54 protein-coding genes and 1 riboswitch are annotated in these 57671 nt (G+C 43.1%); of the genes, 43 read left to right on the top strand and 11 right to left on the bottom strand.

The features are described 5' to 3' along the window. Positions 1–166: 166 nt before the first annotated feature. The 18 genes from cooS (at position 167) to UF75_RS01540 (ending at position 18252) form a co-directional block, all read left to right on the top strand. Positions 167–2080 carry an anaerobic carbon-monoxide dehydrogenase catalytic subunit gene (gene cooS / locus UF75_RS01610; RefSeq protein ID WP_045572852.1) on the top strand — a complete coding sequence of 638 codons (1914 nt, stop codon included), beginning with the start codon at positions 167–169 and terminating at the stop codon, positions 2078–2080. Positions 2081–2484: 404 nt separating this feature from the next. Further along, entirely contained in the window at positions 2485–3165 is a 681-nt protein-coding gene (locus UF75_RS01605) for a cobalamin-dependent protein (protein WP_045572851.1), read from the top strand. Beyond that, positions 3158–3856 carry a GntR family transcriptional regulator gene (locus UF75_RS01600; protein WP_045572850.1) on the top strand — a complete coding sequence of 233 codons (699 nt, stop codon included), beginning with the start codon at positions 3158–3160 and terminating at the stop codon, positions 3854–3856. Before UF75_RS01605 ends, UF75_RS01600 begins: the two co-directional genes overlap by 8 nt. Before the next feature lie 70 nt (positions 3857–3926). Beyond that, complete coding sequence (locus UF75_RS01595) at positions 3927–5777, top strand: ASKHA domain-containing protein (RefSeq protein ID WP_045572849.1); 1851 nt, start codon at positions 3927–3929, stop codon at positions 5775–5777. A gap of 275 nt (positions 5778–6052) precedes the next feature. Continuing rightward, a complete protein-coding gene (locus UF75_RS01590; protein WP_045572848.1) occupies positions 6053–6865 on the top strand; it encodes a methyltetrahydrofolate cobalamin methyltransferase in 813 nt (270 codons plus the stop codon). Positions 6866–6972: 107 nt separating this feature from the next. Beyond that, positions 6973–7611 (top strand): cobalamin-dependent protein, encoded by a 639-nt coding sequence (locus UF75_RS01585; protein ID WP_045572847.1) that lies wholly within the window; start codon positions 6973–6975, stop codon positions 7609–7611. Between the two features lies 1 nt (position 7612). Further along, positions 7613–8767 (top strand): uroporphyrinogen decarboxylase family protein, encoded by a 1155-nt coding sequence (locus UF75_RS01580; RefSeq protein WP_045572846.1) that lies wholly within the window; start codon positions 7613–7615, stop codon positions 8765–8767. A 25-nt stretch (positions 8768–8792) separates the two neighbouring features. Beyond that, entirely contained in the window at positions 8793–8936 is a 144-nt protein-coding gene (locus UF75_RS28895) for a hypothetical protein (RefSeq protein ID WP_197079295.1), read from the top strand. 257 nt (positions 8937–9193) lie between these two features. Beyond that, entirely contained in the window at positions 9194–10549 is a 1356-nt protein-coding gene (locus UF75_RS01575) for an MFS transporter (RefSeq protein WP_045572845.1), read from the top strand. Between the two features lie 141 nt (positions 10550–10690). Next, positions 10691–11548, top strand: coding sequence for a methyl-accepting chemotaxis protein (locus UF75_RS01570; protein WP_045572844.1), 858 nt, complete (start codon positions 10691–10693; stop codon positions 11546–11548). Between the two features lie 45 nt (positions 11549–11593). Beyond that, entirely contained in the window at positions 11594–12508 is a 915-nt protein-coding gene (locus UF75_RS29775) for an MFS transporter (protein ID WP_242860070.1), read from the top strand. Then, positions 12469–13017 (top strand): MFS transporter, encoded by a 549-nt coding sequence (locus UF75_RS29770; protein WP_242860069.1) that lies wholly within the window; start codon positions 12469–12471, stop codon positions 13015–13017. Before UF75_RS29775 ends, UF75_RS29770 begins: the two co-directional genes overlap by 40 nt. A 22-nt stretch (positions 13018–13039) precedes the next feature. Next, positions 13040–13375: a hypothetical protein gene (locus UF75_RS01560; RefSeq protein ID WP_045572843.1), complete on the top strand. Its 336-nt coding sequence runs from the start codon at positions 13040–13042 to the stop codon at positions 13373–13375. Positions 13376–13630: 255 nt separating this feature from the next. After that, entirely contained in the window at positions 13631–14626 is a 996-nt protein-coding gene (gene galT / locus UF75_RS01555; RefSeq protein ID WP_045572842.1) for a galactose-1-phosphate uridylyltransferase, read from the top strand. Further along, a complete protein-coding gene (locus tag UF75_RS01550; protein WP_045572841.1) occupies positions 14614–15795 on the top strand; it encodes a galactokinase in 1182 nt (393 codons plus the stop codon). The genes galT and UF75_RS01550 overlap by 13 nt, the downstream gene beginning before the upstream one ends. 44 nt (positions 15796–15839) lie before the next feature. After that, entirely contained in the window at positions 15840–16631 is a 792-nt protein-coding gene (locus tag UF75_RS01545; RefSeq protein ID WP_052692947.1) for an aminopeptidase P family N-terminal domain-containing protein, read from the top strand. Continuing rightward, complete coding sequence (locus UF75_RS26060; protein ID WP_052692946.1) at positions 16603–16941, top strand: M24 family metallopeptidase; 339 nt, start codon at positions 16603–16605, stop codon at positions 16939–16941. The genes UF75_RS01545 and UF75_RS26060 overlap by 29 nt, the downstream gene beginning before the upstream one ends. Positions 16942–17019: 78 nt before the next feature. Then, positions 17020–18252, top strand: a complete 1233-nt coding sequence (locus UF75_RS01540; RefSeq protein ID WP_045572896.1) for an ROK family protein — start codon at positions 17020–17022, stop codon at positions 18250–18252. A gap of 220 nt (positions 18253–18472) precedes the next feature. On the opposite strand, the gene mglC is transcribed toward UF75_RS01540, so the two are convergent. The 5 genes from mglC to UF75_RS01515 form a co-directional block, all read right to left on the bottom strand. Then, the gene (gene mglC, locus UF75_RS01535; RefSeq protein ID WP_045572840.1) at positions 18473–19501 is read right to left on the bottom strand and encodes a galactose/methyl galactoside ABC transporter permease MglC; all 1029 of its coding nucleotides are present in this window, start codon (positions 19499–19501) and stop codon (positions 18473–18475) included. Between the two features lie 15 nt (positions 19502–19516). After that, entirely contained in the window at positions 19517–21034 is a 1518-nt protein-coding gene (locus UF75_RS01530) for a sugar ABC transporter ATP-binding protein (protein ID WP_045572839.1), read from the bottom strand. Positions 21035–21187: 153 nt separating this feature from the next. Further along, entirely contained in the window at positions 21188–22234 is a 1047-nt protein-coding gene (locus UF75_RS01525) for a galactose ABC transporter substrate-binding protein (RefSeq protein ID WP_045572838.1), read from the bottom strand. A gap of 150 nt (positions 22235–22384) precedes the next feature. After that, on the bottom strand, positions 22385–23374 hold the full coding sequence (locus tag UF75_RS01520) for an ROK family glucokinase (RefSeq protein ID WP_045572837.1): 990 nt from the start codon (positions 23372–23374) through the stop codon (positions 22385–22387). A 359-nt stretch (positions 23375–23733) separates the two neighbouring features. Next, positions 23734–23928: a hypothetical protein gene (locus UF75_RS01515; protein WP_045572836.1), complete on the bottom strand. Its 195-nt coding sequence runs from the start codon at positions 23926–23928 to the stop codon at positions 23734–23736. Between the two features lie 369 nt (positions 23929–24297). Between UF75_RS01515 and UF75_RS01505 the strand changes: the two genes are divergently transcribed. Both UF75_RS01505 and UF75_RS01500 read left to right on the top strand, forming a co-directional pair. Then, on the top strand, positions 24298–24864 hold the full coding sequence (locus tag UF75_RS01505) for a TetR-like C-terminal domain-containing protein (RefSeq protein ID WP_045572834.1): 567 nt from the start codon (positions 24298–24300) through the stop codon (positions 24862–24864). A 186-nt stretch (positions 24865–25050) separates the two neighbouring features. Then, on the top strand, positions 25051–26646 hold the full coding sequence (locus UF75_RS01500) for an oleate hydratase (RefSeq protein WP_082074964.1): 1596 nt from the start codon (positions 25051–25053) through the stop codon (positions 26644–26646). Between the two features lie 84 nt (positions 26647–26730). Here UF75_RS01500 and metA read toward each other — a convergent pair whose 3' ends face one another. After that, on the bottom strand, positions 26731–27654 hold the full coding sequence (gene metA / locus UF75_RS01495; RefSeq protein WP_045572832.1) for a homoserine O-succinyltransferase: 924 nt from the start codon (positions 27652–27654) through the stop codon (positions 26731–26733). 223 nt (positions 27655–27877) lie between these two features. Continuing rightward, positions 27878–29170: a homocysteine synthase gene (locus tag UF75_RS01490; RefSeq protein ID WP_045572831.1), complete on the bottom strand. Its 1293-nt coding sequence runs from the start codon at positions 29168–29170 to the stop codon at positions 27878–27880. A gap of 187 nt (positions 29171–29357) precedes the next feature. Continuing rightward, positions 29358–29465: riboswitch (SAM riboswitch) on the bottom strand. Positions 29466–29759: 294 nt separating this feature from the next. On the opposite strand from UF75_RS01490, the gene UF75_RS01485 reads away from it, so the two are divergent. Then, positions 29760–30686 carry a LysR family transcriptional regulator gene (locus tag UF75_RS01485; protein ID WP_045572830.1) on the top strand — a complete coding sequence of 309 codons (927 nt, stop codon included), beginning with the start codon at positions 29760–29762 and terminating at the stop codon, positions 30684–30686. 51 nt (positions 30687–30737) lie between these two features. Continuing rightward, on the top strand, positions 30738–31061 hold the full coding sequence (locus tag UF75_RS01480) for a LysR substrate-binding domain-containing protein (protein WP_045572829.1): 324 nt from the start codon (positions 30738–30740) through the stop codon (positions 31059–31061). 160 nt (positions 31062–31221) lie between these two features. On the opposite strand, the gene UF75_RS01475 is transcribed toward UF75_RS01480, so the two are convergent. After that, the gene (locus UF75_RS01475; RefSeq protein WP_242860068.1) at positions 31222–31743 is read right to left on the bottom strand and encodes an HAD hydrolase family protein; all 522 of its coding nucleotides are present in this window, start codon (positions 31741–31743) and stop codon (positions 31222–31224) included. A 243-nt stretch (positions 31744–31986) separates the two neighbouring features. On the opposite strand from UF75_RS01475, the gene UF75_RS01470 reads away from it, so the two are divergent. The 3 genes from UF75_RS01470 to UF75_RS01460 all read left to right on the top strand — a co-directional run bounded on the left by UF75_RS01470 (position 31987) and on the right by UF75_RS01460 (position 34239). Then, positions 31987–33063, top strand: a complete 1077-nt coding sequence (locus tag UF75_RS01470; RefSeq protein WP_045572828.1) for a radical SAM protein — start codon at positions 31987–31989, stop codon at positions 33061–33063. Positions 33064–33100: 37 nt separating this feature from the next. Then, positions 33101–33631 carry a DUF2179 domain-containing protein gene (locus tag UF75_RS01465; RefSeq protein WP_045572827.1) on the top strand — a complete coding sequence of 177 codons (531 nt, stop codon included), beginning with the start codon at positions 33101–33103 and terminating at the stop codon, positions 33629–33631. A 179-nt stretch (positions 33632–33810) separates the two neighbouring features. Then, positions 33811–34239, top strand: coding sequence for a universal stress protein (locus UF75_RS01460; RefSeq protein ID WP_045572826.1), 429 nt, complete (start codon positions 33811–33813; stop codon positions 34237–34239). Between the two features lie 198 nt (positions 34240–34437). Here the strand turns inward: UF75_RS01460 and UF75_RS01455 are convergent, their stop codons facing one another. Continuing rightward, complete coding sequence (locus tag UF75_RS01455) at positions 34438–34701, bottom strand: hypothetical protein (protein ID WP_045572825.1); 264 nt, start codon at positions 34699–34701, stop codon at positions 34438–34440. Positions 34702–34716: 15 nt separating this feature from the next. Next, on the bottom strand, positions 34717–35967 hold the full coding sequence (locus UF75_RS01450) for a DNA polymerase IV (RefSeq protein ID WP_045572824.1): 1251 nt from the start codon (positions 35965–35967) through the stop codon (positions 34717–34719). A 265-nt stretch (positions 35968–36232) separates the two neighbouring features. Between UF75_RS01450 and UF75_RS01445 the strand changes: the two genes are divergently transcribed. Continuing rightward, positions 36233–36661: a universal stress protein gene (locus UF75_RS01445; protein ID WP_045572823.1), complete on the top strand. Its 429-nt coding sequence runs from the start codon at positions 36233–36235 to the stop codon at positions 36659–36661. A 185-nt stretch (positions 36662–36846) separates the two neighbouring features. Here the strand turns inward: UF75_RS01445 and UF75_RS01440 are convergent, their stop codons facing one another. Further along, entirely contained in the window at positions 36847–37353 is a 507-nt protein-coding gene (locus tag UF75_RS01440) for a hypothetical protein (protein ID WP_045572822.1), read from the bottom strand. Between the two features lie 552 nt (positions 37354–37905). On the opposite strand from UF75_RS01440, the gene UF75_RS01435 reads away from it, so the two are divergent. The 17 genes from UF75_RS01435 to UF75_RS01355 all read left to right on the top strand — a co-directional run. Then, positions 37906–39519 (top strand): sigma 54-interacting transcriptional regulator, encoded by a 1614-nt coding sequence (locus UF75_RS01435; protein WP_045572821.1) that lies wholly within the window; start codon positions 37906–37908, stop codon positions 39517–39519. Between the two features lie 577 nt (positions 39520–40096). Continuing rightward, entirely contained in the window at positions 40097–40972 is an 876-nt protein-coding gene (locus tag UF75_RS01430) for an FAD binding domain-containing protein (protein WP_045572820.1), read from the top strand. Further along, positions 40973–41467, top strand: a complete 495-nt coding sequence (locus UF75_RS28890) for a (2Fe-2S)-binding protein (protein ID WP_045572819.1) — start codon at positions 40973–40975, stop codon at positions 41465–41467. Next, positions 41460–42734, top strand: a complete 1275-nt coding sequence (locus UF75_RS30650; RefSeq protein WP_045572818.1) for a molybdopterin cofactor-binding domain-containing protein — start codon at positions 41460–41462, stop codon at positions 42732–42734. Before UF75_RS28890 ends, UF75_RS30650 begins: the two co-directional genes overlap by 8 nt. After that, the gene (locus UF75_RS30645; RefSeq protein ID WP_045572817.1) at positions 42731–43708 is read left to right on the top strand and encodes a molybdopterin cofactor-binding domain-containing protein; all 978 of its coding nucleotides are present in this window, start codon (positions 42731–42733) and stop codon (positions 43706–43708) included. The genes UF75_RS30650 and UF75_RS30645 overlap by 4 nt, the downstream gene beginning before the upstream one ends. Before the next feature lie 103 nt (positions 43709–43811). Next, the gene (locus UF75_RS01410) at positions 43812–45149 is read left to right on the top strand and encodes an MFS transporter (protein ID WP_045572816.1); all 1338 of its coding nucleotides are present in this window, start codon (positions 43812–43814) and stop codon (positions 45147–45149) included. Positions 45150–45406: 257 nt separating this feature from the next. Further along, positions 45407–46567 carry an amidohydrolase family protein gene (locus tag UF75_RS01405; protein ID WP_045572815.1) on the top strand — a complete coding sequence of 387 codons (1161 nt, stop codon included), beginning with the start codon at positions 45407–45409 and terminating at the stop codon, positions 46565–46567. A 36-nt stretch (positions 46568–46603) separates the two neighbouring features. Next, positions 46604–48082: a 4Fe-4S binding protein gene (locus tag UF75_RS01400; RefSeq protein WP_045572814.1), complete on the top strand. Its 1479-nt coding sequence runs from the start codon at positions 46604–46606 to the stop codon at positions 48080–48082. An 18-nt stretch (positions 48083–48100) separates the two neighbouring features. After that, positions 48101–48973 (top strand): hypothetical protein, encoded by an 873-nt coding sequence (locus tag UF75_RS01395; protein WP_045572813.1) that lies wholly within the window; start codon positions 48101–48103, stop codon positions 48971–48973. Then, positions 48960–49538: an amino acid synthesis family protein gene (locus tag UF75_RS01390; protein WP_045572812.1), complete on the top strand. Its 579-nt coding sequence runs from the start codon at positions 48960–48962 to the stop codon at positions 49536–49538. The genes UF75_RS01395 and UF75_RS01390 overlap by 14 nt, the downstream gene beginning before the upstream one ends. Positions 49539–49580: 42 nt before the next feature. Further along, positions 49581–50468, top strand: coding sequence for an NAD(P)-dependent oxidoreductase (locus UF75_RS01385; protein WP_045572894.1), 888 nt, complete (start codon positions 49581–49583; stop codon positions 50466–50468). A gap of 25 nt (positions 50469–50493) precedes the next feature. Further along, positions 50494–51915, top strand: a complete 1422-nt coding sequence (locus tag UF75_RS01380; RefSeq protein WP_045572811.1) for an L-serine ammonia-lyase, iron-sulfur-dependent, subunit alpha — start codon at positions 50494–50496, stop codon at positions 51913–51915. 20 nt (positions 51916–51935) lie between these two features. Beyond that, a complete protein-coding gene (locus UF75_RS01375) occupies positions 51936–53162 on the top strand; it encodes an aconitase/3-isopropylmalate dehydratase large subunit family protein (protein WP_045572810.1) in 1227 nt (408 codons plus the stop codon). Next, on the top strand, positions 53146–53652 hold the full coding sequence (locus UF75_RS01370) for a 3-isopropylmalate dehydratase (protein ID WP_045572809.1): 507 nt from the start codon (positions 53146–53148) through the stop codon (positions 53650–53652). The genes UF75_RS01375 and UF75_RS01370 overlap by 17 nt, the downstream gene beginning before the upstream one ends. Positions 53653–53685: 33 nt before the next feature. Next, positions 53686–55533, top strand: coding sequence for a cobalamin-dependent protein (locus tag UF75_RS01365; protein WP_045572808.1), 1848 nt, complete (start codon positions 53686–53688; stop codon positions 55531–55533). Position 55534: 1 nt separating this feature from the next. Continuing rightward, on the top strand, positions 55535–56674 hold the full coding sequence (locus UF75_RS01360) for a PrpF domain-containing protein (protein WP_045572807.1): 1140 nt from the start codon (positions 55535–55537) through the stop codon (positions 56672–56674). Positions 56675–56712: 38 nt separating this feature from the next. Next, on the top strand, positions 56713–57671 hold a 959-nt coding region (locus UF75_RS01355), incomplete at its 3' end, for a glutamate mutase L (RefSeq protein WP_045572806.1).

The raw sequence follows: 57671 nt of genomic DNA, 5'->3' as shown, positions 1-57671 counted from the left end.
TTGATGGCAACTATAACAAACAGGATGATAATCTGGAAAATTAGTCATTAAAGAGCTATCCATAGTTGGATAGAAAAGTAGGCATGTTAGTTTCTTTGTGTATGTACATATTTACTATTGTGGATGAGCAAACTTTCTTATAGTAAGAATAAAAGGGGGATCGGGAATGACTGAAACCATACTGGAGAAGACAGAAGGCAGGGCAAGTTATCATGACTCTGTGGAGCAAATGTTAGTACGTATCCGGGAAGACGGTATGTCCAATTCCTTCGATCGATGGACTGAACAGGAGAAGATTCGCTGTAAATTTTGTCTTCAGGGCTTAAGCTGTCAACAGTGTGCCCAAGGGCCTTGTAGAATCAGTGAAAAGGGAGGACAGGATAAAGGAGTCTGTGGAATCGGTCCCGATGCCATGGCGATGAGAAAGTTGCTGCTTCAAAATATTATGGGAGCAGGGACCTATAGCCATCATGCCTATGAGGCTTTCAGAACTTTGAGAGCAACTGGAGAAGGGAAAACTCCGTTTAAAATTACGGATGTCAATAAACTTAAATGGATGTGTGAAAAACTTGAACTCAATACGAATCAGGATACTAACCAGATGGCCATACAATTAGCTGATCTCCTTAATGCACAGATGAATATCGGATCAGACGAGCCTAACCTTATGGTCGAAGCATTTGCTCCGAAGAAACGAAAAAAAGTCTGGAAGGATTTAAATATTTATCCTGCAGGAGCTGTTCATGAAGAACAAAATTGTGTCGCAAGTTGTTTAACCAATGTCGATGGAGATTATGTTTCTTTAGCGCTTAAAGCCTTGCGCTTGGGACTTTCAACCATCTATAATGCCCAGATAGGGCTGGAAATGACTCAAGATATTTTGTTTGGTACGCCCACACCTCACGAAGTCAACGTTGATTTAGGGATTATGGACCCTGAGTATATTAACATCGTGTTTAATGGTCACCAACCATGGCCTGGTGTAGCAACTATTCAAAAGGCCAAGATGGCCGAAGTCCAAGAGCGGGCAAAAGCGGCTGGAGCGAAAGGGCTTAGAGTCGTCGGTTCGATTGAAACTGGTCAAGAATTGATCCAAAGATTTGGAATGGATGAAGTCTTTGTCGGTTTAATGGGGAACTGGCTCACGATTGAGCCACTGCTGGCAACTGGGACAGTGGATGTCTTAGCGATGGATGAAAACTGTTCTCCACCAGCCATTGATATGTATGCTGAGCAATATCAAATAACCTTAGTGAGTGTCAGCACGATTATCGGTGTCCCTGGTCTCCAACATAAGATTCCTTATCAACCGGCAGAAGTCAATGCCATGGCTGATCGACTGATTGACTTAAGTATCGAAAACTTCAAAAAGCGCAAAGGGAAAGTTATCGCCAAAGTTCCTGAAATCACACAAAAAGCAATTGCTGGATTCTCCACCGAAGCGGTTCTAGGAGCCCTCGGCGGTAAACTAGATCCACTGGTTGATGTCATTGCCGCTGGAAAGATTAAGGGTGTAGTTGCCTTAGTAAGTTGTTCAACGATCAGAAATGGTCCTCAGGATTGGAACACGGTCAATCTCGCTAAAGAACTTATCAAGAAGGATATCTTGGTAGTAGCCGCCGGCTGCGGTAATCATGCTTTAGAAGTGGCTGGGCTTTGTAACATGAATGCCGTTAATTTGGCGGGCAGTGGCCTTGGAGAAATATGCGGTGCCTTAAAAATCCCACCTGTCTTGAGTTTCGGAACCTGCACGGATACTGGAAGAATCTCAATGCTCGTCACGGCGCTGGCAGATCATTTGGATGTTGATGTACCGCAATTACCGATTGCAGTGACTGCTCCTGAATGGATGGAGCAAAAAGCGACAATTGATGGAGTATTTGCTGTAGCATATGGGGCGTACACTCATCTCTCTCCAACACCTTTTGTTACCGGCGCTCCTCAACTTGTCAAATTACTGACGGAGGACGTGGAAGGGTTAACTGGAGGGAAGGTTGCTCTCGGGGATGATCCTGTTGAGGTTGCTAATGGCATTGAAGCGCATATTATGCTTAAGAGAATAGGTCTAGGGTTAAGTTGAAATTCTAAAGGGGTTGTCTTAAATGATGTCTAACGACATTCACGAAAAAGACGACTCCTTCTTTAATAAGCTTACTCTAACTTGTTGAATTACTATCAGAAGATGTGGAAGAGTTAATTGGAGGGAAAAAAATCCTCGACTCGTTGTTAAACCGTCGAGGATTTTTACGTTTAGATTGTCCTCGTACAATTTTGCGAAATCAATGGGCAGTTTTTGCAAGATCTGAAGTGGCCAAAGGACGTGACTGAGGAACTCAGGGAAAGAATTAAAAGAGCTTGAACGTTTGACAAAACAAATTTTAGATTATAGTATTTAATTTGAATATTCCTGTATACCTGTATATAACACTATATCGAATACAGGATTGAGCCAGCAAACTAGATGGGTTGGTGGGAGGAATGAAAATGAAAGATTTAACTAAAATGAAGGAATCCCTAGTTAATTACGTGGAAGAGTTAGATGAAGATAATTCGATAAAATTGGCCAAAGAAGTCTTGAATGAAGGAATTGATCCTATATATCTACTCGATTTAATGAATGAAGGAATGAAAAGAGTAGGGAAACTTTATGATTGTAAAGACTACTATATAGCAGACCTAATCATGGCGGGACTGATTTTTAGACAAGTTTTGGAATTGGAAGAAATGACTGATTTCTTTCGTGGAACCTATGATAAGAAAACCGGGAAAATCGTAATGGGAACTGTAAAAGGGGATATTCACGACATCGGAAAGGACATCTTTAGGTATATGCTAGAGGCATACGGTTTTGATGTGATTGATTTGGGGGTAGATGTCTCAAGAGAAATCTTTTTAAAAAATGTTGAGAAACATAATCCTGATATTTTGGCACTGAGTGGGGTGTTAACGAGCACTGTTGATGAGATGAAAGAAGTTGTAAACTCTTTGAAGGAAGCACATCTTAGGGATAGGGTAAAGGTCATTATAGGCGCTAATCATCTTACACACGATGCATTAAAATTTATTGGTGCGGATGCCTTTGCCACAGATGCTTCGGTAGGGGCTAAATTGTGTAGGGAATGGATGAATGCTGAAAACGGGCAAGGAGTAAAAGGGAATGTCTGATCCGGTGTATATTAAAATTGTCGAAGATATTAAAAAGAAGGTAAACAGTACAGAGCTAAAACCAGGTGATACTGTTCCACCTGAAACTGCACTTTGTAAAGAATATGGAGTTAGCCGAATGACAGTCAGAAAAGGTCTAGCAATTTTGGCAAGTGAGGGATACATCTTTTCTGTTCCTGGAAAAGGCAGCTATGTTAGAAAACCAGAAGTGAATAAATATACTCTATATTATGACGAAATGAATAACGCTATAAACAGTGTTGATAAAGCAAGATTGTTAGAAGTTACAATTATTATGCCGGACGAAAAGCTAGCAGATGAATTAAAAATTACTAGAAATAAGCATGTTATAATGATTCGCAGGCTGTTTTATACAGATGGAAGTCCTGTTGCTTATGATGTAAAATATTTGCTTTATAATAAAGGGATGCCTATTGTGGAAGAGGAAATTGAAAAAGCAACATTTCAGGAAATGGTTTCTAATAATATGCCCGTTTTTGCATTAAAGAAACGATTAAATATTAGTGCTCAAATACCTAATGAAGAAATTAAACGTTATCTCAACATTTATGATGAACTCGCACTATTGGTTGTTGAGCAGAAACTTTATAACAATGAAAACAAGCCAATTGGCATAGGCATCACTAGTTATAGGGGAGACTATATAAAGTTACAGGGTAGTAGTGATTAATGAATCTAAAGTCCGAAATACGAAGTTCAACGTAAGAGTGCTGTTTAATCATCAAGGAGGAGGGAGCTTCTTGGACTGTTATAAAGTGGTTTTTCAACCTGGTAATGTATTGGTAGTTGTGGCGGAGGGTAGCACACTCAAGGAAGCCATGAATGATGCAGGTTTAGAGTTTGATTTTCTCTGTGGTGGTCGTGGAACATGCGGAAAATGTCGGGTCAAAATCTCTGAAGGATTGACGACGCCCGTTACCAGGGAACAAGAAATGCTTCAAGTGAAGGAATTAGAAGAAGGGATTCGTTTAGCGTGTCTGACTACAGTGCATAACGACCTAATAGTCGAGCTTCCAAACCAAAAAACACTTCAACATAACATCTTAATAGCGTCTGACGAAAGAGCCTTCCAAATTGCACCACAACTCCATAAAGTATTGATTGAAGTCGATAAGCCTTCGCGTGAGACTCAGAGTTCGGATTGGCGTCGTCTTAAGGAGAGTTTAGTTAAACAAGGGTATAAGGAGCTTGAGTTGGAATCGGCCATCTCCGTTTTACGGCAGATGCCCGATGTTCTTAGAGGTGCCAATAACCGCATTACTGCAGTTATGTATGAAAGTAAAGTAGCGGGAATCGAACCAGAGGATTCCACAAATACATTACTCGGAATGGCTTTTGATATTGGAACGACGACTATTGTGGGTTATTTGCTCGACCTTTATTCAGGGAAAGAATTAAGTGTAGTTTCTACCCTTAATCCCCAGACAGCGTTTGGGGCAGATGTCATTTCTCGGCTCACCTTTGCAAACCATGAAGAAAATGGGCTAACAAAACTACAAGGTGCAGTGGTTGGGGCTATCAATAAACTAATAACTGAAGCAGTAGAAAAAGCTTCTATAACTAGTAGCCATATTTATGGGGTTTCGATCGCAGCTAATACGTGTATGCATCATATCTTTCTAGGCATAAATCCTCAGAGTATTGCGGTATCCCCTTATGTACCTGCCCTCAGTGAACCTTTAGTATTAGATGCTTCGGAACTCGAGATAAGCATCAACCAGGCCGGAAAGGTGTTCATGCTGCCCAATATTGCTGGCTTTGTGGGGGCTGACACGGTAGCAGTGCTGCTGGCCACCGAGTTGGACCGAAGTGAAGATATTAAGCTGGTTATTGATATTGGGACTAACGGTGAAATTGCGCTTGGCTCAAGAGAAAAGATCGTTGCTTGTTCGGCAGCTGCAGGACCTGCCTTTGAAGGGGCCCAAATCAGTAGTGGGATGAGGGGCGCAGCGGGGGCAATCGACCACGTTTATTATCGGGACAAGCTTGAGTATTCCGTCATAGGGGGCGGGAAACCCCTGGGAGTGTGCGGCTCTGCCCTGCTCGATACGGTTGCGGGATTGGTGGAACTTGGCATTATTAATAAGAGGGGTAAATTCTTAGCTTTCGAGCAATTAACAAACCCAGCGGCTCGAAGGTTTAAGGAAAACCTTATACAGCATGAGGGACAAGGCGCATTTTTGCTTGCAGAAGCAGAAATAACGGGTCACGGTAGACCTATTATGATTACACAGAGTGATATTAGAGAGCTTCAGATGGCCAAGGGAGCCATGGCAGCAGGGATCAGAGTTTTAATGGAAACTTATGGTATCCAAGCACAAACAATTAAAGAAGTTCTTTTGGCCGGGGCTTTTGGAAACTACTTAAATCCGCATAGTGCCTGCGTCATAGGATTGATTCCTCCTGAACTGGAAAGTAAAATTAAAATGATCGGCAATGCAGCGGGTACTGGCTCTAAATTAGCGTTGCTTTCAGCAAATGAATTTCGTAGGGCTAAGGATATTGCCGAGGGTGTTAAGTTTGTAGAATTGGGTAGTTACCCTAAATTTAATAGTATTTTTGGTGAATGCACATATTTTAACATTCATTAACGTTCGAGAATTTATATTAAGGGGCCGTGTGAAAATCAATCCCCAAAAGTCTAAGTAGTTACAACAATTACAAGCGTCTTTTCACTATCAGAGTGAAGACGCTTGATTTGTTGTTAAAGAAGCAAAAGTGGGAATGTAAAAGAAAAGAAATTATAAATTTAATAGTCTGATTTGTGAATAAAAAAACAATTGACAAAATAATTGAACATTGATAATATAGCAACATAAAGACATGTATATACAGGTAGCTATCAAGACATCAGGGAGGCGACTTAATGATTATCATTGGTGAAAAAATAAATGGAACCATACCAAGTGTTAAAAAGGCCATAGAACAAAAGGATGAGGATTTCATTCGTAATCTTGCCATAAAGCAGACCGAATCAGGCGCTGATTTTCTTGATATCTGTGCTAGTACTGCACCAGAAGTCGAAGTAGATACGTTACTATGGCTTATGGACATTGTTCAAAACGCAGTGGATACGCCGTTGTGTATCGATAGCCCAAATCCCTTAGTGATTGAAAAGGTTTTCCCTTATGCTAAACGCCCTGGGTTGATTAACTCCGTATCTGAAGAAGGTGGAAAATGCGAAATAATTTACCCAATTATTAAAGGGACAAAATGGGAAGTTATAGCACTTACGTGTGATAACAGGGGTATCCCAAAGGACATTCAAACAAGAGTGGATATTACAAAGGTTATGGTTGAAAAGGCCCTAAGGTATGATATTACCCCTGATAGGATCCATATTGACCCACTTGTCATGGCACTATCTGCAGATAATCAGTCTCTGCTGAATTTTGTTGAGACCTTGAAAGAAGTGAAGATCTTATATCCTGCTATTAAAGTTACTTCAGGTTTAAGCAATATATCCTTTGGCATGCCTTTAAGAAAAGTGGTTAATCAGCACTTTTTAACCCTAGCGATTGAGGCAGGAATGGATTCAGCCATCTTAGATCCTTGTAATCGGGATATTGTGACAACACTGTATGTAACAGATGCCTTACTGGGTAAAGATCGTTTTTGTAGAAATTACTTGAATGCTTACCGTAAAAATAAAATCGGTCCTGTAAAAGTTGACGCTTAATATGTAGAGTCTTTTAAGACCATGCTAATAAAAGGGCATGTTATCAAGCAAGATAGTAACTAGTGCCAAATAGGGTAACTTAGTCAAATTATTGGGGAGGTATAAATATGATCGATTTAAAGGTACTAACACAAGCGGTAGGAGACCTTGACGAAAAAACGATATTATCGATGATTAATGATTTTGTAGCTACAAACCCTAGTGGTGAAGATGCCCAAAAGGTTGTTTTGGCCTGTCAGCAAGGTATGGCAATCGTCGGAGAGTTGTTTGAAACGAACGAATACTACGTGGGCGACTTGATTTTTGCCGGAGAATTGCTATCCAAAACGATTGACTTACTCAAGCCCGTCTTAAGTGGTGTAGCCTCGCAAAAAATTGGTTCAATCGTTATTGGCACTGTCCAAGGGGACTTACACGATATTGGAAAGAATATTTTCGGAAGTATGGCAGAAGCAGCGGGCTTTGACGTGTACGACTTAGGTATCGATGTATCACCCAGCGCGTTTGTCGAAAAGGTAAAAGAAGTTAAACCGCAAATCATTGGGATGAGTGGTGTTCTGACCCTTGCTATAGATTCCATGAAAAACACAGTTAAGGCACTTAACGAAGCGGGCTTAAGAGACAGCGTAAAGATAATCATTGGTGGGAATCCTGTCAATGAAGATGCTTGTAAGCAAATTGGCGCGGATGATTTCACGACTAACGCTGCTGAAGGGCTGAAAACGTGTCAAGGGTGGGTGAAATAATATGATAGATGCTGTAGCTATGACGAACGAACGAAATCAGTTGTTCCGCGATCTATTCAGTGGGAAAACTCCAAAGAGGGTGCCGGTGAGCAATCCGGCTACACAGGATTTTGCGATTCAATATGCTGGTTTAGACTTAGCTGAATGTCAATGGGATCTGACGAAATTAGAGCCAGTCTATGATAAGTTTTGCCAGGACTTCTTTACTGACACTTATCCTGGTGGATCCATCAGAATTCCATCCCACTATCAGCTTCTAGGGTCAACCCCTATCGTCATGAGTTCTAGTGGATTCATGCAACATCCGGAAGTCGTAGGCTTGTTGGCTGAAGAATATGATGAGTTTATTGCGTCACCGTATGACTGTATTGTGGAAAAGGTTTTGCCTCGATTGTTCACTGAGCTTAACGGAGCACCAGGAAAAGTGGCTATGAGCTTAGCAAAAGCAATGCGAGCCCAATCTGATGACCTAGCCTACCTGGGAACGATCCGAGCAAAAATGAATGCCAAATATGGCTACGCCGGAATGGTTGGTGCCCTAACTGAAGCTCCCTTTGATTTCATGGCAGATTTTCTGAGAAGTTTTAAGGGAATTTCAGGGGATGTTAGACGGTATCCGGATAAAGTAGCGGCAGCTTGTGATGCAGTATTACCTTTGTTGGTTAAGAAAGGTACTCTGCCGAATCCTTCGATGTTAGGCTATACGTTTATTCCACTTCACATGGCTCCCTATTTGCGGGATAAAGATTTTGCGACGTTATACTGGCCAACCTTCAAAAAATTGGTGGAGACAATGGCGGGTATGGGTCAGAACGTGCAATTGTTTGTGGAGCAAGACTGGATGAGATACCTCGATTATCTATATGAATTGCCAGAAAATACAATCATGAGATTTGAATACGGAGATGCCAAACTGGTTAAGGAGAAACTAGGCAAAAAGCATATTATTTCAGGTTTTTATCCCATTACGCTGCTACAAACTGGGACAAAGCAGCAGTGTATTGATAAAGCTAAAGAGTTGATGGATATCCTTGCTCCGGGTGGAAAGTATTGGTTCCAAGCGGATAAGAGCGTTATTAATTTTGAAGCCAAAGGTCCTGTTGCTGAAAACATGAGTGCTGTTTTGGAGTATGTTCATGAAAACGGAACTTATTAATTAATACTTGGAGGAGAGGATTAAAATGGATTCAAAATATTATCTAACTTGGGAGGAATATTTAGCAGAACACCCTGAATTAGAGGATAAGCCTACCCAAGCCATCGCACCTAAAATCCAAAAATATGAAGACGCTATGTTCGTTTTTATCATGGATTTATTACTATAATCTACTTCGTTTTCTGGGCTGTATTATAGGGCAACGCCTGACCTCGTAGGGAACCATTATGCACATGTTGCAAAACGGAATGCTTTATAGGGGAGGCAGTTGCCCTCATTTGCCCTAGGATATTTCTGAATATTCTTTAGTTTGTGCCTCATCTTCACAGTAAAAGCCCAGAATTAGTTCAATAAAATGGAGGTGAGCAGAGGAAAAAGTACTAGCAACAGTAGAAGTAAAGAATTTGATTTTGAGAGGAGATTATTATGGAAAAGGGATTAAAAAAGTCGATTATTAACCTTTATGGATTGCCCTCATTTGGATTCCAGCTATTTGTCAATATGGAGGTATTTTATTTCGCAGCATTTTTAACGGATTTTGCCAAGCTTCCGATGGCCTTGGTTGGTACGGTTTTAATGATCACGAGTATTTTTGATATTTTATGGGTTCCTACTGCGGGAGTCATATTGGAAAAGAGCAATATGAGATGGGGGAAATACCGCTCATGGCTACTTGTAGGACCTCCTTTTGCAGCCTTGTTCTTTATTTTACAGTTTTCTAAAATTGGTTCGCCAACCACGAATGCCATTATTATTACAATCGGATTTGCGGTCAGTCATTTAATTTGGAATATTTTTTATGCCGGACATGTGGCCTTAAACTCCTCAATGACCACGGTAAGGGAAGAAAGAATTGCCATGTCGACCAATAGAGGGATGTTTAATTCTCTAGGCGCTATCGCTTTTTCCTTAGTCGGCATGAAGATGATCTTGTCTCTTGGTCAAGGAAATCCTGCGATGGGGTATACTCTAACTGTTGTAATTACGGGTATTGTTATGGTCCTTAGTTATTATGCTTTGTTCTTCATAACCAAAGACTACGCTTTTCACGGAACTTCTGTTCAATCCGGGAAAAAAGACGAGAAAATGTCTATTGGCGAAATGATGAAACAGCTAGTAGTCAATCCGCCACTTATCGGCCTGATGTTAGGTGAAATCGGAAGATATCTAGGAAGGTTTGTTATCTTTGGACTGGCATTTTATTACTTTAAATATGTAGTTAATAATCTAGCCGTTATTGCGGTTTTCATGACGGGTCTAAACGTGGTAACGTTCGTCGGTGCTTTAATTGCAAATCCACTTGCTAAGAAATTTGGAGAAAGAAATACGTATATTTTGTCACTTTCAATTTTTATAGCCGGACTTCTGGCGGTATGGGCTTTACCCATGAATTATATTTCCTTCATGGTCATTATGTTCATCGCTTACCTTGGATATGGCATGCCTGATGCTTTGGGTGTTGTTATGTATTCGAATACGGTTGAATATGGTGAATGGAAAACAGGTAAGAATGCCAGAGGATTTATCATGTCCTTAATTAACTTCCCAATTAAGGTAGCTATTCTGGTAAGAAGTGTTATTATCACGGGTGTCCTTGCGGGAGCTGGGTATGTTGCTAATATGAAGGCTACACCTTTACTGGTAGATTCTATCAAGAACGGATTAACTCTAATCCCTGCAGTCATAATGCTAGTAGCGCTGGTGTTGATTATCTTCCTTTATAAAATTACCCCTCAGAATCTTGCTAAGATGCAAGCTGAAATTGCGTCGAGAAAAGTTTGAGCAAAGTCCTGGAGTAGTGTTTGTCAAAAGTAGGCAAATAAGAGAGATGATTGAGCTCATCTCTCTTATTCCGCTTCAACTACCAAAGTGATTTTCGACCAAAGTTAACGTCTGTTAATAGTTCTTATGGGAGTGAAGAAAATGGAAGAAAAAGATCTTCAAAGATTTATTGAGATAATGCCAATCTTAAATGGAGTAATGCAGGACGATATTACCACTATTGTGTTTGATCTTAGAAAAGAAATAATTGCAGCTTATGCACCAGGCCAACTCAAAATGCCTTCCAAAGTTGGGGATCCAATTAAAAATATGGAAAATTATAATCTTGTTAAGAAAAGTAAAAAACAATTACCGTCGATAGTTCCCACGAGATTCTTTGGAGTTCCTGCAAAAGGTCTTCTTACGCCAGTGTTTGATGAAGATGGAGAGGTTGTTGCCATAGTATCGGTTTCCAGAAGCATTGAAAAAGAGGCAAAAATCGAAGAAGGTACTTCTAAGCTCTTTTCCTCTATGGAACAATTGAACGCTGGTGTCGAGGAAATTGCTTCGAGTTCACAACATCTATCAACGTTTATTAAAGAAATGGATGAATTCAGCACGCAAACTGAAGAAAAACTAAACGCTATTGACAGCATAATAGAGGATATTAAAAACATATCTAAACATTCAAATCTCCTGGCTTTAAATGCGTCTATAGAAGCAGCAAGGGCGGGAGAGGCCGGCCGAGGATTCAGTGTTGTAGCAATGGAAATGGGCAAACTCTCAAGCTTAAGCAAGGAATCGGCTGAAAAGGTAGCTGGGTCGCTTGTGGAAATAAAAAAGGCGATTGAATTTATAAGTGGAGGCATAAATAAGACAAGCCTTTCATCCGAAAATCAAGCTGCGGCGACCGAAGAAATGGCGGCTACAACAGATGAGGTTGTTTCAATTGCGAAGCAGCTGGCTAATTATGCAAAGGTTCAAACGGTGGATGAATTAATCAGTCAGAAGAAGATATAACTGCTTCTTACCTATCAAGAAGGATTATAGGAGGAGATGGTTAACATGGCAGAACAGAAAGTAAAAGGATGGCAAAGGTATCATACGATCTGGGTAATGCTCTTTATTGGGTGGATAGTTTCCTATGCTGACCGGACATTGACAGGTCCAGTCGTTACCTGGATGATTACCAACAAGGTTGGTTTCTTGGAAGCTGCCAGTAACCCCCATGCTCTTGGCGGTTTGCTGGGGAGTCTCTTCTTCGCAGGATATATGCTGACACAATTCCCGGGAGGTTACTTTGGTGACAAGTTCGGTTATAGGACTGTCGTTGTTATCAGTATCTTTTGGGCGGGCATTACCACCCTATTAACAGGATTAACAGGTGGCTTAGTCGCGTTTATCGCTTTAAGGGTCTTCACCGGACTTGGTGAGGGAGTTCTCTATTCCAATGACCGCTCCTTGGTTGCCGAAGTGACTCCACCTGATAAACTTGGTTTAGGTATGGGGGTAGTCATGGGCGGACTTACTGTCGGCTTGTCTGCCGCTTTGGTAGGAACAGTGTACTTGATAGAGTGGGCTCAACCCTCGATGGGTGTCAATGCTTGGAAAGCGCCTTTTCTTATCTTGGGGACAGTTACAATTATCGCTGCATTCTTTATTCGTCAGGCTCTAAAACCGCGAGGAAAAAACGGTTCTGAGAATTTTGGCAAGGCCTTGTTCAATTTGCTTAAATATGCGCTAGTATTCTTGGTGGCTATAATGGCTGTTTATTTTATCACCAATGCTATGCATTTAAACGATGTGATAATTGCAATCATCTTAACCTGCTTAGCGTTCGTATTAATTGCTTTTATCTTTATTAAGAAGGGTCATGAAGTCAGCCCAATCTTAAGAAACAAAAATCTTGTGCTCATCTATATCTCCTATATTGCAGTGTTATGGCATCTCTGGTTTTATGGTTTTTGGGGGGCGCCGTAATCAAGGATTTTGGTGGCGGTACTCTGGCATCGGCTTTGTTGGTGATTTCATTTAATGCGATTGCCGGGGTCATTGGTTTTCCGTTCGGTGGAAAGATTTCCGATATGGTAGCCCATAAACCCAATGGTCGTCGCAATGTCTTAATCGCGATGGAAGCACTATTAACCGTGTTTATTTTTGCATTTGCAGCATATATTATGTCCGGAGGAAAGGATATGGTTGTGCAATCGACTATTCTCTTTGTTTCTGGTTTAATCTTTTTTGCGTTGCAAGCGGTTGCTCATGCTCTTACTTCAGAAATTGCACCCGTTCATTTGCGTGGAGCAGCATTTGGTATGCTGAATCTTGTCTCTGAAATTGGAGCTGTGTTGTCGCCGGTGATTTCGGGTGCCATTCGAGATAGTTCAGGGAGTTGGGGAACGCCCTTAATTTTAGATGGTGTTTTGATGGGAATCAGCTGTATTATGATCATGGGAGTCAGTACAAAACTAGTTGGTAATAGCCATTAATCAGGGTATTGGAGGGATTAAGATGGCAACAGGAATTATTAACTGTGGGGTCTGCGGTTTCACCATTAGTGTCAAAGCAGTGAGTGATGATAGTCAATCAAATTCTCGAAGAAGTAAAAGGATAAGGTTGGAAATTAAAAGTGATTGTCCTAATTACCAAAAGATTGCCAAAGAGTTAACCGAAGTTGATGCCTACCAGGAAATTCTAAATAAACTCCATACGGGGAAGGTTTACGAAGTTTTTGCGAAATATAGCCCGCATCCCAGTTGTCCTGGAGTGTCAGGGATTTTAAAAACTGTAGAAGTGGCGGCCGGTTTGGCATTGCCACAAATGGCAAGTGTCAACGTAACCAGCTAAGAAGGTGGAATTTGGATGGGGCCAACCCATTAAACTTAATATAGTCCTCAAACGCTTGTTAGATAATATTTGACAGGCGTCTTTTTTGACTTTTTTAGATAGATTTAAACATAAAATGACATTAAATGACTGACAAAAAGGAAAAATTTTTAATACTTACTTAATTAAATTAAATTAATAGATTATAATAGGAATAGGAAAAATCAAATGCGCAAAGCTTAAAAACAAATTTATAGCTATTATAGAGGAGGGGCCATGACTGAATTGCGTTATAACCCATTATTAGGGGATTGGACCATGGTGGCAACTCACAGGCAAAACCGACCGAATATGCCCAAGGGGGGATGTCCTTTTTGTCCGGGCTCGGGGAAGGTTCCCGAACATTATGATGTTCTTAAATACGATAACGATTTTCCTGCACTTATGTCTAACCCGCCCGAGGCGGATCAGGTAGGGTCTGCCTTGTATAAAACCAAGCGAGCGTACGGCAAGTGTGAGGTTATCCTCTATTCCCCCAATCATACCACGACACTTCCAGAGCTTTCGGTAGAGCATCTGGAGAAATTAATTGATTTATGGACGAATCGGTTTGTGGCCTTGAGTCAGGAGGCGAACCATGAATATATCATGATTTTCGAGAATCGAGGAGAAGAATGCGGTGTGACGATGCCTCATCCTCATGGCCAGATTTATGCTTATTCTTGGATCCCTTTAAAAATCCGCACGGAACTCGAGAATTGCCATACTTATTACACCACACACGGGTCGTGCTTAATTTGTGATATGAATCAAGCTGAATTAGATTTTCAGAAGCGTGTGATTTATGAGAATGAACATTTTTTAGCGTATATACCCTTCTTTACGGATTACCCATACGGGTTATTTATCGTTAGTAAAAACCATAAGACAGCTCTGACTGATTTCACTCAGGAAGAAAAACGAAGTTTGGCCCTCATGCTAAAATGTATGACGGGCGCCATGGATACTTTATTTCATCGATTGTTTCCATATATGATGGTCATTCATCAACGCCCAGTTCATGGGCAGGCTGTGAAGGATTATTATCACTTTCATATTGAATTTTATTCCCCTATGAGAGATGAAAGCAAATTAAAATATTATGCTTCGTCTGAAATGGGTGCTTGGGCGCCGGCAAACCCGCTAGCAGTAGAAGAGACCTCGAAAAATCTGCGCAAGTCGTTTCAAGAGTATCTCGAGCAAGAGGGGCGGATCGATAAATGCCGGGACTAGACACACTGAGACAGACCTTTGCAAAAGTCTTTGGCTATGGCGATAGCGGAGAAGAACTGAGATTCTTCTTTGCCCCAGGCCGAGTGAATTTAATTGGAGAACACACAGATTTTACGGGAGGGTATGTATTGCCCCTGGCCTTAACGTATGGAACCTGGGCGGTTGTTCATCCACGCAGAGATCGAACGTTTCGCCTTGCATCGACAAGTTTTGCTGGGAAGGTAGAGATTGACGCGGATAAAGTTGTATACCGGCAGGCTGACGGATGGGCAAATTATCCTAAAGGGGTCTTCAGAGAATTTAATCGTTTTAAGGTGCGCTTATCAGGTTACGATATTTTATACGATGGGAATATCCCCAAAGCGGCAGGGTTGTCCTCTTCTGCTTCGATAGAAATGGTGACAGCAACGGCTCTGAATCAGGTTGAATCTCTCGATTATTCTTTAATTGAACTGACTAAACTGGCTCAGCGTGCCGAAAATCAATTTGTCGGGGTTAATTGCGGGATCATGGATCAGTTTGCTTCAGGCATGGGGCAGGCGGGGAACGCTGTGCTTTTGAAATGTGACACCATGGAATATCGCTATGTTCCCTTGTCCTTGGGAGACTATCAGCTTATCATCACCAACTCAAATAAACAGCGAAGTTTGACAGAGTCAAACTATAATCTACGAAGGCGTGAGTGCGAGGAAGGGGTTAATATTGTCAGAAATCAACTTGCGGGGTTTGTTAATTTAGGTAATGTCTCGCTTGCTCAATGGCAAGTGGCAAAGAAGTATGTAACAGTACCAGAGGTTAAAAAACGTCTTGACCATGTGATTCATGAAAACGAGCGTACTCTAGCTTCGACCTTGGCCTTAGAAGCAGGGAATATCCAGGATTTTGGCCAATATATGATCGAGTCCCACGAGTCTCTGCGGGATCTCTTTGAAGTGACAGGTCCAGAACTGGATGCACTTTTTGAGGAGGCACGTCGAGTCGAGGGATGTTTAGGTACGAGAATGACGGGTGCCGGCTTTGGCGGGTGTACCGTGAGTTTGGTTCATACAGAGGCCGTGAGTGATTTTAAAGCTCAGGTGACCAGAGGATATAAGGGCAAGACCGGTCTGAACCCGACATTTTATCATTGCAATAGTGGAGACGGAGCCCGAGAACTAAAGGGAAGGTAGAAGAGGGTGGTGACCTTAGTGACGGTCAGAGCGGGGGATTTAAAATGACGACCGAAGAGAAGATTGAAAAGATTAGAAATCTCATGGTAGAGAAGGATTTGGACGGGGTACTCCTTCGAAAACGCCGAAGTTTTTCTTGGTTGACCAATGGGAAGTCGAACTATATCATGACTAACATAGAACTTGGAGTCGCTGATTTGCTAATCTTCAGGGACAGAGTGTATTGTATTACGACTAAGATGGAATTTGCTCGGATACAAGAGGAAGAGTTGACGGATCTGGAGTGTGAATGGATAACACCGGAGTGGTATGAGGGGCATAATGGAGCGCTTAGTTCGTTATGTCAAGGGAAAACGATAGGGATGGATGTCTGTCCTCAGACGATTCCAAACACGGTAGGAATCGATTTGAGCCAAGAATTAGCGGAACTAACTTACGTGTTAAATATGAATGAAATTAACCGTTACCGTTGGCTATCGAGGAAAGTTGCTCAGGCTTTGGAGTCGACATGTCGTAGGATTGAACCAGGCATGACTGAATTTGAGATTCAAGCGCTTCTCGCTGTGAACGTAGCAAGTTTAGGTATTCAGACCCAAGTCTTACTAGTGGCTACGGATCGCCGAATTTATCAGTATCGCCACCCCATTCCCACAGAGAAGAAGCTGGACCGTTACGCGATGGTAGTTCTCTGTGGAGAAAAATGGGGTTTAGTGGCTAACGCGACTCGTTTTGTTCATTTTGGGGCTCTTCCCGAAGAACTTCAGGAAAAAAAGGCGCAAATTGGCAGAGATCGACTTGGCTTTCAATTTGGCTACTCGCCCTGGCGTACCTATTAAAGAGGTTTTTCGGCAGGGGGTTGAGGCCTACCATCAATGGGGCCATCCTGAGGATTGGCGTTATCTTCATCAAGGCGGACCGACTGGATATGCTTCAAGGGAGTTTTTAGCGAACTTAGACAGTGCGGGTAATGTGCAGTGCCATCAGGCTTTTGCCTGGAACCCATCTCTCCAGGGCTTAAAGTCTGAGGACACCTTGTTGGTCACGGAACATGGTCCGGAATTTCTTACTCATACTGGGGAATGGGAGTATATCCAGATCGAAAGAAATGGACATTTATACTTTCGACCCGATATACTTCAACGATAAATAGAAATTATAAAGCTCGATTTAGATTTAGTGAATGTAGTTTAATAAGGATATAAGGGGGGTGAAACGGTGAGTGAAATGATTCCGGTGGGTAGCTTCCAGGGTATGAAATCTCTGAATAAATCTGCGATTCTCAATGTTGTAAGACAGTATGCCCCGATTTCTCGATCGAAAATTGCCAAGTTGACAAAGCTAACGCCCCCCACGGTGACTAATCTAGTGGGCGAATTGATTGAGGCCCATCTTGTCGTGGAAAGCACTTTAGGAGAATCGACGGGTGGGAGAAAACCGATCTTACTGCGCATTAATTCGTCGGCATTTTACGTTATCGGTGTGTATGCCGGGGCAAAAAGGGTAAAAGCCGTGACAGCGCACCTCGACGGTAGAGTCGTGAAACAGGTAGAAATGCAGTATGCGGATAACCAGACGAGCGAGCAATTCTTGTTGACCTTGGAAACCGCCGTACAGGAGGTCATGCAAAGTACCCATCCCAGCCGAGAACCGTTTTTAGGAATCGGTGTCGGTATGCACGGTCTTGTCGATCCCGAGCAGGGGCTATCTTTGTTCGCCCCCCATCTTAATCTGCGCCATATTCCGATCAAATCGGCTCTGGAAAAAAGGTTCAAATTACCCGTCGAAGTTGAAAATGATGTTCGGGCCCAGGCCTTAGCTGAAAGTTGGTTTGGCAAGGGGACTGGAGTTTTAAATTTTATTTGCGTCCATGTCGGCACTGGGGTTGGAGCAGGTATTATTATTGATAATAAGCTCTATCGGGGAACGTCTTTCACAGCAGGTGAGATTGGCCATACAACGATTGACAGTAATGGGCCGAAGTGCAGTTGTGGTAATTATGGTTGTCTTGAGACGATGGTCGGAGGGTCAGCCCTTACTCGTAGAGCTCAAAAGGCTATACGTAGCGGGAAGGATTCCATGATTGAGGATTGGGTGGCAGGTGATTTAGATAAAATTGACGGAAAAATGCTCTATCGAGCTGCTCAGCTTGGTGACCAAGTGGCTATTGAAGTATTGGCAGATACCGGGCGTTATCTGGGGATCGGACTTACCAATCTCATCAACACCTTAAATCCTGCCTTGATTATTTTGAGCGGTGGAATATCGAGGGCTGAAAATTTTATTCTGAAACCGTTACTTAAAACGCTCGAAAAGCGCGCCTTAACTAAGCCGGCAGATGCCGTCACGATTGCTATCTCGGAATTAGGTGAGAATTCCTTTGCCATCGGTGCTTTTACTTTATCATTAATAAAGCTGTTTACTCCAGCAGGGCTGGGAAATGTAGATTTTCTGATTTAGGGAGTTAGAAATAAAGGGGTGTACCTAAGCTTGAAATTATATCATAATGGTGGGGAGCTAGAAATCGGGAACGAAAAGGGGATGTAACGAAACTTAAAGTTTCGGCACATCCCCTTTTATGCTAAGAACAATTGAACGAACGTTAAGCCTTAATACAAGTAGGTTGTCTTCCACTAAGGCAGATCATTGAAGATCGTGGATGACAGCATGGCTGAAGGGCTTATTTCTTTGTGAGATACTTTCTAATATCAAAAGCTACAGCTACAATAATGATTAATCCTTTGATAATTAATTGCCAGTAGGGGCTTACGCCGATATACGTGAGTCCATAGTTAATTACTCCGAAAATCAAAACCCCGACGAGGACACCTGGTACGGTACCGATGCCTCCGGCAGTGGATACTCCACCCACGACACAGGCCGCAATGGCATCCAATTCGTACATATTGCCGTAGCTACTCGTGGCTCCACCCGTCCTGGCAGCCTCCATGACTCCTGCCAGGCCGTAAAGGGCTCCAGCAGCAGCATACACGTAAAGGAGGACGCGCTTGACATTAATTCCAGAAACAATCGCTGCTTGGATATTCCCTCCAATCGCATACATGCTTTTGCCTAAGATGGTTTTGTTGAAGATAACCCAAACAAGCCCAGCGACTAGGAGCGCGATAATAACGATGTAGGGGATGGAATAAACGCCGCTGCCGATATAACCGCTACCTAGGGTTGAAGTGAAATCCGGTCGAAGTCCACCAATTGGCTGAGATTGGTTAGGTTTCATATCGAAGTAAAGTGAGTTTAGACCTAAGACCGCGACCATCGAGCCTAAGGTTGCGATGAAGGGAGGAACACTGAATCGAGAGACAATCACCCCATTGATTAAACCTACCAGCAGTCCAACAAAGATCGCAATCAAGACTGGTACCCATAAAGGTAAATCAGGTAGACCCGGGTAAAACCGATGAGAGTATTCCTGAATTTGAAGCATGGATGCTGACAATACAGCAGCAAATCCGACCATGCGGCCTGCAGAAAGGTCCACACCGCCCGTGATCAATACGAATGCCGCTCCTAAGGCAATGATGGCCCGAGTTGAAGATTGTAATAAGATATCATGCAAACTATTAATGGACCAGAAACTCGGATCAATCGCTGTGATTCCTAAAACTAGAAAAACCAGCACAAAATAGATTGCATACTGAAAAAAGAAACTACCAACTCTGTTGGCATTAGTAGCATTATTAGTTTTCATTTAAGACTCCTCCTGTCAAACCATAAACTTTGTAGCGAGGTGCATAATGTCTTCTTCAGTTCTGTTCTTTCCTTCTAGGATACCGGACAGACGACCTTCACACATGACCATGATCCTGTCTGACATACCGATAAGTTCGGGCATTTCGGAGGAGATCATGATAATGCTTTTCCCTTGTTGAACCAAGTCGGCGATGATGGAATAAATTTCGAATTTTGCGCCTACGTCGATTCCTCGAGTTGGTTCATCCAGCATTAGGATTTCAGGTTCAGTAAGGAGCCACCTAGCTATCAACACTTTTTGCTGATTTCCACCGGAGAGGTTTTTGATCTGAGTTTCAGAGGAAGGGGTTTTAATATGCAGTCGGGCAATTTTTTGCTGTACATCCTGCTTCATAGGTAGCTGTTTTAGAAGAAAATAAGGACTGGCATAACGGATCATATTCGCCATGACTGTATTTTCTACAATCGGGAGAACCGGAAAAATACCTGTGGCTCGTCGTTCTTCCGTTAGCAAGGCAATTTTGTGCTTTTTAGCATCCATGGGAGATTTGATTTTCACTTGTTTGCCCTTGATAAAGATCTTACCAGAGGATACGGTTCTTAAACCGAAAAGAGCTTCAATAAGTTCTGTTCGTTGGGCGCCCACTAGCCCCCCAATTCCCAAAATCTCACCTTGGCGCAGATCAAAAGAGACATCTTTAAACGCTTTAGAAAAGGGGGAGGTTAACCCTTCCACTCTCAGGACGGTTTCTCCAGGGATGTTATGGTGTTCGGGAAATCGCTGGGTAAGATCACGTCCCACCATCTTAGAAATGATTGAGTCGGTTGTTAGTTCAGAAGCCAGCCATGAGCCAATGCGTTTACCATCGCGCATGATAGTTACTTCATCGGAGATTGCGAGAATTTCTTCAATTTTGTGAGAGATGTAGATAATTGAAACTCCCCGGCTTTTTAAAGATTGAATAATTTTAAAGAGTTGATCCACTTCGGTCCCCGTTAAGGAGGAGGTGGGTTCATCCATCACGATCACTTTTGCTTGGTAAGACACTGCTTTAGCTATCTCAATCGACTGTATTTTAGACACAGATAAGGATCCGACAAGAACATGAGGATCTAGATCCATGCCAAGGTCTTCAAATAAAGCTATCGAATCTTGATACATGCGTTTGTCATCAATTAATTTGATAGGTCCAACGCTTTTGACGGGAAAACGACCAAGCCAAAGGTTTTCCATAACGTTGCGGCGTGGTACAGGATGGAGTTCTTGATGAATCATGGAGATGCCCTGATCGAGCGCATCTCGTGAACTGTTAATTTCAATTTTTTGACCGTTTAAGAGGATCTCACCAGCGTCAGGGCTATAGATTCCGAAAAGACATTTCATAAGAGTTGATTTTCCTGCACCGTTTTCCCCCATAAGTGAGTGCACGGTACCAGGACGTACCTGCAAGGTAACATCGTCTAGCGCTTTTACGCCAGGAAAATCCTTAGAAACATTGTTCATTTCCAATATGAATTTATTCTCAGGCATTTTGACGCCTCCTGTGATCAATGCTATTCTGAAAAAATGATTGTTTTTCATTATACATGATTTAAACCAAGGAATTCAAAAAGCAAGGAGGAACGTGACGAAAACATGCCCCCTTGCTTGATTCGCTGTAAGTAGGTATTCGGAAGAAGATGGTTATTGAGCGTCAGCCATATTGGCTTTGAGGATTTTCTTGTAAGGAACCCAAACATATTTGCCGTCTGTAATCTCGTAACCAGCATTATCTTTGCTTGGAGTTAATCCTTTCGATAAAGCAACAGCTAGGTTCAAAGTTGCAGTGCCTTGATTTTTTGCATCATTGAGAACAGTGCCTAGAAGAGTACCATCTTTCAAGGCTTGGAGACCAGGCGCAGTGGCATCTACCCCGACGACCGGCATGAATTTATTGTTGGCAAAGTACCCTTTAGCTTTCAAGGCTTCAATAGCTCCTAAGGCCATGTCATCGTTGTTACCAAGAACGGCTTCGATTTTCTCACCTTGGGCACCTAAGAAAGCCGCCATTTTGTCCTGAGCTTTGGAACGATCCCACATTGCGGTATCTTGAGCAAGAATGTTAACTTTAATACCAGCATCTTGGATGGCTTGAACGGAGAATTTCGTACGTGCAATGGCATCTGGATGTCCAGGTTCGCCTGTCAAAATGACAACATCCATTGTGCCATCCTTATTCTTGTCCATTTCAGGATGAGCTTTCCAATAATCTACGAGGATTTGCCCTTGCATGATACCGGATTCTTCGGCTTTAGCACCTACATAATAGACTTTGTCCCATTTCTGCATATCACTAGCCATTGGCTCGCGATTAAAAAAGACAACCGGTGTATTAGCGGCCTTAGCTTTGTCAATGATCACCCCAGCTGCTGTGAGATCTACTGGATTAATCGCCAGAGCATTGACTTTTTTATTGAGGAAGAGGTCAATCTTATCATTTTGGGTGGGCTGAGAGTTTTGACCATCCACAATATCGACGGTTGCTTTGCCCTGAGCTGCAGTGGAGATGGCATTACGAACACCTGTCATAAATGTGTCATCAAATTTGTAAATAGCAACACCGATGGTAGGCTGTTTTTCTGAGGCGCTTGGTGTACCTGAACTGGAACTAGGGGCTGGACTTGAACTCGCACCACATCCTGCTAAGAACAGCATTGCTCCAACGATTACAACTGGGAATAGTTTTTTCATGCGTAATCCTCCTTGTTTAGAATAGATTTCTTTTTAGGCACTAACTTAATAAATTTAATTACTTAAGTACATTATAGGGTTCAGTATTCTGAATAGTCAAGGATTTTCTTTTGTTGGCGGACGAGCCAATTAATCTCATAACTAGTAGAGTCAACTACCTTTGGCTTCACGCGATCCTATGTTTTTTCGATGAATCAACCAGGCTGCACCCGTCAACCCAGCCCGATTCCCCAGCTTAGCTGGAATAATGGATGTATTTTCTGCCACTCTGGGAAGAATTGCATTATTAAAGGCCTGGATCAGAGGATCAAAAAGAACCTTGCCAGCCAGTGCAACTCCTCCGCCAATCACAATAACCTCAGGATTTAATAGATAGCACATTTGAGCTAAGGTGCTTCCCAGGATGCGACCAACTTTTGTGATAATCTCTATGCTTAAAAAATCCCCTTGTTGTGCCAATTGTACCACTGATTTTGCTGTAATCGTTCCCGTTTTGTCATATTCTTCTTTCAACGGTCCGCTCGATACCCCCTTCACCTGTTCTAGGGCATCCAACACAATAGCTGTTGCCGATGCTTCAGTTTCCAGGCAACCTTTTCTGCCACAATTACAACTACGTCCACCTTGATGTCTTACGGTCATGTGTCCTACTTCTCCTGCACTTCCATTGGCGCCGTGATAAATGTCTCCATTAATGATGACGCCACCACCAATTCCGGTGCCCAGTGTCAGGCAGATTAAATGTGAAGCTCCTTTTCCAGCCCCATTCCACATTTCTCCCAGGGCAGCTGCATTTGCGTCGTTATCAACCATAATCGGCACCTTCCACATTCTCTCTAGATCTTCTTTTAAAGGCACATGATTCCAGCTAAGGTTAACTGCCTCAATAACAATACCCTTTTGCTGATCGAGAAAGGCAGGAACGCCTGCACCTACACCTATAATGTCTTTCCATTCATATTTGTTATTCTGAAAAAGTTTCTCAGCCATTTGAGAGAAGACAGCTAATACCTGATGGTATCCAGCTTTGACCGGTGTTGGGCTTTCCAGAGTATAGAGAATATTACCCAGCTGATCTACAAGGCCCATCTTGATGGAAGTCCCCCCGAGGTCAATGCCTATATAAACTGACGGTTTCATACTGCTTACCCCCTATTCCTTTAAACTGAAAAACATGAATGAGCAAAAAGCGGACTTAAAAACTGAGTTTTATCCGTTTCCATGGAATACGACAGAAAACCCCAAAAAGAATTTACTTAGTATATTAATATTGACACAAGAGTACGAAAGTTTGCAAGACTTTTTAATTTATTTTAAAAAAGGGTGGTTTTTCGATTGTGGAACAGCCACTCATGAGATTGTGACCATTAACTTTTTATGGCCTAACCATTTTGATGGTGGCCCTGCTCTTCCTTTTTCTTGCTGGGTGTACTCAACGCGATTGAAAAGTCCATTGAGAAGTCCATTGAGAAGTCCCGTAATGATCAAAAAAATAATCATTAAGCCATACTGCCACCAACGCTCAATATCAGGACTAATAAACCTTGATTTGCGTAAAATCTCCCATACTGGGAATCTTTGCAAGCTATAAGGGGCAGAAAGAAGAGGAAATAAGCAAGGGCAGCCATGGTTTTGTTCTGTTCGATATCAGAAGGATCACACAATTTTTCTGAGTTATGCTTGTGGTCTGGCATTTGAAGCACCCCTAAGTTGTTTATGACTTCGCCACTCACGCTTAAGTTACAGGATATGAAGCTGAATGTTGCTTCACGGGAGGAGTTGCTAGTCTATGTGAATATGCTTAAACGGGCAAAGAAATCATGGCAGAAGATCTTCCCAAGAATAGTTAGCTTTTTGTTTCTAAAACAGATTTGTTACCATGAGATGTCTAAGGATTTTTTTCTCGGCGTGCAGGGTATTTCTGCGCTGTGTGATAGGCCGGATAGTGAAGTAGGAAGACCACCTTTTTGTGTTATAATAGGGTGAGTGTAAGAATCAATATCCTTGAAAGTACTAATTCGAAGAGGTATTTAGTTTATTCATAAAAGGTGGGAGCAGACAGAATGCCTAGGTCATCTCTGACCAAAAAAGCGCTGGCAACGTCGTTAAAACGCTTGATGGAAAAGTTTCCTCTGCACAAAATTAAAGTTCAAGAAATTGTGGATGATTGCGAGCTCAATCGACAAACCTTCTATTATCATTTCCAGGATATCTATGCTTTATTGGGTTGGATCTATACGACAGAAGCTGTTGAGAGTATAGCTAACTACAAGACTTATACGACCTGGGAGGATGGTTTTTTAAAAATCTTCCTTTATATTGGGAAGAACAAGGCTTTTTGTCTCAACACGCTGAATTCCTTAGGGAGAGATCATCTCGACACTTTTCTCCACTCGATTGCTTTCGAATTGTTGATGGGAGTGGTCACTGAAGTATCACAGGATATGAAGGTCAAGGATGAGGATAAAAAGTTCATGGCGGATTTTTATGCGCTGGCCTTTATTGGTTTGGTGATTCAATGGATGAAGACAGGGATGAAGGAAAAACCCGAAGTCATTATCGAAAAACTAAGTGAGTTGGTGGAGGGGAATTTCGCCAGTGCCTTGCAACGATATGAGAAGAGGATGTAATTACCAGAGAGGTGTTACGGCCTCTTTTTTATTTGCTTGGACTTAAAATCAAAAGACCAAAAAACTATACAATTCATAGCTAATGTAACGATTTTAAACATCTTGGCGATATTGTTCATAGTTTTTGAACGCTTAAGACTGTATAAATAATGTATCAACTCTCACGAAGCGCAGAGACAGAAAAAGATGGAGGTAATGATCATGAAGAAAGACTATGAAACTAAGCATGTTTATTTCATTGGTGGCGGATTAGCTTCACTGGCGGGTGCTGTTTATCTAATTCGGGATTGTGATTTCCCTGGAAATAATATTCATATTCTTGAGGAAATGAAAATTGTCGGTGGAAGCAATGATGGCTCCGGAAATTCCGAACAGGGATATGTGATTCGCGGCGGGAGAATGCTTAATGATGAGGCTTATGAGAATACGTGGGAATTGTTAAGTACTATTCCCAGCTTGAACGACCCTGACAAATCTGTGAGAACGGAAATTATGGAATTTGATACAGCACATCCGACTCGAGCTAAAGCAAGACTTGTTAACAAAAACGCCGAAATTGAAGATGTTATGTCGATGGGGTTCGATCTCGGTGATCGCCTTGCCATGGCTAAACTGGTGATGACACCTGAGGAAAAGATGGGTAAAGCAAGGATCAGTGATTGGTTTGGACCTCATTTCTTTGAGACAAACTTCTGGTATATGTGGGCTACCACCTTTGCTTTTCAACCTTGGCACAGTGCGGTTGAGTTCAAACGATACATGATTCGGTTCATGCATGAATTCCCCAGAATTCAGACGTTAGAGGGAGTTACCAGAACACCATATAATCAGTATGATTCAATTATTCTTCCGCTGAAAAAATATTTAGATCAATACAAGGTTGATTTTGATATGAAATGTACAGTGACCGATCTGGACTTCAAGGATTCTGATGATATTACTGTGACAGCCATTCGTTATACCCGAGAGGGTATTCAGGGAGTGATTAAGCTTAATGAAGGGGATCAGGTTATCGTCACGAACGGTTCCATGACGGATGGTTATAGTCTCGGTTCGATGAGCAAAGCTCCAGAGTTAATGGGGAAAGGAAACTCATGGAAATTGTGGGATACGCTTGCCAAGAAAAAGCAAGGGTTTGGAAATCCCTCCTCCTTTGATGAGGATATTGACGGCTCGAAGTGGGAATCCTTCACGGTAACTTGTCAGGATTCGAGATTCTTTGATTTGATGGAAAAGTTCTCACGTAATAAAGCGGGCTCAGGAGCACTGGTTACCTTTAAGGATTCAAGTTGGCTTATGTCAATCGTGCTGGCATATCAACCACACTTTCTCAATCAGCCTGACAATGTCAAGGTATTCTGGGGGTACGGACTGTATCCAGACAAAGTAGGAGATTATGTTAAGAAAAGGATGAGTGATTGCACGGGAGAAGAGATATTGACTGAGTTGTTATGCCATCTTGAATTTGAGGATGACAGAGAAGAGATTGTTAAATCAGCTAACTGCATACCGTGTATGATGCCGTTTATTACATCCCAATTTATGCCTAGAGCGCTTGGCGACAGACCACAAATTGTTCCAGAAGGGTCGACTAATTTGGCCTTCGTCGGTCAGTTCTGCGAAATTCCGGATGATGTTGTTTTTACTGAAGAATATTCTGTGCGCGCAGCAAGAATTGCTGTCTACAAACTCTTTGGAATCTCGCAAGAAATTTGTCCCATTAATCAGTATCAATATGATATAAGAACTTTGTTCAGTACTTTAATAACATCCTACCGATAAATGTGTCATTGCACTGGCAAGAAAGCTACCGATAGTATGCTATTATCGGTAGCTTTCGTTTAGGCTTATTTAAGTCCACTAGTTTTAGCGACCTCCTAAATCATAGGGAGTCTCTTGATAGACGTAGTAATTCAACCAGTTTTGAAAGAGTAAACTTGTATGAGAGCGCCAATTGTGGATTGGCGTTTTAGTTGGGTCATCATTGGGAAAGTAACCTTTTGGAAGAGCGATAGAAAGTCCTTTGGCTACGTCCCGCTCGTATTCCTCTTTTAAGGTTAAAGTATCGTACTCCGAATGTCCTGTTACGAACACTTGCCGTCCATCTTTAGAAACAACAATGTAAAGTCCAGCTTCATCCGACTCCGACAAAATTTCCAATTCAGGGTGGGCTTCAAGGTCGATACCTTTAATTTCCGTATGGCGTGAATGGGGAACAAAGAATTCATCATCAAAACCGCGCAGTAGTTGCATCCCGTTTAAGCTGCGCTTATTCACATTGTGTTTAAAGATGCCGAACATTTTCTCAGGAAGTGGGTATTTAGGAATACCATAATGGTAATAGAGTCCCGCCTGAGCTCCCCAACAGATGTGGAACGTAGAGGTAACGTGAGTTTTTGTCCAGTCCATAATGACTTTAAGTTCTTCCCAGTAGGAGATTTCTTCAAATTCAAGTTGCTCTACCGGGGCTCCGGTTATAATCATGCCATCAAATTTTTGTCCTTTAATATCGCTAAAGCTTTTATAGAAGGAATCTAGATGTTCTTGAGTGGTATTTTTAGAAATATGGGAATCAATATGCAAAAGCACGATTTCGACTTGTAAGGGAGAGTTGCCGAGTAATCTTAAAAGTTGTATTTCTGTTATTTCCTTGCGGGGCATGAGGTTCAAAATAACAATTTTTAAGGGACGGATATCCTGATGAAAGGCACGGTTTTCTCCCATTACAAAGATGTTTTCTTGATGCAATATATCTAGAGCAGGCAGATTTTCAGGTATTTTAATCGGCATGGATAAACCCCTTTCGAGGCGCGAGGCTCGATGCGCGAAGTTCGAATTTATATTCAACTATCATCGAGTGTCGCTCCTTTTATTTTGGTATATGAGATAGGTGCAAAGGGACGGTTCGTTCGTCCTTTGTGACACTGCGTCACGGGTTTGAATGCAAGTTCGAGAACCGTCCCTGACTTGCATCCCGCGAGATGACGTTGCCATACCACTGAGGCTTAGCTTCCTAAGCTTCTTGGCTTGATTGAAGGGCTTGCTCCAGATCGTACAGAAGATCATCGATGGTTTCTAAGCCGATGGAAAGGCGGATCATATCAGGGGATACACCTGCAAGATGTTGGGACGCTTCATCGAGCTGTTGATGAGTGGTGCTTGCAGGATGAATAACTAAAGATTTGGCATCCCCAACATTGGCTAAATGAGAAAATAGTTTGAGACTATTAATGAACTTTTTGCCTTCATTCAAGCCACCGTTGAGACCAAAGGTGAAGATGGCTCCAGAACCTAGGGGCAAGTATTTTTTAGCCAGTGTGCGATAAGGACTCTTCGCAAGTCCCGGATAGTTAACCCAAGTCACTAATTTATGCTGGTTAAGAAACTCCGCAACCTTTTGCGCATTAGCGACATGACGTTCCATGCGCAAGGGGAGGGTTTCCAAGCCTTGTAAGAATAAAAAGGAGTTAAAGGGGGAAAGGGCTGCTCCAGTGTCACGTAAGAGGGATACTCTCGCTTTTGTAATATAAGCGGCATTACCGCAGGCTTCTGTGTAAATAATGCCGTGGTAGCTTGGATCTGGTTCGCTGAGACCCAGGAACTTGCCATTGCTCCAGTCAAATTTGCCAGAATCGACGATGACTCCTCCGATTGAAGTACCATGTCCACCAATGAATTTAGTAGCAGAATGCACCACAATGTCCGCTCCGTGCTCGATCGGACGGCACAAGTACGGTGAAGCAAAGGTATTATCAACGATCAGAGGAACTCCGTTTTCGTGAGCAATCTTAGCGATCTCTTCTAGGTCGGCGACATTGATAAGCGGATTTCCGATGGTTTCAGTGTATAAAGCTTTTGTTTTGTCCGTAATTTTTGAACGGAACTCTTCTGGTTTGTCGACATCCACGAAGTGGACTTTAATTCCTAGCTTGGCAAATGTATAGGCAAATAATGTGAAAGTACCTCCGTAAAGGGAGCTGGAAGCGACAATTTCATCTCCAGCTTCCACAATATTTAAAAGTGCATAGGTAATGGCTGCTTGGCCGGACGCAGTCGCGAGTGCGCCAACGCCCCCTTCAAGGAGTGCTATTCGCTGTTCGAAGACGTCTTGAGTCGGATTCATAATTCGTGAGTAGATATTGCCAGATTCTTTTAAGGCAAATAAATTCGCGGCATGATCCGTGTCGTTAAAGACGAAAGAAGATGTTTGATAGATAGGAACGGCTCGTGCATTGGTCGCGAGATCGGGGCTTTGTCCCCCGTGTAAGGAAATAGTTTCAATACCTAGTTGTCGTTTTTCTATCATGATATATTCCTCCCTAGTTATTTATTTAGATGACATACTGTGAGAATAGATAAAGGGAAAAGGGTAAAACAGGTTGTGGCAATCCAGAGATCAAGTTTTGATTCGCGAGAGAGTATTGTTCTGGCCGTGTTAATTAATAAAAACGACCACTTCAAGAGAAGCGGCCGTTATATCATTTAACACGCTACTCTCATCTTTCAGAACATTAGTGTTCTGTTGGAATTAGCACCTCATAGCTTACGCTATCGGTTGCCGGGCATCATTGGGCCAGTCCCTCCGCCACTCTTGATAAGAGAAAATTAATATTTAGTTTGTTAGGTTATTGCTACTATAAATCAAATCGCTAGCTGTGTCAACAGTCAGCAATTGCTAATTTCTGTTATATGATATTACGGGATGGAAGAGTTCTTAAGGATTAGGAAAAACATAGTTTAAACAATGCCAAAAAGGATAGGCTCTATAGAAAAGGATAGTTAGCTAAAGAAAAGGATAAGATTGTAAGGAAAACGACGTTGTGAATTTTCGGGAAAAGAAGTATCATTATATGCATCAATTCTGACTTAGATTTAAAAAACTAGAGGTGTAAGCTGTGATGAACGATCCTATAAAAACCTTTGTTACGGTAGTGGAGCAAAGGAATTCCTCTAGCACGGCTGAGGAGCTGTATCTATCCCATCCCAATGTCAGTTTACAAATTCAGAGCTTGGAAGAAGAACTTGGCACAAAACTCGTTAATAGTTCGTCAAACCATATAGAGCTTACGCAATCGGGCGAGATATATTATGGATATGCTAAACAAATTCTACTTTTACAGGATAAGGCCAAACAGGAAATCAAGCAGTTATCCAATGTAGTGACAGGGTCATTGAGGGTTGGAGCAAGCTATACAATCGGAGAATATATTTTGCCCTTTGTAGTTGCTGAATTTGCGACTCAATATCCAAGGGTGGAGATTGAAACCTCAATTGCCAATACGGAAGAGATTATTCATGCAGTTCAAGCAAATCACTTAGACATTGCTCTTGTTGAAGGAGAAGTCAATCAGGATGACCTTGAAATCCGCTCAATCATGGAGGATGAGATTATTTTAGTCGTTCCTAATCATCATCCTTTGTCAAGGTTGCCTATTGTTACTTCAGAGCATCTCCAAGACCAGGTATGGATTCTCAGAGAAAGCGGTTCTGGAACTCGTGCGTTCAGTGACAAGCTCATCAAAGAGTGGGGAATCAAGGTGAGGAAGACTTATGTCTTCGGAAGTGGGCAAGCTGTTAAGCAGGCTGTTACAGCGGGTTTAGGAATTGCGCTTGTCTCACGTTGGATCGTGCGTAAAGAATTAAATGCCAAGGAATTGAAGTCGATCAGAATAAAAGGGAAGCGACTTACTCGTTCTTTTTATTTAATAGGACCGAAAAATCATGAGATGACCGAGGCTATGGAAGTTTTCATGGAGCAACTCCTTACCCATGAATCTGCTAATTCCTGGAGGAAATTGGGCAAAAGGGGAACAGATATATAAGTTTATGGCAGCGCATAAAGGCAACTAAAGGCGACGACACAGGATGGGTCTATGTCAGGAAGTGGTTCGGGAACCCGAGCCTTCAGCAACAAGCTGATCAAAGATCAAGGAATTCACGTCAAAAAGTCCTATATTTTTGGAAGTGGTCAGGCCGTCAAGCAGGCAGTTATAGCTGGGCTAGGAATTGCCCTTGTTTCCAGTTGGATCGTCCGCAAAGAATTAACTGCTAGAGAACTGACGACGATCCGAATAAAAGGAAAACGGTTAACTCGTTCTTTTTTGTTAATAAAATCTAAAAACCATGAACAGTCTAAGGCAATGGAAGTTTTCACGGAACAGCTTTTCACTCACGAGCTGTTAACTGCCCCGAAATAAATTGGGACGTTAAGGAATTTAAGGGGATAGTGGTCCAAAACTCTGGATAAATTTCACGAGGCTTCAGATGGAATAAAACTCCATCTGAAGCCTCGTGAAATTTATAGAGCTTGTTCAGGAATCGGCTAACCTCAATGGGGTACAAAAGGCCCTCGGTAGTTTAGCGTCTTAAAGATGCCTTAAGACGCTGAGTTTCTAAAAGTAAACCAAAACCGTCTTCAATTTTATTAATCACCAAATCCGCAGAATTGAGAGTCTGCATAGAGGCTCCCTCAAACCCAATGACAGCAATGCCAAGATGAGCCTTTTCTAGCATTAATTGATCGTTTGCTCCGTTCCCGATGGCGACAATTTCACGGGAACCAAACTGTAACAAATAATCCGCCTTTTCTTGAGTATGATCTATGGTCTTCAATAAGTTTACCTGAACGGGTAATCCTTCACATTGCTGCTCTGCGGTACCGTAGGTATCTGCAGTTAGAATATGGATTTCCAGAAAAGGAGATATATGCCTGAGACTTTCCCTAACGGATTCTAACATTTGCCCGTCTAAGGCTAATGTTCCATTGTAATCGAGGACTAACACTTCAAGGTTCATGGTTCTTCGGCCCGGAATAACTATTTGAAGTATGAAAATCTCCTCCTCCCATGATATAAAGTTGTATTGTGTGTTTGTTATCATAAGAATTATACGCCATTAGGCAAAACAAGTACAAGAACCGCGAGCGAAGACTCGTGAGCTTCCCAAGAACGTCAGGTTTAGGGCCGTTCAATTACGGAAAATAAGATCATAGGCTGTTTCAACCGGGCGAACTCTGTCAGGTTTTTCAGACAACACTTCCAATCCATTGAATAATAATATAGGATTATTCTAATAAGGTTCTGGAAGTGAGCAAATCAGAATCGAAAGAGGAGGTTGCTTGGTATGAAAGATATCGTTGATTTAGTTTATCATCCTTCCCCTTCGATAGAACGTCTTTACCTTGAGTTGACCAATCGTTGTAATTTGTCTTGTGAAATGTGTTACCGCCAGAATTGGCAAGAACCTTTGGGGGATATGTCGACGGATATTCTGAGTTCTATAGCAGGTGAAGTGGCTTCTTTTCCTAATCTGAGGGAAGTAATTCTGGGAGGGATTGGGGAACCAACGATTGCCAATAATTTTCACCAAGCGGTAGAAATGTTCGCTTCACGTTATGAAGTGACCGTGACGACCAATGGGACTACGTTGGATGAGCCTATGATCCAATTTTTGCTTTCGCGTGGTGTTGCCCGGATCGTTCTTTCGGTTGATACGACAGATGTGCAGGCTTTTGCTGCTATCCGGCATCAGAATGTACAAGGAATCTTGGAGAGCACGCGTTACATAGCTGATCGGAAAATTAATGGGAAGCCAGAGATTATATGGGAGTTTCTGGCCATGAAAAGTACTCTTTCTTATTTGCCAGAGACTATACGCCAAGCCACTAAACTAGGCGTTAATCGAATCTTTGTTTCTCATGTTCTACCTATGAGAAAAGAGATGATAGAGGAAACCCTGTATTATCCAACCTTAGTTCCTGAGACAGAGCGAACCTTTCAAGAGGCTTTTTTGTTGGGGTTGGCAAAAGGCGTGGACGTTGTTTTGCCTAAAAGCCAGTTGAGAACAGACCGATACTGTAAATTTGTAGAAACTCAAAGTGCAGTTGTACGTTGGGATGGTCAGGTTTCTTCTTGTTATCGGTTTTTGCATTCTTATCCAGAGTATGTCTTCGGAAGAAATAAGCTCATTGAGGCTCACAGTTTTGGTTCTCTGACGGAGCAATCCTTGCTAAAAATCTGGACTTCTCAGGATTTTATGAGTTATCGTTACAAAGTGATAACTGGAGGGTATCCTTCGTGCACGGATTGTGAGTGGGTTAATGGCTGCGACATGGTTTTTAGAACGGACATGGATTGCTTAGGTAATGCTCCTTCTTGCGGAGATTGTCTTTGGGGACGGGGAATAACCGTTTGTCCATGAAGAGGCTAATATAAGAAAGCAATTCAGCGGGCAGAAAATGGAGGAAGTTATGCAACTTATTCTTATCATCATGGGAATTAACGTGGTCTACGTATCTATGTATACTTTGCGTATGATTTTCGTCATAAAAGGGCAGAGAGTTTTAGCATCAATCCTTTCCATAGTTGAGATTTTTGTTTATATGACAGGGTTAGGGATTGTTCTGAAAAATCTTGATAATCATTGGAATCTAGCAGCTTATTGTATTGGTTATGGCTTAGGCGTGTATATAGGTAGTCGAATTGAGGAATTTATTGCTTTGGGTTATGTTACGGTTCAAGTGACCGTAGATTGTGTTGAAGCAGAAATCCCGTCAAAGTTACGGGATTATGGATATGGGGTGACTTCCTGGTTAGCCGATGGTAAGGATGGTTCGCGGCTCATGATGCAGGTTTTGGCCAAGAGGAGTAATGAACGGCAGTTAATTGACATCCTCGATCAGCTCTGTCCCAAAGCTTTTGTAGTATCGTTTGAACCCAAAAATTTCAAAGGTGGATTTTGGAATAAACGGATGCCTAAGCCATTCTAAGCCGAAAATAATTTACAATTATTACAGAACAAGGCAGGATTAAGGTGCTAACTGGTGGAATATGTTAGAAAGGAATATGCCATGATCGTCTAAGTGAACTCGTTCAACTAAAGTTAAACATCGAGTCATTGGTGAGAGAGTCTAGGAGTCCTACGATTCGATAAATGAGGAGGGTGCTTATGTATAAAAGAATAATGGTTCCAACCGATGCCTCAGAATATTCGCGTCGGGCGTTTTTAACTGCTTTGGAGCTTGCCAGGAAATTTCAAGCGGAAGTGGTTCTTCTATTTGTCACGTATACTCCGGAAGCGTATTGGGGTTACAATCCGGCTTATACTATCGAAATTTCGCAAGAACAAATCGAAGAAACTGGCGAACAAACCTTAATGGCCACACTTGAAGGAATTGAAGTGGGTGACGTTCCTTTAAAAAAGAAAAAGATACAGGGACACCCGTCGACCGTGATTTTAGAAGAAATCAGCAATGAAAATATTGATCTAGTCGTTATGGGGAGCCATGGATATGGGCCAATTGCTGGAGCGGTCTTGGGCAGTGTGAGTCAACGGGTTCTCCGAAAATCAACGTGCCCTGTTCTAATCGTAAAGTGAACATTTTTGCTGGGCAGCCCAATCGAAAAAGGAATATTTGTGGAATCTTTAAAGGCTGTTGACGAACCTCGTTAACAGCCTTTTCCTTTATAAGCGCTGCCCTCACGATACCCCATACTTCTAAACTAGTCGACCTTTCTCTAGGAGATTAGCTTACTCGACTGATTTAGTAATGATTAATTTAGAGCAGAGCTTTCGTTAGGCCTTATACAGATACCATTTACAAGTGTTCAACTCATATTTGAGTTCATATAGTTTTAAGAGACCGTTCATTTCACTTTGACAGCGGAAAAGAATCATACGATTTCCGGCAATTTTCTCCTCGGAGCGGGTTACAATTCGGTCGACTTTGACCACGATGCTTGCAGTGCCATCGGAAGTTAGCTTATATCGAAGTGGATTAGGGATTCCCTCTTGTGTAAACCAAGCAATCATTTCGATCGGTTGCATTAATAGTTTCATACGCATCACCCACCTTCACAAAATGCTAGACATCATGGGGTAGTCCTCGTCTTGAATTACACCGCCTGTAAGGGCTTTAAGTCCACTATTAAGAAAAGAAGAACGGATAACGGCATGAGATCCAAAGCGCAAGCGAAGTTGATCCACCGTCTGATCGATGGCCCGTTGCTTTTCGAAATTCTTGGTAAATAAGGTAAGTTGAATGAAGTCATTTTTACAAAGTTCCGAAACACTTACTCCAAGGTGCCGGATCCCCTTGCCAGTCCAAAGTTCATCAAATAGTTCACAGACGGTCTCATGAATTTGGTTGGTACAGTCGACAGGGGTAGGAATTTTTCGCTGGTGAGAATAAGACAAGAATTCACTAGTCCGCAAGGAAACCGATACAAGCTGAGCACAAACGTTTGCCTGCCGTAAGCGCATAGAAACAGTCTCCACAAGAGATAACAAAACTAAGTGGGCTGTTTGACGATCTTCGACGTCAAAGGGGATTGTAGTTGAGTTGCCCATGCCTTTGACAATATTCCTAGTAGTTCGGACCAAAGAATCATCTTGACCATTGGCGTAGTTCCAGATCAAGAGTCCGGGGCTTTTCAAGAAAAGCCTCAGCCAATGAGGGTCTGATGTAGCAAGCTGTCCGATCGTGGTGATGTTTCGGGAGTGAAGTTTCTTTGAGGTTGCCCTGCCAACAAAGAACAAATCCTCAATGGGTAGGGGCCACATTTTAACGGGAACTTCTTTAGGAAAGAGGGTATGCACTTTATCGGGCTTTTCAAGTTCACAAGCCATTTTCGCAAGTAGTTTATTAGTGGAGATTCCTATATTGACAGTAAAGCCTAGTTCATGTTTGATTCGATCTTTAATTTGGGTGGCGACCTCTATCGGGTCCCCTAAAAGCTTATTCATGTTCGTATAGTCAAGAAAGTACTCGTCAATTGAATATTGTTGGATAAGGGGGGAATATTGTTCTAGGATTTCTTTCATAGTTGTGCTACAACGTTGGTATAACAGGTAATTCGGCGGGGCAATTACTAGTTCAGGGCATTTAGTTCTTGCGGAATAAAGTGTTTCTCCAGTTTTAATGCCATATTTCTTGGTTGGGATTGATTTGGCTAGAACAATGCCATGTCGAGTCGTAGGGTCTCCACCCACCACAGAAGGGACTGTTCGGAGATCTAAAGAGTCACCATGTTGAAGGCGATGGGCGGCCTCCCAGGAGAGGTAGGCAGAATTAACATCAATATGAAAAATAGTTCGTTGAGTCATGCGGAGACACCACCTGTGTAGTTATCGTAAGGATACTTTATCAGAACAAGTGTTCCGTGTAAAGAGTATATATGTTTCCAATTCTAAATATACCCGAACTATAATCAGGAAGTTAAAATAACCAAACTAAGAAAGCCAGAGATCGAGGTAGATACTTATAGCTTTTTGTACGATTAAACTTTAGAGTAAAGAAGGATTCAAATCATAAATGTAGAAATTATTTAGAAGGTTAGGATTTGAAAAATGTTTTTAGGAGGCTTTAGTAATGTTTAAAAAGATATTAGTAGCAACCGATGCCTCGGAGTATTCACGTCGAGCGTTAAAAGATGCCTTAGAACTTGCTAAAACGTTTGGCGGGGAAGTCGAGCTTTTGTTCGTTATGTACATTCGGGAAGCATACTGGGGTTATAACGTAGCTTATAGCGTTTTGGTTTCGCCAGAAGAAATTGAAGACGCAGGGGAGCTTGCCTTAGAAGCAACTCTAAAAGGAATTGACGTAGGGGATGTCCCTTTAAAGAAGAAAGTAGTTCAGGGATACCCGGCGACTATGATCTTAGAAGAAGTTCAAAAAGAGGGTATAGATTTAGTGGTCATGGGGAGTCATGGTTACGGTCTGATTGCCGGTTCTGTATTAGGCAGCGTGAGTCAGCGCGTCCTTCAGCAAGCAGAGTGCCCTGTTCTAATTGTTAAGTGAATAAATAAACGCTACTGAATGTTGAAAGGCTGTAGACGATTAAATTTCGTTCACAGCCTTCTTTATCGGTCAGCGCTCTAAGCTTGAACATCCTTGTTCGAGTCATAACCAACGGTCCCTTCTCGCCATCCATGGCTACAGGGACACTCGGCCGTCCATGGCCAACGCATACGTGGAGGTTTTATTTAAAAAGGAAGACCTAGTCGTCTAATGAGCGCAAATCCTGCTCGTTTGGCGAGAGGAACAAACACTTTGCGTAAGAGAGGAAGGCCTACACGCCGAGCAAGAGGAATTCCTACCTTTTGTGCTAAGGGAGGGCCAAAGTGCTGGGCGATGGGAAGTCCTACTTTGCGGGCCAGAGGAGGCCCATATTGTTTCATGAGAGAAGGGCCATATTTTTTTATGAGAATTCCAGCTTGCTGTTGCCAGAGGTTAGAAGATTCTAGCTTAGCGGAAGGGATTTGCGGTAAAGAATTAAGGGGTTTCTGAGTAGAAGCAGGCTTAGTTATCGATTGGGTTATCGGTTGAACTATAGGTGAAGTCGTTTGAGAAGTTGGTATAGAAGTTGGCTGATTTATCGAGGATGGTCCTGGTCCCTGCCGCGGAACAGGGTTAGTACCCTGTCGCTGAATTGGGGAGAACCTGTTCTGTTGAATCGGAGAATAACCCCGTTGCCCCATCAACGATTTCATGGGCAAGCCCCCTTTATATAAATGTGAGAATCATGGTTCCTAATACACAGTATGCGTTAAATTCCTTAATGTTCCTTATAAGGTAAAATTAGACATAAGGTTCACTGAGAATGCAAAACTTTTTCTAAGTAAAGAACGCTGCTGGAACAAACGTCCGACAGCGCTCTTTTTGGTCCGCCACGCATGGCGATTATTGAAAGAAAGTTTACCAGCGTAGTTATTTGATAGAGTTCTAATTAGGCGGCTTCATCCATGGGCTTGCCTTTGGTTTCTTCACCAAGAAGGAGGACATTTAGGGCGGTCAGGATGAGTACTGCTGCAAACATAATAAAAACAGATTGAGAGGGTAAGCATGTACGGCATTTTCTGTAGTATAAATTAAAATATATTTCGACATTTCGCTACTTGAACGGGTATTATAGAGGAAGGTAGCCAACGGGACCGCTTGGGTTTAGGGAAATTGCGAAAAGAATAGGGTTGATAAGTTTCCACTAAGCGCAGATGTCATGAAAATTATGGTGTTTGTTAATAATTGTATTTGTGGAGGTTGAAATGAGCAATCATTATGATTTGGAAAAACTTATAATGATATTGCCAATTTTGGCAAGAACAACGGGTGGATACGCAACGATTACAAACTCTGGAGGACGGCGATTATGTACCGTTGATTGGAATGGAACGGAAATAAAGGAACTGAATGATGAGATATACGATTTAGCGAGAGATGCAGGTCAACAGGCTCGTCCGTTAATTGGTGTCTCTCAAATAGTAGATCAGGCGGATGCTTGGGCATTGCCAATAGGTGACTATGTCTTGTCGTGCAGCAATGTGGAACGACTTAAAAGAGAACAAAAATTTCTTAATGCATTAAGAAAGGCGCTTCCGATGATTGCCCAAGTGGCTGGTGGGGAGGCCGTAATTTTTAACGATATTGGTGAACGATTATTAAGTTATTACTCGGATGGAACTGAGCGACACCAGTTGAAGGGGCAAGTGAGTAAACAGGCCAGACAAGCTATGGTTTCCCAGGAGCCTGTGGTTGGAAAGTCTTTTTCTGTTAATGGAGCAATGGCGGTACGTATTCCTATTACAGAGAAAATTGGTTTCGGATTTAATAATGAAAATGCTGCCCGCCAACATCAAAAATTATATAATGAAGTTAAAAAGTTTCAAAGTGCGAGCTATTGTTTTGAAGACATTATCGGGGAAAGTGAAGTATTAGCAAAAACAAAGAGTATGGCAAAATTCGTTGCAGATGGTGTTTCCTCGATTCTTATTTATGGAGAAACGGGAACTGGAAAGGAATTGTTTGCTCAATCAGTCCATAATGCTAGTGAACGTCGATATCGGCCGTTTGTGGCGTTAAACTGTGGGGCTTTACCGGCTTCACTCATTGAGAGTAATCTTTTTGGTTATGAGGAAGGGGCCTTTACCGGAGCGAAGAAAGGAGGAAGCCCTGGTGCTTTTGAACAAGCGGATGGAGGTACTATCTTTCTCGATGAAATTAGTGAGATGGAAATTGGCCTGCAAACTAAATTACTAAGAGTACTTCAAGAAAGAGAAGTAGTTCGGGTTGGTGGATTCAAAGCTCAGAAAATTGATGTTAGGGTCATTGCCTCTACCAATAAAGAGTTAAACGATCTGATCGCGGATGGGAAGTTTCGGCAGGATCTTTTTTATCGCTTAAATGTGGTCCAGTTAAAAATTCCTTCGCTAAGAGAGCGGGTTGGGGATATTGCTTTATTGGCCAGGTACTTTATTCATAAATTTGCTTCGTCCTTTGGTAAACCTATTGAAGATATCGACATTGGAACATTAAAGATATTGCAGAATTATCCTTGGCCGGGAAATGTCCGTGAACTTCAGAACTGTATCGAATCTGCTATGAATATGGTGCGAGAGGAGTCAATACTTCTACCTGAACATTTGCCTCTTTACCTGCGGCAAGGTCAAAGGGCTTTGAAAAAATCCGTCGTGGTAGTTGAGATTGGGAATGAAAAGCTAAATTTAAAAGAAGCATTATCAGAAGCCGAAAAGTTAATTATCCAAAAGGCGCTAGAAATGGCCAAGTATAAAAAGGTCAAGGCTGCTCGTATTCTAGGAATTAGTACTGCGACCTTATGGCGAAAACTGACTGAGTATGGAATGGAACGAGAAAAAATGTAAATTTTACTGCAACTATTTTCAGCTCAAGTTTAGATATATAAATGAAGTCGTTTCATTAATGAAACGAATAATTGCAAAATTGAAATAAATTTTAAATTACTGACCTGTTCAATGGGGGAAAACCATTTCAAAAGTGAGTTAGTACCCCCGTCTTTTATCTATAAATACCAGCCCGAATTAGATTATACCCTTAAAATACCCCTTAAATGACGGGGTGAAGGTTATTTTAAGGGTATAATTGTTGGCACAAAAATTGCAACGAGAAGTTAAGCAAGTAAGTATTAAAAATTAATCACTTAATACTGAAGGGCTTTATTGATTTTCAAAAAAGTTTTTAGGCAATGGTGCCTTAGATTAGTACAAACTAACCTAAGGCACCATTTTGCCTATTTGAAAGGAGTGATGTCCTTTATGTTAAAAACAAGGTGATCATATGATTTGTTGGTACGCAAATTGCATAGACAATTAGAAGAAAGCTGTTTAATTTGACTGATAAAGACAGGGTTCAATGTGTGCAGTATAAATTAAGATTCAACACATATTAATTGCCATTATTTTTTGCTAAGGAAGGGTTATTATGCTTGATTGCAAACTGTATTTTCAACCGGAATCTTTAACGGTAGCCTTAGATTTATTGGCTAAAGCTGAGAAAAGATTGCTTCCTTTAGCTGGTGGGACAGACATTGTTCCGGCAATGTCAAAAAATAAGTTGAATGTAGCTGGATTGGTTGACTTATCAAAAATCCAGGAGCTTCATCAGATTAAAATTGAGGGGAATGAAATTAGTTTGGGTAGCCTGTGTACTTTTCAAGAAATTGAGACGTCACATTTGATACGGACTAAGGTGCCGCTATTAGCTGATGCTGCAGGATTGGTAGGTTCGCCTCAAATCCGCAATGCGGGAACTGTAGGTGGCAATATTGCCAATGCTTCACCGGCTGCAGACACAGTTACCGCCCTGATTGCCTTAGATGCCGATGTAAGGCTTCGCTCCACAGCTTACGCTCGTACGATGTCTCTTAAGGAACTATTGTGTGGAGCAGGTAAAACTCGTATTTTACCTCAGGAAATAATTACAGAGATAACCTTCAAAATTCTCCAGCCAGGAAGCAAGGGTGGTTTTATCAAATTAGGTCGTCGTAAGGCTTTGGCCATCGCAAGAATGAATATGGCCCTTATCTTTTCAGTAACTGAAGGACGAATAAATTTTGCTCGTGTAGGATTGGGCGCTGTAGGTCCAAACCCTTGTCGTTCTAACGCATTAGAGAATACTTTAATTGGACAAGAACCATCAGACTCTCTAGTTGAGGACTTTGTTATGGAGGCTGAGAGAGAAGTTGCCCGAATGCTTGGTTCGCGGCCTTCCGCTGCTTATAAATGTGAAGCAGTGAAGGGGATTGCTCGGGATATATTAAGCAGCCTGTTTTCAAGTAGTGAAATGGTGGTGGAGTAAATGGCGGAATTTCATCTGGAAATGAAGGTTAATGGTAAACCAATAGTCCTGGATGTGGATCCTGGCTTGAGATTACTGGACGTTTTGCGAGATATATTGCATCTAACTGGAACAAAGGAGGGGTGTGGTGAAGGTGAGTGTGGTGCATGTTCAGTCATCTTGAACGGTAAGTTAGTTGACTCCTGTTTAGTACTTGCTCCTCAAGCCAATGGTCAGGAAGTGATTACAATTGAAGGGATTGCCCAAAACGGCGAACTTGACTCCCTTCAAAAAGCCTTTTTAGAAGCTGGAGCAGTTCAGTGCGGTTACTGTACTCCGGGAATGATTTTAGCGGCAAAAGTTTTGCTAGATCACAATTCAACCCCTTCTCGCTTAGAAATATCCAAGTCAATTTCTGGAAATATTTGCCGTTGCACTGGTTATACGAAGATAATCCAGGCAGTCGAAATAGCAGCATCAAGAATTGCAACGAAGGAAGGTGCTGACCATGCCTGATTATAGTACTATCGGCAAGTCAATACAGCGGATTGACGGTATAGACAAGGTTTTGGGAAAGAGTCAATACATTGCAGATATCGATCTCCCGGGAACTCTGTGTCTAAAGGTTTTACGCAGTGATGTAGCGCATGCCTTGGTAAAAAAGATTGACGTTAGTGAAGTAGAACGTATTCCTGGCGTAGTGAGGATTTTCACTCATGTCGATATCCCTGGCATAAATGGCTATGGAATAATTGTTAAAGATCAACCGGCTCTTACCGACAAAGTTCGTTTTAAAGGGGATGCCATAGCTTTAGTAGCGGCCGAAAACGAGGAAATTGCTAAAAGAGCGCTTAAGTTGATCAAGGTCGACTTTGAGAAACTACCGCCAATTTATGATGTTTGGACGGCTTTGAAAGAAGATGCTCCTGCTATACATTCCCGGGGTAATATACTTACAGTAAGTAAGATTAAAAAAGGAGATGCTGAGGCGGTACTTAACCAAGCAGAAGTAGTTGTTTCTCGTAGTTATACAACTCAACGTGTTGAACATTGCTACATTGAAACAGAGGGCGGTGTGGCCTACATCGAAAATGGCATTCTGGTGATCAAAGTAAGTACTCAAAATCCACACTATGATCGGCGTGATGTAGCCCGAGTCTTAGGGTTACCCATGAATAAAGTGAGGGTTATTCAAGCAACCACTGGTGGGGGATTTGGAGGTAAATTAGATATTTCGGTACAATGCTTTCTTGGTTTAGCCGCCATAAAGTTGGGGCGCCCGGTACGAATGGTTTACGATCGTCAGGAGTCTTTTGTCGCGACAGGTAAACGGCATCCGTTTTTCATTGATTACACCACTGCTGCTAACAAAGAGGGGAAATTATTAGCGGTTAAAGTGAAGATCGTTGGAGACACTGGGGCTTATGCATCATACGGACCAGCAACTTTAGTCAGGGCCGCAGTACACGCAACGGGTCCATACGAAGTGCTTAACGTGGATATTGACGCTCTTTGTGTCTATACCAACAATCCTATTAGTGGGGCTATGCGGGGTTTTGGGACGCCGCAGATGGCCTTTGCTTGTGAGAGCCAGATGGATTTATTAGCCGAGGCTTTGGGTATAAGTCCAGTCGAAATGCGACGGCGTAATATTTTACAACAAGGCTCAATAACGGCCACTGGGCAGAAAATGAACAAAAGTGTAGGTATTGGTAAAACTTTAGAGGCTGCTTGGGAAAAGGCTCTCCAGGTAATGCCCGGCCTAGGGGATGAACGTAGATGAAGAAACGTGGATATGGTATCGCTAATATGTGGTATGGCATTGGCAATACAGCTAACCATAATCCGTCCGGCGCCTTTGTTGATATTCTGGACGATGGCACGGCCATAGTTTTAACAGGTTGTGCTGATATCGGGCAGGGTTCAACCACGGTCTTAGCCCAGATAGCGGCGGAGACATTGGGAATTAATATTGAGGATGTAGTGGTTGTTGCTGCTGACACAGAAGTAACGCCCGATGCCGGTGCAACATCGGCATCCAGACAAACATACGTTTCCGGCAATGCCGTTCGTTTAGCAGCAAAAAATGCTCGTGAGCAAGTTTTAGCCAAAGCCTCTGAAGAGTTAAATATACAGGCAGAAAGGTTAAGCATATATCAAGGACAGATATGGGTCGGTGATAACCCTAGTGGCGTAATGATTAAAGAAATTATCACCCAATGTCGAAGCGAAGGTGTTTTAACCCTGGGGCATGGCTCATTTGATCCTGTAACGACCAAACTTGATTCTGAAACAGGCCAAGGTATTCCTTATGCAACTTATGCTTTTGCGACTCAGGTTGCGGAGGTAGAAGTAGATACTGAAACAGGGATTGTAGAAGTAAAAAAAATTGTAGCCGCTCATGATGTTGGTAAAGCCATCAACCCGCAAAATGTGGAAGGGCAGATTGAAGGCGGCTGCTCTATGGGGATAGGGTATGCTTTACTTGAAGAAGTAGTAGTAAAAGATGGGGAGATACAAGGTCCGGGTATGTCAACTTATCTTATACCCACTGCTATGGATGTATCTGAAGTCTATCCGATAATTATTGAGGAATATGAAGCTAGCGGTCCCTATGGGGCAAAGGGGGTCGGTGAACCAGCCTTGGTGCCGACGGCTGCTGCTATTGCCAATGCTGTGGCCGATGCTCTGGGAATTCGTATGTATGAGTTACCTTTAACACCAGAAAGAATTATTGCTACAATCAAAAGAAAATAGAAAGGTGGTGTTGGTATTAGTCATGAATAGGTTTGATTCTTGTTGCAATGGGTAGAAATGGGTAACCATTTCACGGAATTATGTAAAAAGGGGGATTGAATTAATGAATATTTCGCAAAGATTGGATAGACTTCCGCCTACGCGAACCCTATGGACAGTTCTATTTTTAACCGGGATCGGTTGGCTCTTTGATGCTATGGATCAGGGTATGGTCGCGGGAGTAATGGCCACTATCGGTAAGGAGTGGCATTTAGTTCCCACCCAATTGGGATTATTAGGCAGCATCGGAGGTCTCGGAATGGCCATTGGGGCGGCAGTAGCCGGTATGGCAGCGGATAAATGGGGCCGCAAGAACATCATCCTATTTACCCTGGTAATGTATGGAGTGTTTAGCGGTATTTCTGGGCTAGCAACTAGTTTTGGCATGCTGCTGGTTCTTCGTTTTCTAACAGGTTTGGGACTGGGCGGCGAGCTACCGGTAGCCTCTACCTTAGTTAGTGAGTTCTCTCCAGTAAAAAGCAGAGGTCGCATGGTGGTTTTGCTTGAGAGTTTTTGGGCATGGGGCTGGATCATAGCCTCTTTGATTGCCGTACTTCTAATTCCCTTGTATGGATGGCGTGTAGCCTTTTTTGTCGGGGCAGTACCTGCCCTGTATAGTGCCTACCTACGGAAGGCAGTTCCCGAGTCCCCACGATTCTTAGAACAAAAGGGAAGGATAAAGGAAGCCGATGACATCGTAGCCAAGATGGAGCGGGAAGCAGGGCTAGCTCTACTTAAAGATGCTGAAAAAGATAGTCCTCAAGAAAAAAATAAAAATCGCGTAAGTCTACTCGACTTGTGGTCAGGGGCTTATCGACGCCGTACGATGGTTTTATGGATACTGTGGTTAGGAATTAACTTTGGTTATTATGGTTTCGTTCTCTGGATACCTTCGTTGATGATTGGAAAGGGCTTTGTTCTGATTAAGAGCCTGGAATTCACCCTTATCATGAGTTTAGCACAGCTGCCTGGATATTATAGTGCAGCCTATCTGATTGAGAAGATTGGGCGTAAAGCTGTTCTTGTTATCTACTTGGCAGGTACGGCCGTGGCGGCTTATTTGTTTGGTCAGAGTTCATCGCCGACTGAGATTTTGATTTTTGGTTCTCTCCTCTACTTTTTCAGTTTGGGAGCGTGGGGCGGCGTTTACGCTTACACACCGGAAATGTATCCCACTGTTGCAAGGGCAAGCGGATCTGGCTGGGCTGCAGCAGTTGGTCGGATAGGAATGATTGCAGCTCCCTATGTGGTGGGTTTGATCTATCAGACCTATGGTAAGGTTGTAGGCTACACTTATGTGTTTGGTATGTTAACGGCTGTCTTCGCTCTTGTTGCTCTAGTAGTCCTAGTTTTTGGAATTGAAACTAAGGGAAAAAGTTTGGACGAGATTAATGAATTTTAAAGAGGCGTTTTTAATATATACACACCGCATCAGTCTTAAAAATTACATTAATGGATTCCTCTTGGGTAAGTCCCATTCCCTTAATTTAGGGTAGCACCCGCCGCATCTATTTTCCCTAAAGTTTTGTGATATGCACTATTCGTTTCATTAATGAAACGAATAGTGCATTCTGGCCGGAATAAAATCCGCGAAGGAAGATAAGAAGAAAGCATAAAGCATAAAGCTCAAGAATTATGGGCGTAGAGGAGGGGTTCTTTATGGCGATTATTGCACTAGTAAACATTGGAATGATAGTAACAGGGGACATTAAACAACCGCTAAGTAAGGCAACTACGATGGTTGTTCAAGATGGAAAAATTGCTAAAATAGGGGACGCTGATATCCTAGAAGGTTTTAAGGTAGAAAAGACGATTGATGTAGTAGGGATGACGGTTACACCGGGCTTGATCGATTCTCATGTCCATCCGGTGATTGGGGATTATACCCCTCGCCAAAAAACGCAAGATTATCTTGATAGTGCCGTCCATGGTGGAGTAACAACGTTTATCTCTGCAGGTGAACCGCACTTTCCCGGACGTCCAAAAGATCCAGCTGGAACAAAGGCCTTAGCCATACTGGTTCATAAGTCCTTCAAAAACTTACGCTCATCCGGTTTAAAAGTTCATGGTGGGGCGGTAATTCTGGAAAAGGGGCTGGTGGAAGCTGATTTCGCCGAGATGGCCAAGGAAGGCGTCTGGCTCGTCGGGGAAGTTGGCTTGGGAAGTGTAAAGAAACCTGAAGATGCTGCGCCGATGGTTAAGTGGGCCAAAAAATATGGCATGAAAATAGCGATGCATACTGGTGGGACTTCGATTCCAGGAAGCTCAACAGTTACAGCGGATGATGTAATCGCTGTTCAGCCGACGGTAGTGTCTCATGTTAATGGTGGTCCTACGGCGATTTCTCCGCTCGAAGTCGAAAAATTGATTAACAATACAAATTTGGCGCTTGAGATTGTACAATGCGGCAATCCTAAGATCGCTGCATTTACCGTCCGTAAATTGGCTGAGAAAGATGCTTTGGACAGAGTCATCTTCGGCAATGATTCTCCTTCCGGCACAGGCATTATTCCGTTGGGAATCTTACGGACGATAAGCTTTATAGCCTCCATGTCGGATGTCCCTGCTGAAAAAGTCATCGCCATGGCTACAGGTAATACGGCTCGGGTCTTTGGTCTGGAGACAGGTCTTATCGCTGAAGGCAAAGAGGCTGACTTAGTCATCATGGATGCCCCCATAGGCTCAATAGGCAGTAATGCTTTAGAAGCGTTGGCAGCGGGTGATTTGCCAGCTGTGGCTCTTGTTATGGTCGATGGAGCCATCAAAGTTACAAAGAGTCGTAACACTCCCCCTTCTGAACGTAATTATTCTGTACAGTAATTTGTAGTTAATGGATGACAGGGAGGACTGAACTAAATGGCAGTTGTGATTGACATTGAGTTATGTAAGGGATGTGGCATCTGTAGCAAGGAATGTCCCAATAAGGCTATCCTTATTAAGGACAAAAAGGCTTTTATTCAAGATAGTTGTACCGGCTGCGGGATCTGTACTAGAGTATGCCCTTTCAACGCGGCTGCCAAGATCAGTGAAATTAAAGAAGGGGCAGTAAAATGTACTTCTTGCCCGGTACAATGCGAGATTTTAGAAGGATACACGGGAGCTTGCCAGCGCTATCGGAATGATGCAGGGCAGCTTATCCGTAACCGGAAATTAGTAACGGATGTTACTCCGGGAGGTCCACTGATTACTGCAGTTGGGGCTGGAACTGCCTATCCATGTTGCCGTCCAGCACCGTATATTGCTCAGGATACCGTTGATGGTGTAGAGATGGTTACCGTCGTAACCGAAGCACCTTTAAGTTACAGTGGGATTAAGGTTAAGATTGATACTAATTTATTTGTAGGTGAAGAAGGCGCTAAGGTTAAACGTAATGGCAAAGTTGTAGGGATGGTTGATACCGAAGAGTACGGTTCCAAAATGCTTTCCATTGGCGGAGCAAACCTTCTTACAGGCAACGATGGATTTATTGTTGCTCGAACCATTGTGGAAATTGCCAATAGAGAACGAGTGACGTTGAACGTTGAGAATAACACCCTGGAACTTCAAGTCGGGTGTCCACCAATTATTAACGGGGTAGAAGATACGAAGATGCGTGTTGGTTGCGGAAGTGCAACGATTGGTATGTTTGCTACAAAGCTCAAAGAAGTTGTTGATGAAGCGATTATTCTTGATCACCATGTGGTTGGCTTGCTCTCAGAACATATGGCTGGGGAAGCAGTCGGTATGAGCTGGAGCGGAGTCATTCCCAATGCCAGACGGAGTACGCGGGGACGTTACTTTGGGGAACATGGCCAAGGGTGGGGCGGAACAAATATAGAAAATCCAAAAGATGCTATTAAGTCGGTCGATATGTCCCGGGCTAAGCAAAGTATGAAGGTCCTTGTAACAGAGACCACTGGAAAAATGGCAGCTCTATTCGAAGTCCAAGTAGATGGTTCCGTGCTTGAAATACCGATGACCAATGAGGTTAAGAGTGCAGTTGATGCTATCCGCGATACGTGTGAAAATGCACGAGTTTCCGCTCTCTATGTTGGAGGAACTGGAGGTAGTGCACGTGCCGGAGTGGCGGTAAATCCACTTAAAGTAACCCAGGCTGTCCATAACGGAGAGGCATTATTAACCATCGGCGGTGCGGAGGTCTATGTGCTCCCTGGTGGGGGAATTAACTTCATGGTCGATGTTGAAAAAGTAGTTTCCAAAGCCTTTACTTGGGTTCCCACACCCGCTACGGTTGCTCCGGTAGAATATACAATGCCCTTGGAAAAGTATAAAGAAATTGGTGGTCATATCCAAGCGATCAAGAAGCTAAGTCAGATCGTCTCTCAAAAAGAGTAAGCGGGAGAAGGTGCGATAATGATCAATGTCTTAGCCGAAGATCGAGTATTTCTGGATTATGGCCCGGTTCAAATGATGTTAATGGCCAGAGTACATGGCCATGCAATGACAGAGCAACTGCAGGAAGCTGCAGAGTATGTGATGAGTATTCTGTCGGATATAGCTGAGGTTCAAAAACAAGCAAAAGATGTTTTAACGTTAGTTGAAGCGGATCTTAGGGCCTATCCTTTGCCTTTACGGTTGATGGTCGAGGCTGTGTTAGAAGCCGGAGATCGGACCTTAACACCCATGGCAGCGGTAGCGGGTACGTTTGCGGATTTAGCGGGCGACTGGTTGGTGGAAAAAGGGGCCTCAAAGGTCATGATCAATAACGGCGGGGATATTGCGATTAGGTTACTAGAAAAAGAAACGACGAAGCTGGGGCTGACACCGAGTATTGATTCTTCAGTGTATAGCCATATTCTTAACCTTTCTGCTGAAGATGGAATTGGGGGAGTCGCAACCAGTGGTTTGGGAGGGCGTAGCTTTACCAAGGGTATCGCCAGTGCCGTGACGGTTGTTGCGAAGACTGCTCGAGTCGCCGATGCCTGCGCAACGCTTATTGCTAATCATTGTTTTGTGGAAGACCCAGGCATTTTGAGATTGCCTGCAGAACAACTGGACCCGAATACAGACATACCCGGACACCTGGTTACAATCAAGGTTGGAGGCCTAAGCCTTGAAACTAAGAAAAAAGCTTTGGAAAATGGCTTGCATAAAGCCATAGAACTTAAGTCTCAAGATCGTATTCACGGAGCGGTGATCTTTCTTGATGACTTGGTGGTTATGATACCGGATAACTTGTGTCAAGCAGCAAAATTTGAAGGAGGAAATCAAGATGGAAATTCGTAAAATTGTAACGGTTGTTGAAGAAACTCATAAAGATGGCGAAAAGACTGTCGTTAAACCTACTCGTAAGGCGACTGCTATGGCCGTTATTAAAAATCCATTTGCAGGAAAGTACGTGGAAGATTTAACAGAACTGATGGAAATCGGCGAACAGTTGGGTTCAATGCTCGCTGAACGGGCAGTAAAAGCACTCGGAATTGCGAAAGAAGACGTAGAGAGCTACGGCAAGGGAGCTATTGTTGGCGAAAAAGGTGAACTTGAACACGCCGCTGCTATTTTACATCCTCGTTTAGGCAAACCTTTTCGGGAAGAGGTTGGAGGAGGTAAAGCGATCATTCCTTCCGCCAAAAAACTTGGCGGAATGGGAACGTGCTTAGATGTACCTGTACATTACAAAGATGCTGCGTTTGTGCGTACACACTATGATGCTATGGAAGTGAGAATTGCGGATGCACCTAGAGCGGATGAATTGGTTGTTGCGCTGGTTGTAACGGATGCCGGGCGTCCACATCCCCGAATTGGCGGTTTGCAAAAAAGTGAAGTCAAAGGTGAAGACGGGCTTCGATAGGGAAACGGCTGTATTGGATCTTTGGAGGGTAGGGGATTGACGTTGAAAGTAGGCTTTATCGGAATTGGTGTCATGGGAAAACCTATGGCCAAAAATATATTAGGTGCGGGGTATTCGCTGTTTGTCAATGATGTGAATGAATTAGCCGTTCAAGAGCTTGTTGCTGAAGGGGTAAAAAGGGTACAGAGTCCACGTGAATTAGCTCAAGAGGTTGATGTGGTTATCACAATGTTGCCGAATGGAGGGATTGTAGAGCAGGTCCTTCTTGGAGAACAGGGTATTTTTGCCGGGGCAAAGCCGGGATTTGCGATTATTGATATGTCGAGTGTTGCACCGACATTTACACAGAAAATGGCAAAACTGGCCATGGAACAGCAGATTGATTATATCGATGCACCAGTAAGCGGTGGGGTAAAGGGCGCAACGGAAGGAACGCTAACCATTATGGTGGGTGGCGAGAAGGAACCTGTGGAGCGCTATCAAGCGTTGTTGGAGGTTATGGGTAAGAAAATTTACCACGTGGGTAAGGTAGGAGCCGGAGATGCAGTAAAGATTGTCAATAACCTATTGTTGGGCGTGAATATGGCTGCAGCAGCAGAAGCTTTTGTCTTTGGAACAAAGCTTGGGCTGGATCCCAAAGTCCTCTTGGAAATTATTAGCGTTAGTTCTGGTAACAGCTACGCGCTCGCAGCCAAAATGCCTAACTTCGTTTTTAAAGGTCAGTTTGAGGCAGGATTTGCTATTGACCTCCAATTTAAAGATCTTGAACTAGCTGTCCAAACAGCTAAAGAGGCCAGAGTTCCGATGATGCTAACGAATGTTGCCCAACAGGTATTTGAGCAAGCGCGAGCTGCAGGGCTAGGGCGGGAAGATATTTCAGCCGTGATCAAACCACTGGAAGATCTGTTGAATATTAAAGTCAGAGTGTAAAACTTAAAAACTGGAGGTGAACCAAGTGGAAGAAATCATAAAACTAATTCAAGCAAAGGGATACCAAGTTGGAAATTTAACCATAGGCGAAGTTGTCGAAATCGCGGACGAGTTGAACTTAAGTGCCAGTGACGTTATTATCGCCGAGGGCATGTCCCAGAATGCTATGAATCGAGAAGAGGTTATCGATGCCGTTATCAACGCCTTTGCGCACAACCTTTATGCTGCGGAGGTGGGCATTACTTCTGGTTCGAGTTTTTTACTTGGTAAAGCACCTCAAGAATTAGCTTATAATGACTTTTCTCATCGCTTATTTGAGGATGACCTCATCAATAAGATACTCGTTTATACTCTAGCCGCTCAAGTTGGCAACCATTCTTGCGGACTGCAGCCCTGTGCTGGAACAGGGGATTCTTGTACTTACACCGGACTTTTTCGTGCACTGCAGGAGATCATTGACGATAAAGAAGAATTGGCACGAATCGTATCTGTGATGCTAAAGGTGGGAACCATCTTCCGCGCGGGTAAAACATCCACAGGCTGCAATATGGAAGGCTTCGGTGCCGGCGCTGCCGCTACGGCAGCAACCTTGGTCGAATATCGCAAAGGACAACCAAAAGCGTTGGCTAAAGCAATAGTTTTGGCGTTATCTCCAACGATTGGTGTACCATGCACTCCCCGGGTAATGGTATCAGGACTATGCGCCACTCATATCGGTGGTGGCGTGGTTATTGGCAATTTGGCAGCAAACCTGGCAATGCATACAAATATTCCAGTCGATGTACCTGTTGACGTCATGGTTGCCATGGCAGCAGCAGTACACCCGGTTTCAGCGACGCACATAGTTCCTGTAGTTAACGAGTATATGCAACCTTTCTTTAAAACGAACCTTGAGGTTGAATACTTCGTAGATGATTTAATCAAGGAAAAAGAAAAGACAAACATTGAAGTGACTATGGACAGGGCTTTAAAAGAAGCTCGTACGCTTGCTGAAAGAGCTAATTCAATCGTGAAACCTTTTGGCGAAGCAGTGGTTGGGGGAAGTAGCCAAGCGGTAGGATCACCGACCAATACTGGCCGTATTGCGCATGCCTTGGCGAAAGGGGAAATCACTGGAGTTAAGATCGAATTGTATGCGGAACTGTTCGCGCGTCGTGGAATTAACGTTCCGGGAATTCTTATGGCTGCAGTCTTGGGGGCAAGCACAGATGATGGTAAAGCCTATCGGGAGATCATGCAAAGAGTCCGGGAAAAAAAGATAAAGATTGACATCGTAAAAGTGGATGAGCCTCAGATGCAAAGGATTACTGTCTCCGCTACTGAGCAAAGTTCAATGGTCGAAGCCTTAAATAGAGGAGGCGCTCGACTGGTTCTTAAAAATGCCAAACCGTCCCTGGAAGAAGCTTGCATGGTGGCAAAACGGTTAGGAATTGTTCTCGTTGATTGATCGAACGGAGGAGAAGTAGAGTGAACCAAATAGAACGATATTTGGCAATCGCGGCAGGCAAAGAAGAGGTTCACGCTGGTGATGATATAACGGTAAATGTTGATCTTGCTATAGCCCATGATATTACTGGGCCCATGGCAGTTGAACAATTCAAGAAGATTGGCATAGGTCACGTTTTTGATGCGAAAAAGGTGGTCTTTGTCCTAGATCATATTATGCCAGCAGCTACGGTAGAGGCCAAAGTATTGCACAATGTTCTCCGAGAGTTCTCCCTGGAATACGGAGTTAAACTTTACGACAAAGGAGAAGGGGTTATTCACCAAGTTATAGCCGAAAAACACCGTTTGAAACGAGGTTCGATCTTAATCGGTGCAGATTCCCATACATGTACTGCTGGTGCTTACGGGGCTTTAGCAATTCCAGTAGGTGCTACTGAATTAGCAGCTACTATGGCTACAGGTACAATTGATTTAGAGGTGCCAGAGGTCTGTGAGATTCGTATCGACGGGAAGCTACAGCCTGGAGTTTACGCTAAGGATGTTATCTTACACTTGATTGGATATTTTGGGACTGCAGGATTCACCGATCAAGGAGTTATCTATACGGGTAGCTTAATGGATCAGCTAACTATGGATGATAAAATGACGATTTCCAACATGGGTATCGAGATGGGGACAATGATTAGTTATTTTGCAGATCCGGACCAACCCGTTGGAACGGTCAAAGAAGTTTATCCCTTCCAAGCTGAGGCTATTCCAGCGAGTGTAGCTTGCCCTCCCAATCCCGGCATTGTAGTCAGAGCATCTGACCTCTCTTCAACCAAGATATCTCAAGTTGTCATTGGAAGTTGCACGAATGGACGATTAAGTGACATGTTAGTAGCTGCTGAAGTGCTTAAGGGGCGCAAGGTGGCTGCTGGCGTTACTTTATTGATCATACCCGCTTCAGTAGATATTGCCCAGCAAATGGAGGATCAAGGGTTAAACCGAATCTTCCGTGAAGCTGGAGGTATGATAACCAGCCCAGGATGTGGTCCCTGTTTCGGCGCTCATATGGGACTTTTAGCTGCGGGGGATGTTGCTGTATCTACAACGAATAGAAATTTCCCCGGTAGAATGGGTCATCGTGACGGAAAGGTATATCTGGCATCCCCTCGCCTGGCAGCAGAAAGTGCGATTGCTGGAACAATTGTAACCCCTGGCATGGTGGTGCCTTTAGGAGGTTTAGCCGATGAGCTGGAAAAGTAAGATACATGGTCGAGTTTGGAATTTGGGTAGTAATATTGATACGGACCAGATTTTCCCTGGCTATGCAATGGCTGCTCCCGCAGACAAATTTAAGGAGTATGCGCTTGCTGGGAGCGAGATTCCGGATTTTGCCAGGAAGGTACAGGCTGGAGATGTTATCGTAGCTGGCGAGAATTTCGGCTGCGGTTCGAGTCGGGAGCAAGCACCAGTCGCTCTGAAGGAAGCAGGTGTCGGACTAGTAATCGCTAAATCCTTCGCTCGGATTTTTAGGCGCAATGCGATAAACATTGGTTTGCCGGTTCTGGTATGTGACATGGAGCTGCAGGTGGAAAATGGACAGGAAATTGAGGCAGACCTAGTGTCAGCTGAAGTTACAATTTGTGCGAGTGGTGGGAAAATCAGTGGAACTATTTTAGCTTCCAGCGTTTTGGAGACGTTAGAAGCAGGTGGGCTTATTGCCAAAGTTCGAAATCAATTGAAAATTTTATGATATCTTCCCGTAAAAGTTAGGAGGAAGAAACTAATGCAGGAAAAAACCAAGCAGATTATTACAGAAGACTATGAACGAGTTCAAGCTTACGAAAAGGTTTTTGGGGTAGAAATGCCTAAAATGGGCCAGGATGGTTCGATTACCGGTTTGCCAGCTCCCTTTCCCCGAGTCGTTAATGGAGTTGAACGCAGTGGTTACCGAATAACGGAATTGGGGCGCCTTGCAGCCTGGACGGGTATTCCTGCACAAAACCCCATTTTGGGCCGTAATTCTGCTGAAGAGACTTATCAGGAATCAATAGCTATGTATAAAGTAGCCGAGGAACTTAACATAGATCTCTTCCATTTTGTGCATTCTGAAGCCACCCGGCACATTGATCCTTTAGACGGGGCAGATTTGATTGAGCAGTCCCGGGGTAAGGGTGGCATTACGCCAGCTGGAGAGCGTCAATTCATAGAACTGGGTGGTGGAGCAAACCATCCTCTACGTATCAATGCTACCGGGGATACACCGCACTTATCCATTATTAATTCCCTGATTGCCGGCTTCGATGGTACAGATATCGGACCCGTTATTCATGTTCATTTTGGTGGACGGGGTATTCATGATTATAAAACGAAGGTCTTTAACGGGTATAAAGCACTGCAAATCTGTGCGGAAAATAATATTTTTGTCCAAACAGATTCCCATAAACACCTCAATAATATTGGTGGAACGGACGGTATGGCCCTGGCGATGTGCTTATTAGCTGAAGGCCTAGCAATCCATGCTGGATTACCCAGTGCACTTAGCGGTATCCAAATGAATGTAGCAGGAATCAATTTACTTGCTGACTTGGCCGTCATGAGGGCCTTTAAGCAACTTATGTGGAGTGAGTTTCTGATTGTCGTCCCTGAGACATTTCAGAACCCTCCGGCTGATCTGATTGCCGAGCAAGCTCACTTTGCCCGGATGGCGATCAGTGCCAAATTAGGTGGAGCAAACTTCTATCGGCCAAAAGCAGCGGAAAACGTCGGGATTCCGACGGGAGCATCAATGGCTAAGGCGATTTGGGCCACACAAAATGTCTTTGAGAATATCGCTTCCTACGAAATCAAGGATCCTGCCATTGATCGTCGACAAGCTGAAATAGTTACAGAGGCTTTAGCTGTTTTGACGAGCACATTTAGATTGTCTCGGGAGTTAAGTCCGGAAGAAATCGGGCCGGATTTTTGGCTAAACTATAGCGATGAAGAGCTGATCGATATCATTGTCGCTGCTGGAAAAAAAGGCATTCTCGATGCACCGAGAGCAGCTGCCTGGGATCTAAAACGGGGGGTAAAAACCCACCGTGGGAAAGACGGGATTCGCCGCTATATTCCGGGTTATGGTCCTGTTGATGTCCCTGTGGATAAAATGTCCTATACCACTGAGAAGGTTACAGTGGAAGATGAGAAGCCTATTTCTAAAAAGGAAAAGATACTTTTAGCGACTGTCGGCGCGGACGCTCATGTGGTAGGGATTAACGTTATTCGTGAGGCGTTTGAGCAAGCAGGTTATGAAGTGATCTATTTACGGGGAATGAATCTACCTGAAACCGTGGCTGAAGTCGCTGCAGAAACCAAAGCGGACGTGGTTGGGGTCAGCAATCTCTTAGGTTTAGGTTTAACGTTATTCCCGCGTGTAGAAAGGCGCCTTAAGGAACTCGGAATCAGGGATAATGTAGTACTCATGGCCGGAGGACGGATCGCAGAGAAAGAAGAGGAACACGCCCTGATCGAACAAAAAATGAAAAACGAAGGAACCGATTTCTTAGGAGTCGAAAGTTTCTTTGGTCCTGGTACTGATCCACAAGATGTCATTAGGTGGGTAGAAGAGAGAATGAACGAAAGAAGGAAATAGTATGACGGAGCAACGCAGGATACGATGTGCTATTTTAAGGGCGGGGACGAGTAAAGGGATTTTTATAATGGAAAATGACTTGTCATCAGATGCACTTAGAAGGGATCAAGAGATCTTGGCTATCTTTGGTAGCCCAGATGTCAGGCAAATTGACGGCTTGGGTGGAGCAGATCCTCTAACAAGTAAGGTAGCCATTATTGGTCCTGCTACACGATCTGATGCCGATGTCAATTACACGTTTGGCCAAGTGAGTATCGGAACGGAATTGGTTGATTTTTCCGGAAACTGCGGGAATATATCTTCAGGCGTGGGTCCTTTCGCAATCGACGAAGGTTTAGTAAGGGCTGTCGAACCGGTCACAAGGGTTCGCATTCACAATACAAATACTGGTAAAATTTTGGTTGCTGAGGTTCCTGTGAAAGATGGTAAAGCCAAAGTAAGCGGCGACTATAAAATCGCCGGAGTTCCAGGCACTGGAGCAAAAATCATGTTGGACTTTGCTGGTACCGCTGGTTCCGTAACTAATAAGATGTTACCGACTGGGAAGGTTGTAGATGTCCTGAATATTGAAGGTTTTGGCACCTTAGAGGCTTCAATTATTGATGTCGCTAATCCGATGGTTTTTGTACGAGCTAAAGATTTAGGGCTTACAGGGATTGAAACTCCAGCTCAAATTAACGCAAATAAGGAAATGCTGGATTTGTTAGAAAAAATCCGTGGGAAAACGGCAGCGATGATCGGAATGGCTAAAGACGAAGCAGATGCTTTGAAAAATAGTCCTGCCTTTCCGATGATTGCTTTTGTCAGTGAACCACAAGATTATGTCGACTTTACTACGGGCAACGAAATTGGGGCTGATCAAGTTGATTTTGTATCCAGACTCATGTATATGCAAGTGATGCACAAAACCTATGCAGGTACAGGGACGACTTGTACCGGGGCAGCAGCGAAAATCCCAGGTTCGATTGTAAACCAAGTGACCCATTCCAAATCTCCACTTGTTAGAATTGGCCATCCAGCGGGTGTTATTGATATCGAAGTTGAAGCTAAAGAAGACGGAGACGGGATTAAGCTTGAAAGAGCGGCCTTTGGCCGTACTGCTCGCCGCATTATGGACGGTTATGTTTACATTTCAAGATAGCTTAAGGAAAAAATGGGTTGCCAAGGAAGTGAAGTAAAATGCCTCAGGTTGACCTTTTAGTCTACGATGTGGGAAGCACTTATACCAAGGTATCGGCATTTAATCGTTATGGGACCAACTTAACGTTTATCGGTCGTTCCCAAGCTCCAACGACAGTGGAAAACATCGAAATAGGACTTATCAATGCTTGCCATAATCTCGCGCGTGATCTGCAGTGGACAGAGGTGATTTCCTCCCGCACGTTAGCAACGAGTTCTGCCGCAGGGGGGCTGCGGATGGTTGCGATGGGTTATATGCCCAGAGTTACAGCGAAGGCTGCGAAAGAAGTAGCGATGAGTGCCGGTGCTCGGGTATTGGAGATTATTTCCCATGAGACCCCAGTTGATTTTCGCTTAGAGGTATTACATGAAATCAAGCCCGATATTATTCTCTTAGCCGGTGGGACAGATGGTGGCGATCAGGATTCTCTGCTGGAGAATGCTGAAGTGATTGTTAACAGTAAGACGCATAGTGTGGTCATTATCGCCGGAAATACTGAAGCTCAACCAAAAGTAGAAGAGATTTTGAAATGTGGCGGGATATTCACGATTCGAGTACCTAACGTTATGCCAACGATCCATGAGTTGAAAGTCAAACCAGCTCGGGAAGCTATTCATCAGGAATTTATTCGGCAAATTACTAGGGCTAGAGGTTTAGGGCGCTTACTAGAAATAGTCTCTAATGGACGGGTTATTCCGACACCTGGTGCGGTGCTGATGGGGACAGAGCTCTTAGCGCTTGGGACTCATCAAAAAGAGGGTTTTGGCAATATCCTAGTTATAGATATTGGTGGGGCAACAACGGATGTCCACTCCGTTTTACCGGATTTAGCAAACCTAACTAAAGAGGAAACGGGCTTAGTTGTTTCGAATGAGAGGCAGTTATCTTACAGAACGGTCGAAGGTAACCTGGGATTAAGGGTGAGTGCTACAGGTATCGTGGAAACGGTTGGAGCAAG

This window comes from Desulfosporosinus sp. I2 (assembly GCF_000960765.1).
In the GTDB taxonomy this organism is placed as follows: Bacteria; Bacillota; Desulfitobacteriia; order Desulfitobacteriales; family Desulfitobacteriaceae; genus Desulfosporosinus.
The sequence above is the reverse complement of the archived record's forward strand: the minus strand, read 5'-3'. Positions and strand labels throughout refer to the sequence as shown.

Coding starts and splice junctions, on each gene's coding strand:
- cooS (WP_045572852.1), top strand. CDS start 167: ATGACTGAAACCATACTGGAGAAGACAGAAGGCAGGGCAAGTTATCAT.
- UF75_RS01605 (WP_045572851.1), top strand. CDS start 2,485: ATGAAAGATTTAACTAAAATGAAGGAATCCCTAGTTAATTACGTGGAA.
- UF75_RS01600 (WP_045572850.1), top strand. CDS start 3,158: ATGTCTGATCCGGTGTATATTAAAATTGTCGAAGATATTAAAAAGAAG.
- UF75_RS01590 (WP_045572848.1), top strand. CDS start 6,053: ATGATTATCATTGGTGAAAAAATAAATGGAACCATACCAAGTGTTAAA.
- UF75_RS01585 (WP_045572847.1), top strand. CDS start 6,973: ATGATCGATTTAAAGGTACTAACACAAGCGGTAGGAGACCTTGACGAA.
- UF75_RS01580 (WP_045572846.1), top strand. CDS start 7,613: ATGATAGATGCTGTAGCTATGACGAACGAACGAAATCAGTTGTTCCGC.
- UF75_RS28895 (WP_197079295.1), top strand. CDS start 8,793: ATGGATTCAAAATATTATCTAACTTGGGAGGAATATTTAGCAGAACAC.
- UF75_RS01575 (WP_045572845.1), top strand. CDS start 9,194: ATGGAAAAGGGATTAAAAAAGTCGATTATTAACCTTTATGGATTGCCC.
- UF75_RS01570 (WP_045572844.1), top strand. CDS start 10,691: ATGGAAGAAAAAGATCTTCAAAGATTTATTGAGATAATGCCAATCTTA.
- UF75_RS29775 (WP_242860070.1), top strand. CDS start 11,594: ATGGCAGAACAGAAAGTAAAAGGATGGCAAAGGTATCATACGATCTGG.
- UF75_RS29770 (WP_242860069.1), top strand. CDS start 12,469: ATGGCATCTCTGGTTTTATGGTTTTTGGGGGGCGCCGTAATCAAGGAT.
- UF75_RS01560 (WP_045572843.1), top strand. CDS start 13,040: ATGGCAACAGGAATTATTAACTGTGGGGTCTGCGGTTTCACCATTAGT.
- galT (WP_045572842.1), top strand. CDS start 13,631: ATGACTGAATTGCGTTATAACCCATTATTAGGGGATTGGACCATGGTG.
- UF75_RS01550 (WP_045572841.1), top strand. CDS start 14,614: ATGCCGGGACTAGACACACTGAGACAGACCTTTGCAAAAGTCTTTGGC.
- UF75_RS01545 (WP_052692947.1), top strand. CDS start 15,840: ATGACGACCGAAGAGAAGATTGAAAAGATTAGAAATCTCATGGTAGAG.
- UF75_RS01540 (WP_045572896.1), top strand. CDS start 17,020: ATGATTCCGGTGGGTAGCTTCCAGGGTATGAAATCTCTGAATAAATCT.
- mglC (WP_045572840.1), bottom strand. CDS start 19,501: ATGAAAACTAATAATGCTACTAATGCCAACAGAGTTGGTAGTTTCTTT.
- UF75_RS01530 (WP_045572839.1), bottom strand. CDS start 21,034: ATGCCTGAGAATAAATTCATATTGGAAATGAACAATGTTTCTAAGGAT.
- UF75_RS01525 (WP_045572838.1), bottom strand. CDS start 22,234: ATGAAAAAACTATTCCCAGTTGTAATCGTTGGAGCAATGCTGTTCTTA.
- UF75_RS01520 (WP_045572837.1), bottom strand. CDS start 23,374: ATGAAACCGTCAGTTTATATAGGCATTGACCTCGGGGGGACTTCCATC.
- UF75_RS01515 (WP_045572836.1), bottom strand. CDS start 23,928: ATGCCAGACCACAAGCATAACTCAGAAAAATTGTGTGATCCTTCTGAT.
- UF75_RS01505 (WP_045572834.1), top strand. CDS start 24,298: ATGCCTAGGTCATCTCTGACCAAAAAAGCGCTGGCAACGTCGTTAAAA.
- UF75_RS01500 (WP_082074964.1), top strand. CDS start 25,051: ATGGAGGTAATGATCATGAAGAAAGACTATGAAACTAAGCATGTTTAT.
- metA (WP_045572832.1), bottom strand. CDS start 27,654: ATGCCGATTAAAATACCTGAAAATCTGCCTGCTCTAGATATATTGCAT.
- UF75_RS01490 (WP_045572831.1), bottom strand. CDS start 29,170: ATGATAGAAAAACGACAACTAGGTATTGAAACTATTTCCTTACACGGG.
- UF75_RS01480 (WP_045572829.1), top strand. CDS start 30,738: ATGTCAGGAAGTGGTTCGGGAACCCGAGCCTTCAGCAACAAGCTGATC.
- UF75_RS01475 (WP_242860068.1), bottom strand. CDS start 31,743: ATGATAACAAACACACAATACAACTTTATATCATGGGAGGAGGAGATT.
- UF75_RS01470 (WP_045572828.1), top strand. CDS start 31,987: ATGAAAGATATCGTTGATTTAGTTTATCATCCTTCCCCTTCGATAGAA.
- UF75_RS01465 (WP_045572827.1), top strand. CDS start 33,101: ATGGAGGAAGTTATGCAACTTATTCTTATCATCATGGGAATTAACGTG.
- UF75_RS01460 (WP_045572826.1), top strand. CDS start 33,811: ATGTATAAAAGAATAATGGTTCCAACCGATGCCTCAGAATATTCGCGT.
- UF75_RS01455 (WP_045572825.1), bottom strand. CDS start 34,701: ATGAAACTATTAATGCAACCGATCGAAATGATTGCTTGGTTTACACAA.
- UF75_RS01450 (WP_045572824.1), bottom strand. CDS start 35,967: ATGACTCAACGAACTATTTTTCATATTGATGTTAATTCTGCCTACCTC.
- UF75_RS01445 (WP_045572823.1), top strand. CDS start 36,233: ATGTTTAAAAAGATATTAGTAGCAACCGATGCCTCGGAGTATTCACGT.
- UF75_RS01440 (WP_045572822.1), bottom strand. CDS start 37,353: ATGAAATCGTTGATGGGGCAACGGGGTTATTCTCCGATTCAACAGAAC.
- UF75_RS01435 (WP_045572821.1), top strand. CDS start 37,906: ATGAGCAATCATTATGATTTGGAAAAACTTATAATGATATTGCCAATT.
- UF75_RS01430 (WP_045572820.1), top strand. CDS start 40,097: ATGCTTGATTGCAAACTGTATTTTCAACCGGAATCTTTAACGGTAGCC.
- UF75_RS28890 (WP_045572819.1), top strand. CDS start 40,973: ATGGCGGAATTTCATCTGGAAATGAAGGTTAATGGTAAACCAATAGTC.
- UF75_RS30650 (WP_045572818.1), top strand. CDS start 41,460: ATGCCTGATTATAGTACTATCGGCAAGTCAATACAGCGGATTGACGGT.
- UF75_RS30645 (WP_045572817.1), top strand. CDS start 42,731: ATGAAGAAACGTGGATATGGTATCGCTAATATGTGGTATGGCATTGGC.
- UF75_RS01410 (WP_045572816.1), top strand. CDS start 43,812: ATGAATATTTCGCAAAGATTGGATAGACTTCCGCCTACGCGAACCCTA.
- UF75_RS01405 (WP_045572815.1), top strand. CDS start 45,407: ATGGCGATTATTGCACTAGTAAACATTGGAATGATAGTAACAGGGGAC.
- UF75_RS01400 (WP_045572814.1), top strand. CDS start 46,604: ATGGCAGTTGTGATTGACATTGAGTTATGTAAGGGATGTGGCATCTGT.
- UF75_RS01395 (WP_045572813.1), top strand. CDS start 48,101: ATGATCAATGTCTTAGCCGAAGATCGAGTATTTCTGGATTATGGCCCG.
- UF75_RS01390 (WP_045572812.1), top strand. CDS start 48,960: ATGGAAATTCGTAAAATTGTAACGGTTGTTGAAGAAACTCATAAAGAT.
- UF75_RS01370 (WP_045572809.1), top strand. CDS start 53,146: ATGAGCTGGAAAAGTAAGATACATGGTCGAGTTTGGAATTTGGGTAGT.
- UF75_RS01365 (WP_045572808.1), top strand. CDS start 53,686: ATGCAGGAAAAAACCAAGCAGATTATTACAGAAGACTATGAACGAGTT.
- UF75_RS01360 (WP_045572807.1), top strand. CDS start 55,535: ATGACGGAGCAACGCAGGATACGATGTGCTATTTTAAGGGCGGGGACG.